The organism is Vibrio sp. OPT20 (assembly GCF_963889365.1).
Lineage (GTDB): Bacteria > Pseudomonadota > Gammaproteobacteria > Enterobacterales > Vibrionaceae > Vibrio > Vibrio splendidus.
Genome location: NZ_CAWPOA010000033.1, coordinates 93,160 through 150,830, shown reverse-complemented (window position 1 = coordinate 150,830; position 57,671 = coordinate 93,160). Strand labels below are relative to the sequence as shown.

Genomic DNA, 57,671 nt, shown 5'->3' with positions numbered 1-57,671 from the left:
TTGATTGCTTCTCGCCAATGGAGATTCTGAGCATATTAAAGCGTGTTCGCTCTCATATGTCAGAAGACGCGACTGTCTATATCCTTGAACTGTTTTGGGATGCACAGAAATACGATGCGGCTTCTTATAGCTTAAACGCGACGTCTCTCTACTTTACCTGCTTGGCAAATGGCAACAGCCGTTTTTACCGCAGTGAAGATTTCTTAGAGATTGTTGAAGAAGCGGGTTTCGAAGTGGTAACTCGTACCGACGATATTGGTCTTGGTCACACGCTTCTTGAATTGAAAGCTGGCGCGCAATAAAAAATAACAAACATGGCTTAAATTAATGAAAAAACTGTCAACTCAAGTAGTGATCATCGGAGCTGGGCCATCAGGGTCTATTGCCGCGTCTTTGCTTTACAAAAAAGGCATCGATGTACGAGTGATTGAAAAGAGCCTTTTCCCGCGCTTTTCTATTGGTGAAAGTCTATTACCTGCTTGTATGGAAGTGATTGAACAAGCTGGCATGAGCGAAGCGGTGGCTGACGCTAACTTCCAATTTAAAGATGGTGCCGCTTTTCGTAAAAATGGCGTGTATACCGCGTTCAATTTTGAAGATAAGTTCTCTGCTGGGCCGGGAACCACGTTTCAGGTTCAGCGAGGGGCCTTTGATAAGGTGTTAGCAGACACAGCCGAAGCACAAGGCGTTACTATTGATTATCAACATGAGTTGATGGGTATTAACTTCACTGAAGACAGCACCATTTTAGACGTACAAGTGCTTGATGGAGAACACTATCAGCTAGAAGCTCAATACGTGCTGGATGGCAGTGGATTTGGTCGCGTGCTACCTAAGATGCTTGATTTAGAGGAGCCATCATCGCTTCCTCCACGTAAAGCTATTTTCACGCATGTTAACGATCATATTTCAGAGGTTGATACCGGCCTTGAATATGATCGAAACAAAATTCTGATCTCGGTGCACCCGACCAACCCTGACGTTTGGTATTGGTTGATCCCGTTTAGTAACGGAGTGTCTTCGTTTGGTGTCGTCGGTGAGCCTAAGTTCTTTGAATCATACCCACAAGATAAGATTGCCGCGATTAAGCAACTGGCAACAGAAGAGCCGGGTTTGGCTGAGATACTGGCAAATGCAGAGTATCCGAACCCTGCGGGCGAAATCGGTGGTTATTCTGCCAACGTAAAGCACCTGGCAACAGACAAGTATGCGCTGCTGGGTAATGCCGGTGAGTTTCTTGACCCTGTGTTTTCATCAGGTGTGACAATTGCGATGAAGTCGGCTCAGTTTGCGGTTGAGTGCGTGGAAAAGCAGCTCAATGGTGAGAAGGTTGATTGGGAACGTGATTATGCAGATCCATTGATGGTTGGCGTAAACACCTTTAGAACTTATGTTGAGGGATGGTACTCAGGTACTTTGCAGGATGTGATTTTCTATCAAGATCCCAACCCGAAGATTAAGCAAATGGTGTGTTCTATTTTGGCTGGTTACGCATGGGATCAAAGTAACCCCTATGTGAAAGAATCAAAACGCCGACTGACGACACTGTCGGAGATATGCCGAAGCTAGGTGGTCGATTTAGGGTGTAGCAACATGCTAAAGCGGCATGATGTATAGCTATAAATAAAAACAGCCGCAATGCGGCTGTTTCTGTATCTGCTAAATATGGGAAGCTGATTCTTAGCTTACTCGCTTTACTGAGGTTGATACTACTTCAGGTCGATGCTGTTCAGTCGTCCCATAAAGATAAGCAGCTCAATCACATCTTTGTGAGCTTCAAGCAGCGCTCGTTTGGTTTGGCTGTAGGCCGCAAGTCGACCGTGTTTGCGTATAGAACATACTTTGGTTCTGTATTTGTATTCACCACTTTCAGAGAATACGCGCCATTTAGCGATGTAGCATTCATCTCGATGTTCGGGATCTGTCTGAGTCGGGTTTGGTTTGAATACTATTTTAGGTTCTAAACTGTGCGGTAAACGCGTCATCAGATAGGGCTCTCTAAGGACTTTTGGCCAAAACTTTCCCCAGAGCTTTCTGCCAAGCTCATCTCTTAACTTAATGGTTTTCTTTAGTGCTTTGTCTTCACCCATGCGAACAAAACCGACAGAACGATGTAACACCGTATCTTCGGGAGTATGGATGTGGATTTTAAAAGCGGTTTGGCCTTTCGATATAAATCGATAACCGGTCGCACCAATTAGATTATTCTGGCTCATAGTTTGCTAAATGATGATTATGTTATTAATAAGGTTACGACAAATACGTTAAAACCGAAACTAATCATCATGAAAAAAATAAAGCCTTAACACAAGTGCTAAGGCTTTATTAGAAACTATGAAGTGAGCTTGTCGCTAACTACATGATTTTCTGCATTACATCACCAATTTGAATGCTTCCAGCAAGGCTAGGTTGATCAATCGTGAGCTCGGCTTCATTTTCATACACGCGAGAAACCGTTAGCGTGATATCACTTTGAGATACCTTGTTACGTGGCAAGCCTCGTTGGTCGATAAACGAACCGGTGTGCCACAGTTGCAGTTTGTCACCTTGTTGAACGCCATGCATTCGACCTAAATCAATGGTCACAGTGTTACCAAATACTGCAGCCACCTCTGGAAGCGTGATTTTACATGATACTTCTGATTCCAAGTCCAACATAATATTGCGGCTGACGCGAAGCATCATACTGCCGTAGGTTGATGCCCAGAAACGAGCACTGCGCGTATCAACCTCGCTGGTCTTAGCAAAAGGCCATTTTGCCACTTCACGGTAGCTACGGTTATAAACCTGATGACCTGTCTTACCGTCAAAGACTTGCATCTCTAACGCAAACTGGCGGTTTATAATGTCGTCTTTTAGAAGCTTGGATTCAATGGTCGCAGTTAAATCGGTGATATCACCGCCGATAATGTACTGTGCTCCCGTGTCTTGTGCGATCATTTTGATCACTTCCGGTCGACGCTTGTCGATATCGTAATTGGTTGTACCAACAGAAACAAAGCTACGAGATTCTTGCGCCAGTTGTCGGTCAACGACATGGCTAAAATCATCACCAATATTATAGATTCTGCCCATTACAGCTTGTTGTGGGGAAGTCACATCAATGTTGCCGACCAAAAATGTTTTCTTATATTGGCTCTCATGGCAAGCATTTGCCGAAGGGTAGATGTCGATCCTTGCAGTGATCATTATATTGCCACTGCGTTTCTTCTCTTTTTCTACCAAGATGTAGCGCACTTCATGATTGGTAAATTGAAACTCTTTCTTCTTCGCGTCGAGGTAGGGCGTGAGGTTAGCAATGCTACCAATGTCAGCACCAGAGAACTGGATCGCTTTATATACCGCGTCTTCCAGCGCATGGACTCTTGCGGCTTCCTCTGACGATACGATGGTTGCTGTACCGGTAACTTCATACCAAGAGGCATGAGCACTGAAGCTTATGGTTATCAGTGAACTTATTGAAAATAAGTAAGAAATTATTTTTTTCATCTATTCGTTACCAGTTGGGTATAAATATTGCTTAACAAATAACTATAAGCTTGAAGCTGACTTAAGTGCGTTTTTCTTAATCTGAACCATTAATGAAAAGCAAAGACTGTTCCAACATTGTAATCCATTGAAAAGAATAATGGTGAGAACATATTGGAATAGGTAGCACTAAACATATCTGGAGATTAGAGAATGAAAAAATGGCTCGTAGTAATGAGTGTCATGTTACTGACATCATGCGCTTATTCGCCGATCTATAACGGCAAGTCTGAATATTCAGGCAGTCAGTTTATGTTGATGGACAGCCCTCGTCATACCATGGACTTTTTCGTGGAAAGTATGACTGAAGATTTGATCATTTCGAATACGAGTATTTCAGCAAGAACCCCAATTGCGATTACTTCGTTTGTTGACCTGCAACACATGGACACAACAAACTGGCTAGGTAATTCAGTTTCAGAAGGTTTTATTCATCAGTTTCAGCGTCGTGGCTTCAAGGTGGTTGATTTTAAAACAACCGGTTCTATTCAAGTGACTCACCAAGGTGATTTTGCATTAAGCCGTGATTGGAAAGACTTAGCTCAAGAGCAAGATGTCCAGTACGTGCTGACAGGCACTATGCTTCGTCAAGAGGGCGGTGTTCTAGTTAATGCTCGTGTGGTAGGCATGCAAACTCGTATTGTGGTTGCTTCCGCGCAAGGCTTTTTGCCAGCGGATCGTATTGGTCGAGATCTAGATACTCTGAACAGCATTCGAACTCAAGATGGTGTCATTATTCGTTCTGATCCAACGATGACTCAGCCTTACACCGTTATTCTTCGCCCCTAGGAGTTCGAGATGAAGAAGTTAATATTTGTTGTTGCCGCTTTGCTGCTTGTTGGCTGTCAGCCTCTGCAAAACATGAGGCCAGACGATTACTTAGTTGCCGTTGGTTACGCGAGTATCAGTGAGCAAAAGGGACGTAACGATGAGGAAAGGCGCATTCGTGCGATGAGAGCTTCCAAGATCGATGCTTATCGTGAACTTGCTGAACAAGTGTATGGTATGCGAGTAAGCGGCCGAGCAGAGCTTGAAGATCAACGCCTTGGCACTGAACGTACTTCTGGTGCAGTTGATGGCGTAATCCGTGGCGCAGAAGTAGTGCGCAGCTACCCAGTGGGTGATAGCTATGTAACAGAGCTCCAATTAGATATCCGTAAGATGGAACAGCTACGTAATTACGGTGAAGTTCAGGCAGTGCCTGAGAAGAGACAACAAACGTTGTTCTAGTTTTGGGGTCATCTAGTTATAGGCTTACCTAATTATATTGGCTGCCACTCGCTTTCCAGATGGCGTGTCGGCAACCAATAACGGTTATGACTAAAAAAGCGGCAAGTATGAAAATACTTGCCGCTTTTTTTGTGTTTATCGTTTATTAGGGGTATTTACAGGTTTAGAGAGACTTTGACGGTGTAGTGAGAAGGGTAGGCTGAGATACAGATACAGATACAGATACAGATACAGATACAGATACAGATACAGATACAGATACAGATACAGATACAAGCAAGAAGGGTGTTGTGCGAAGAAGATTAGCCCAATTAGGCTTTTACATTGGTTCCCAGCGTAGAAATCGTATGCGTTTGGCCACCGGCATTGTAAGTCATACCAATTTTACCATGGCTTTGCTGCATCATATTGCTGAGTTTTTTGAAACTGAGGTGTGCTCGATTCAAGGCTTCGCCATTGACTAGGTTCGCTTGGCGGCAGTCGTGCACTATGGACTTGATGGTTGCGACTAACTGAGCAAGTTCAGGATTCTCGGTCAATTCTGAGATATTGGTATGGGTAGCAATTCGTTGATCGGTTGATCTTAGCTGTTCAACAAGGACCACTTTTTCTTTGGCGATTCGCTCAATATCGTTTGATTGTCGGCTCGTAATAGCGGTTTTCTCTGAACTCAATAATTCAGATAAGGCTTTGGCATTTTGAAGTTGAAAATTAACTAAATCTGCTAGTGCCGCCATAACGTAACCTATCCATAACCTCGTGTACTTTAAGACAATAACTTCAATGAAAAGTTAGTGTTTTCTTAAAGGCCTTTTAATTCATCTTCGAACTTGATCATGTTGTCAGCCAGTTTCTCTGGATCGACAGTGTATGAACCATTCGCAATCGCTTCTTTTATTGCAGCAACTTTTACAGAGTCAAAGCTTGGTTGTGCTGCCATGTCTTGATGGAGCTGACCAATCGCTTTGCCTTGCTGGCTTAGTGAAACCGCGTCTTTGCTTGCTGGTGATTTAGTTGACACATCAGAACGTGATGCCTCAGAGCTAGAATCAGAGCGTACTGTTGGTCGGTTAGTGGTCGTTAGGGTTTGCCCTGAACGAATATTATCAATGCCTGCCATAGTTAAGCCTTTTTCTTCAAAAATGGGAACCTGTACAGTCAATATCGACCAAGGGTTCGAATACTTTAGCAATTTTTAGCTCAATAGTCGAAAAGGGACAAAACACCACAGTCGTTATATTTTGGCGTTAAAGTTGAGAGCAAAATAACTAACGATACCGTCAATTTAGAAGTAAAGAGTTAAAAGTAAACCGTGACTTCAGACATGCTGGTAACAATACCTTCAATTATACGCTGTGATTTATCATTTTTCACTCTTACTTGATCACCCATTGAGCCATCCGTAAGTGCAGTCCCTTTGGTGGTAATGGTCATGCCACCTTTTACTGCCTGTATGATAACCTTCTCGTTTCGGCATACGACACAGATATCGCCTCTTTCGACAACATCACCTGGCCTCAGGTTCTTTTTTACCTTAGCGCCGATCACTTGTTGGGGAGCGGTGAAACCTTGGCGACGAAACTTGTTAAGCGAAATCATAGCGGTGGTGACATCGTATTGACCTACGATTTCGCCTCTTGCTAATGAGCGTGTTGTTGTGACTAGTGGTACTGACATTGAAAGACGTACCGGCACGTAAACTCGCCATTCATCAGGAACACATTGCACTAAAACCGTAATGCTACTGCGGGTATTGCTGGTGGTTGAGGCGCTGGTATCTAGAGGAATAGGGCAATCTGTTGCTTTGATTCTAGAGTCCACATTTGCTGAGTTAACAAAGAGTTCGCCGCCTTGTGGCTGCTCAACTGTCTCTAGGATGTGTTGTTCCGCCGCAGACTGAATCATTTCAATTTGCTCTGGAGTCGCAGCTTGTACAAAAAAACTAAACAATATTGATAAAATGCCGATAAACTTAGCGACAGTTTTAAAAGTAGCTCTACACATTGCTATGGAAAAAAGCGGCAGATTTGTTTTATGATATATCATTCCGTTTCTCTAGTGGTTCGTAGCCTGCAGTAGACTAACACTTTTTATACAAAAAAGTTTGATATGGAGATGAGCTCATGACGGGTATTCTTGATTCGGTGAATCAGCGTACGCAACTCGTCGGTCAAAACCGATTAGAATTACTAACCTTTCGCCTAATGGGGCGTCAGCGTTACGGCATTAATGTTTTTAAAGTAAAAGAAGTACTTCAGTGCCCTAAACTGACAAAAATGCCAAACTTGAACCCACTGGTTAAAGGTGTAGCACACATTCGTGGCCAAACGATCTCTGTAATCGATTTGAGCTTAGCGATTGGTGGCCGTCCTACAACGGATGTTGAAAAGTGTTTTGTGGTTATTTCTGAGTTTAACCGAACTATTCAAGGTTTCTTGGTCAGTTCAGTAGAACGCATTATTAACATGCACTGGGAGTCGATTCTTCCGCCGCCAGATGGTGCAGGCAAAGCCCATTACCTGACTGCAGTCACCAACATTGATAATGAGCTGGTAGAAATTCTTGATGTAGAAAAAATTCTAGCGGAGATTTCACCTGTTGATGAAACAATGGACAGCAAAATTGCTGAAGAAATCGCAGAAGTAGAACAAGGTAAAGAATTGGTTCGTCGTATCTTGATTGCTGATGATTCAACCGTTGCTCGTAAGCAGGTTCAGCGTGCGATTGAGTCGATTGGTTTTGAAGTTATTTCGGTGAAAGATGGTAAAGAAGCCTATGAGAAGCTGGTGGAGATGTCATCAGAAGGCAGTATTTACGATCAGATTTCATTGGTGATTTCAGATATCGAAATGCCAGAAATGGATGGCTATACGCTGACTGCTGAGATTCGTCGTCACGCCGAACTTAAAGATCTATACGTAATTTTACACTCATCATTGAGTGGTGTATTTAACCAAGCCATGGTTGAGCGTGTAGGAGCTAACTCCTTTATCGCGAAGTTCAACCCCGATGAGCTTGGTGCAGCGGTAAAAGCTGCGTTAACTAACTAAAAGAGACATTAATGACTGCTATAACAATAAGTGATCAAGAGTATCGCGATTTCAGCCGTTTCTTAGAATCTCAATGTGGCATTGTATTAGGTGACAGCAAACAGTACTTAGTGCGCAGCCGTCTAAGCCCATTAGTAACGAAGTTTAAGTTAGCTTCGTTGTCTGATTTGTTGAGAGATGTAGTAACAGGTCGAAACCGTGAGCTGCGCGTGGCTGCAGTCGATGCCATGACGACGAACGAGACACTTTGGTTCCGTGATACTTACCCGTTTGCTGTGCTTGCGGATAAACTTCTACCGGAAATAGCGGCAAATAAACGTCCTATTAAGATTTGGTCTGCGGCAAGCTCTTCAGGCCAAGAAGCATACTCAATGGCAATGACGATTCTTGAAACTCAAGCTCGTAAGCCAGGTATGTTGCCAAATGTATCGATTACCGCAACTGACATCTCAGCAAGTATGTTGGATATGTGCCGCACTGGCGCGTACGACAACCTTGCATTGGGACGTGGACTTTCTCCTGAGCGTCGTCGTACTTTCTTTGAAGATGCGGGCGATGGCCGTATGAAAGTGAAAGATAACGTTAAGCGCATGGTGAACTTCCGCCCTCAGAACCTGATGGACAGCTATGCATTGTTAGGTAAGTTCGACATCATCTTTTGTCGTAACGTGCTGATTTACTTCTCGCCTGATATGAAATCAAAGGTACTTAACCAGATGGCAAACAGCCTGAATCCTGGTGGTTACCTATTATTGGGTGCGTCTGAATCGTTAACAGGCTTAACGGATCGTTTTGAAATGGTTCGCTGTAATCCAGGCATCATCTACAAATTAAAGTAATGAGTGGCACTCGTACTAGGTGCAACGTTACTATCTAACTTCAAAACCCAGCCAAGTGCTGGGTTTTCTTTTTCCGGCTTAACCTATATCTTTAAGTCAGAGTGACATTCCAATTTACTCTATTTTTTGGCTTGTATATTGCAAGTTTACCCACGAGTAACCTGTAAAAGTATTGATAGCCCGCTTTGTTTAAAAAGTTGGTATATATATTGCTTTGGTTATCTCATAACAGTCAGTTCTTGAGTTGAGGTTTACATGGCTATTTCTTTTGACAATGCTTTAGGCATTCACCAGCACACAGTTGGTGTACGTGAGCGTAACGCTGAGGTGCTTTCCACCAATATCGCGCAAGCAAACACGCCTGGGTATAAAGCAAAAGGATTAGACTTTAAGAAATCGCTGCAAGCGGCAAGTTCTGGGGCAAGCATTGGTCTTAGCCGTACAGATGGTCGGCACATTTCTGCCTCAACAACGGTGAACGGGGAAACGAAGTATCGAATTCCTACCCAACCTGATACAGGAGATGGCAACACGGTTGATTTGGATTTGGAAAGAAACCTTTTCATGCAAAACCAAATTAGGCATCAAGCCTCTCTCGACTTCCTAGGAAGTAAGTTCAAGAATTTAACTAAAGCGATTAAAGGGGAATAATTAGATGAGTTTATTCAATGTATTCAATGTGACTGGTTCTGCGATGAGTGCTGAATCTGTTCGTCTAAATACGACCTCGAGCAACCTTGCGAACGCGGACAGTGTAAGTAGTTCTGCTGAAGAAACTTACAAGGCTCGCCACGCAGTGTTCGGCGCTGAGTTAAATAAAGCACGCAACAGTGGTCACACTGTGCCTGTGAAAGTATTAGGTATTGTGGAAAGCGATAAGCCGTTGAGCGCGGAGTACAACCCAGATCACCCATTAGCGAATAACGAAGGCTATATCTACAAGCCTAACGTGAACGTTATGGAAGAAATGGCAAACATGATTTCGGCATCACGCGCGTACCAAACAAATGTGCAGGTTGCTGACTCGAGTAAACAAATGCTGCTGCGTACGCTGCAGATGGGTCAATAAGGATAAGGAGGTAGCACATGGCTGGAATCAACAACAATGTTGGTCAAAGCGGCTTGTCCTATGTTGACCAGCTGAAGAGTCTTCAAGATGGCGCGAAAAAGCCCGACGAAACAACAGGTAAGCAGGATCTTAAACAAGAAGACTTCTTATCTTTGTTGACTAAGCAATTAGCCCAACAAGACCCTTTTAAGCCGGTTAGCAATGACCAGATGATTGCGCAAATGGCTTCATTTGCGACCGTAGATGGCATTGGCAAAATGAATACACAGTTTGAAAGCTTGAATTCATCAATGACTTCTAACCAAGCATTACAGGCATCCTCTTTGGTTGGCCGCGATGTATTGGTTCCTGGTGCGGCAGGTGTGAAACCCGGTGATGGCGGTATGGCGTCAATGGTTAAGCTTCCTCAGGCAATGGACAATGTAATCGTCCGTGTTGAGAACGAAGTTGGACAATTGGTTCGCACTTTTGATATCGGCTCTAAACCATCAGGCGACACACGTGTTGAATGGGACGGAAAAGACGAAGACGGTAACCCATTGCCGGCTGGTAAATACAACGTGAAAGCGTCGGGTTTACTGGATGGCGAGAACACAGAGTTCCAAGTTTCCAGTTATGCGAACGTGAACAGTGTGCTTCTTGGTAAGGGCGATGGCAACGTACTACTCAATCTGGCTGGTTTCACATCGCCAGTACGACTTGCTGAAGTACTAGAAGTTGGTAAAGCGTAACGCTTTAAAAGAGTGATTATGCTAGCTAGAGAGATTAGGAGAATATTGGAATGTCATATGTAGCTTTAAGCGGTCTATCCGCTGCACAACTAGACCTGAATACAACCAGTAACAACATTGCGAACGCAAACACATTCGGCTTTAAAGAGTCACGTGCGGAGTTTGGCGATGTTTACTCAAGTTCGTTATTCACTAACGCAAAAACGACGGCAGGTGGCGGTGCGCAAGCTAGCCAAGTGGCGCAACAGTTCCATGAAGGTTCAAGTATTTATACTAACAACCCAATGGACTTACGTGTAAGTGGTACAGGTTTCTTTGCAGTATCGAAAGACCGTATGGTACCGGAGATCAATGAACTCACGCGTAATGGTGCATTTCACCTAAACAAAGACAACTACATGGTTACTGCTAACGATGAGTTTCTTTTAGGTTACGATGTTGATCCAAATTCGGGTGAAGTTCTTTCTTACGCGCCAAAGCCACTCGACATTCCTGCTGAGTTTGGTAAGCCAAAACAGACAGAAAACATTGAAGTAGGGGTTAACCTTCCTGCAAACGGTGATCTTAAAGACCCGGCTGCATTTAACTTCAAAGATGCTGACACTTATAATCGTGCAACGTCTTCGACGGTATACGATTCTATGGGTCAGTCTTACAAGTTAACGACTTACTACCTCAAAGATCAGACTCAACCAAACACTTGGCAGACGTACTACACCATGTCAGATGAGAACGGTGAAAAGCCGGTCAATATCACGGGTGGTGATGCGACCAATGCACAAGGTCATGTTGGTCACACAATGAAGTTCAACAATGACGGTACGTTGGCGAGCCTTAACAATGGCCAGCCAATTAACTCTGAAGCACTAGGTGCAGGAGCTAACCCAATTGATTTGAACGGTGCTGATCCAACGCAGGTGCTTAAGTTTGGTCTAGATTCGTCAACTCAGTTTGCCGCTCCATTTGAACTCACTAAGTTCGATGAAGATGGCGCGACAACAGGTTTCTTAACCAAAATCGATTTCGATGAGTACGGCAGTGTTTTAGGTACTTACTCAAATGGTGAAAACGTGATGCTTGGCCGTGTAGGCTTGGTTCGTGTACCCAATGAGCAAGGCCTAGATAAGAAAGGTGGCACTCAGTGGGATTCTACTAATGACTCAGGCTCTAAAATCTGGGGTGAATCGAACAAAGGTTCATTTGGTAGCATCAACAACGGCTCGCTAGAGCAGTCGAACATCGATATGACACAAGAACTGGTTGATTTGATTTCTGCTCAACGTAACTTCCAAGCGAACTCGCGTTCTCTAGAAGTACACAACCAACTGCAACAGAATATTCTTCAGATTCGTTAATCGTTTCGAGCGTTTGAATCATCTGCGAATACCCAATTCAATGTTATTGAATTGGGTATTGTTGCTGAATTTGATATGGCTGTTTGCTTTTCTATTTGCCGCCCCTATTGCCGCCCGGTAATGCCTCTGGCAACAATTATTCCTCAATGATCCTTTGACGATCACCCCTTTTCGTTCTTTTTCTATTTAAATTACTGATAAATAACAGTAAAAAATATTGGCACAGTGTTTGCTTTATTAGCCCCAGAAGATGATTTTTTGGAGCAAAATTATGGATCGCGCACTGTTTCTTGCCATGAGTGGCGCTAAGCAAAATATGCAAGCTTTGCAGCTACGTGCTAACAACCTTGCCAACGTAAGTACAACGGGTTTCCGTGCTGATTTAGCACAAGCACGTTCAATGCAAGCGTACGGTGAAGGCATGCCTACTCGTGTTTTCAGCATGACAGAACGTCCGGGTCATAATTTCGCACAAGGTAGTGTGGTCACCACTGGCCGAGATCTTGATGTCACTATTCAAGGTGATGGTTGGATTTCAGTGATGGATAACACAGGCCGTGAAGGTTTAACGCGTAATGGTAATCTAAAGGTTGACCAAAACGGTTTGTTAACCAACGCAAGCGGTCACTTGGTGTTAGGTGAGAATGACGCGCCAATCACGCTCCCAATCCCGGTCAGCAAAGTAGAAATTGGTACAGATGGTACGATTTCGGTGATTCCTCAAGGCGCTCCAGCTGAAGAATTAGCGATTGTTGACCGTATTAAACTTGTACGCCCAGACAACCAAAGTTTGTTTAAAGATACGAATGGTCTATTCCGTTCGAAAAACCCAGATCAGGCATACGAAGCAGATGCAGCGGTAACGTTGCTAAAAGGTGCCATCGAAGGCAGCAACGTAAATGCTGTTGGTGAAATGACCAGCCTAATTGACTTACAACGTCAATTCGAAATGCAGGTCAAGATGATGAGCACTGCAGAGGAAATGGACAAATCGTCTGATTCACTGCTTCGAATGAGCTAATAGAATTTAAAGGAATTTGCTATGCATCCAGCATTATGGGTAAGTAAAACAGGTTTAGACGCACAACAAACCAATATCTCAACGATTTCGAACAACCTTGCCAACGCCTCGACCATTGGTTTTAAAAAGAGTCGTGCGGTATTTGAAGATCTGTTCTATCAGAATATCAACCAGCCAGGAGGCCAATCGTCTCAAAATACTGAGCTGCCTAGTGGCTTGATGTTAGGTGCCGGTTCAAAAGTAGTCGCAACTCAAAAAGTGCACACTCACGGTAACGCGCAAACAACGTCGAACAGCTTAGATATGATGATTGAAGGCGACGGCTTCTTCCAAGTTGAAATGCCAGACGGTGAAACAGGTTACAGCCGAAATGGTCAGTTCACTCTGAACGGTGACGGCGCGATCGTTACATCAGGTCAAGGTTATGCTCTGCAACCAGAAATCGTGATTCCTGAAGATGCGATTTCGGTGACGGTTGGTAACGACGGTGAAGTGTCAGTACGTCTACGTGGTGAGCAAAACAACGTTGTGGTTGGCCAAATCACCATCACTGACTTCGTAAACCCAGGTGGTTTGGAGCCTGTAGGTCAAAACCTTTACTTACCAACCGGTGCTAGTGGCGACCCACAAGAGGGGGTTCCTGGCTTTGATGGCTTAGGTAATATTCGTCAGTCGATGCTTGAAACATCGAACGTAAACGTCACCGAAGAGCTGGTGAATATGATTGAAGCTCAACGTGTCTACGAAATGAATTCGAAAGTTATCTCGTCGGTAGACAAGATGATGAGCTTTGTTAACCAACAGCTGTAATTGGTTTATTAGCCGTTTAATTATTGATAATTAATGGATTTTTCCAATTAACTGACGTGTTTCTACCAATTGATCTATTTACCATTGCCTGCTGAGAGTATATCGCCATGAAACGTATTTTTTGTTTAGCTCTGTTTATGTCTATGACGGGGTGTTCTGTTTTGGATCCTATTGAGACTCCGGCAGAAGAAAACGCAACCACAGTGGTTGATGCCGTGGAAGGTGATAAGTCAGCGCAAGAGAGCTCAGGCATTATCGATACGCTTCGTGGTCGAACCGATCCAGTTGCTGGTGACCCAGCATGGGCGCCAATCAATCCAAAAGAAAAACCAGAACACTACGCAGCAGCAACGGGCTCACTGTTTAATGTTAATCACATTGGCAGCATGTATGACGACTCAAAACCTCGTGGTATTGGTGACATCATTACCGTGGCGTTGGACGAGAATACTCGAGCGACCAAGAAAGCCAACGCAGACATGTCTAAGTCGAACGATGCAACGATGGAGCCGCTGGCAGTCGGTGGTCAAGAGCTGACTATCGACAAGTACAACTTCTCTTATGATCTGAGCAACACCAACACCTTTGCGGGTGACGCGTCAGCCAACCAGAGTAACAGCATCAGCGGCTACATTACCGTTGAAGTTATCGAAGTATTAGCCAATGGTAATCTAGTGGTCCGTGGCGAAAAGTGGATGACACTGAATACGGGCGATGAGTACATCCGCCTAAGCGGCACCATCCGTCCTGATGATATAGACTTCGAAAATACCATCGCTTCAAACCGTGTTTCTAACGCACGAATTCAGTATTCAGGTACGGGCGTGCAGAAAGATATGCAAGAGCCTGGATTCTTGGCACGATTCTTTAATGTATCTCTGTAGAGCTTGATAGGGCGTCGGGATACTGACAGCCCTCATCAATCACAAATATTTCGCTAAGTTATTATAAACTGAAGCAATACAGACAGGTTACTCAATGAAAAAACTCACACTCGTACTATTCGGCATGCTATTTCTTGCCACCAGTGCCCATGCTGCGCGTATTAAAGACGTGGCAAAAGTGGCGGGTGTTCGTAGTAACCAACTTGTCGGTTATGGTTTGGTTACGGGTTTGCCGGGGACAGGTGAGACAACTCCCTTTACCGATCAAACGTTTAACGCAATGCTGCAAAACTTTGGCATCCAATTGCCGCCCGGCACCAAGCCAAAAACTAAAAACGTCGCCGCGGTAATTGTTACCGCTGAACTCCCGGCATTCTCTAAGCAAGGTCAGGAAGTTGACGTAACCGTTTCTTCTATCGGTTCAGCAAAAAGCCTTCGTGGTGGTACTTTGTTGCAGACCTTCCTGAAAGGTCTAGACGGTCAGGTGTATGCGGTCGCGCAAGGTAACTTGGTAGTAAGTGGCTTTAGTGCACAAGGTAACGACGGTTCTAAGATTGTCGGTAACAACCCTAACGTCGGTATCATCTCTAGCGGTGCGACGGTTGAACAAGAGATCCCGACCCCATTCGGTCGTGGTGACTACATAACCTTTAACCTAATTCAATCTGATTTCACAACGGCTCAGCGTTTGGCTGATGCGGTTAACAACTTCCTAGGTCCACAAATGGCGTCTGCGGTCGACGCGACGTCTGTAAAAGTTCGCGCTCCTCGAGAAATCAGCCAACGCGTGGCTTTCTTATCGGCAATCGAAAACATCGAATTTGATCCTGCAGAGGGTTCTGCAAAAATTATTGTTAACTCCCGCACCGGAACTATTGTGGTTGGTAAGCACGTTCGCCTAAGAGCGGCGGCGGTAACCCACGGTGGTATGACGGTTGCAATCAAAGAAAATCTCAACGTAAGCCAACCTAATGCATTCTCTGGTGGTCAAACGGTAGTGGTTCCTGATTCTGATATCGAAATCACGGAAGGCGATGGCAAGATGTTCAAATTTGAACCGGGCCTAACGCTGGACGATTTGGTACGCGCAGTCAATGAAGTAGGCGCTGCACCTTCTGATTTAATGGCAATCCTTCAAGCACTGAAACAAGCGGGTGCAATTGAAGGCCAATTGATCATTATCTAAGGAATAAAGCATGATTAAGAATAACAATGACATCGGCTTTATTCACGACATCGGTAGTTTAGACCGTCTTCGTCAACAAGCCGTAAACGGTGAAGAAGGCAGCGAGAAAGAAGCATTAACCGCGGCGGCAAAACAGTTTGAATCGATTTTCACCTCGATGTTGTTTAAGTCAATGCGCGATGCTAACTCGAGCTTTAAGTCGGATATGCTGAACAGCCAGAACGAGCAGTTTTATCGTCAGATGCAAGATGACCAAATGGCGAGTGAGTTGAGTGCTTCAGGTTCATTAGGCCTTGCGGACATGATTGTAGCTCAGTTAAGTGCGGGTCAAGCAAGCGACGCGACAGAAGATAAGGTTCGCAGTGAAGGTTTTGATACCTCGCTGGAAAGACCTCAATATTCTGGTCGTTCAGAAGAGAAAGTCTCTGAAGTTCAATCTGCTAAGTCAACAACAGACGTGTCAGCAGCAAAACAACCCGCTTCATTTGATTCGCCAGAATCGTTTGTTACGTCGATGAAGCCTTACGCTGAAAAAGCGGCGAGCGCACTCGGTGTTGATTCGTCACTGCTATTAGCACAAGCGGCACTTGAAACAGGTTGGGGCTCTAAGATGATTAAGAACTCTTTGGGCAACAGTAATAACCTATTCAACATCAAAGCAGATAGAAGCTGGAAGGGCGATAAGGTCGCGACTCAAACTCTTGAGTTCCATGGCAAAACCGCCGTTAAAGAGTCTGCTTCTTTCCGTTCTTACTCTAATTTCGAAGATAGCTTTAATGATTACGTGAAGTTCTTGAATGAAAATCCAAGATACGAAACGGCGCTACAGCATCAAGGCAATTCAGAGAATTTCATCAAAGGTATTCATCAGGCTGGTTACGCAACTGACCCTAACTATGCAGACAAGGTTTTGCGAGTGAAAGCCAAGATTGACGAGATGAACTAGCGTTATTGAATGTACTCGGGAGCTTGCCATTGGCAGGCTCTTTTCTTATCTATCACCTAAACGTTTGCTGCGAAGTCTGTCGTTATCTCCTTACACTTCAATAAATTATCGTATTTTACTCTCCATTGTTTGTGTTGGCACATATATTGCTTTTATATTAGTAATGTACGGTTGTAGTTAATCAGTTCATTCTGGTTTTGTTAAGTTTTTTGGGGGCATTATGGCGTCGGATCTTCTGAATGTAGGGGCACAAAGTGTTCTTACGGCTCAGAGACAGCTCAACACCACAGGTCATAACATTTCTAACGCCAACACAGAGGGCTATAGCCGCCAGTCTGTGATTCAAGGTGTGAATGACCCGCGCCAGTACGGTGGGCAATCCTACGGTATGGGTGTACATGTGGAAAATGTTCGCCGCTCTTGGGATCAGTTTGCCGTCAAAGAACTTAACTTATCGACAACCAATGCCGCCAACAAAGGCGATACCGAAGCCAACCTCGATATGCTGTCGAGCATGTTGTCGTCGGTCGCTTCAAAGAAGATTCCAGAAAACCTCAACGAATGGTTTGATTCCGTTAAGACTCTCGCCGATACCCCAAATGATGTGGGTGCGCGTAAGGTCGTGTTAGAGAAAGCAGGGCTTGTAACTAAAACCTTGAATGAATTTCATGAAACGGTACGTCAACAGTCTGATTCTACGAACAAAAAATTAGAAGTCGGCATTGAACGTGTTAACCAAATTGCGGTTGAGATTCGTGACGTTCAGCGTTTGATGATGCGAACACCAGGACCTCACAATGATTTACGAGATCAGCACGAAAAGCTGATCAATGAGCTATCTGGTTACACCAAAGTGACGGTAACGCCGCGATCTAATGCGGAAGGATTTAACGTCCATATTGGTAATGGTCATACCTTGGTTTCTGGTAGCGAAGCAAGTCAACTGAAGCTAGTTGACGGTTTACCTGATACGCATCAGCGTCGATTGGCGATTGTTGAAGGTAAGTCTTTGAAGCCGATCACCAGTAATGATATCGATGGAAAAATCGGTGCCATGCTCGATATGCGAGACGAACATATCCCTGACATCATGGATGAACTTGGACGTTTGGCGACGGCTTTCTCTGAGAAAGTGAACTCACTGCAATCACAAGGTTTAGATCTCAATGGCAACGTTGGCCAAGACATCTTCACCGATGTGAACTCTGAGCGCGTGGCGAAATCACGCGTGACGGCTGGCAGCCAATCAAAGGCTGATGTTGCCGTATATATTGATGACACCTCTGCCTTAAAAGGCGGCGAGTACGGTCTTAAATATGACGGTAGTGACTATGTCGTGACCAAACCTGACGGTGAAACGGTAAAAGTCAGCACTAATTCAGCGGGCAATGCTTTTTATCTAGATGGTATGCGAGTCGAAGTTCGAAACCCGCCTGAATTGGGTGAGAAGCTGTTACTGCGTCCAACTCGTAACTTTGCTGCTCAGATTCAGATGGAAACCAAAGACCCTAGAGATATTGCCGCACAAAGTTATGAGGCATCGACCACGTTCGCGAAAGGCTCGGCGGGGTTCAAGATTCTAGCGGCCGGTCAATTGCGTGAGTTTGAAGTGATTGTTTCACCAAAAGGTGAGCAGTTTGCCGTGACTGACCCGAAAGGCAATATTTTAATGCAGCCGCAGCCGTACCCACCTGAAGGGCCGGTTACGATTAATGGTACGACTTTCGAGTTAACTTCTGGCGCTGTGGCAAACGATAAATTTACGGCAAACCTTGTCCCATCAGAGGGTGACAACGGTAACTTGCGTAAGCTGCAAGATCTCCAAACCGGTAAGATCTTGAATGATGGTGAGTCTACGATTTTGGACCTTTACCACAACTTGAATACCAACACGGGCCTGAAAGCGTCGACGGCAAATCGCTTAAGCGACATTGCCACCTTAGAAAAGGAATCCGCTCAGGAACGTATTGCTTCAGTGTCGGGGGTTAACCTCGATGAAGAAGCGGCAAATATGATGAAATTTCAGCAAGCGTATATGGCTTCTTCACGCATCATGCAAGCAGCCAATGATACGTTCAATACTATTTTGGCTCTGAGGTAGGAAGTATAAATGTTGAATCGTATTTCTAGCTTCCACAATTACCAATCTGTTCAGAACGACTTGCGTCGTCAAGAGAACAAGATACATCACAACCAAGCACAACTTGCTTCCGGTAAGAAGTTGCAGTCGCCAAGTGATGATCCTCTTGCGACCCACTATTTACAAAATATTGGTCAGCAATCAGAGCAGCTTAAGCAATATAGTGACGCAATCGTCTTGGTTCGTAATCGATTGGAACATCACGAGGTATTGGTCTCCAACACCGAAGGCTTTGCTGATGAAGCAAAACGAACCGTGATGGAAATGATTAACGGTGCGCTTTCTCCAGAGGACCGTTTAGCGAAGAAACGCGAGATCCAAGAGCTATCAAATAACTTTCTGCATCTAGCTAACTCTCAAGATGAGTCGGGTAACTACACGTTTGCGGGTACTAAGCCGAAGAATCAACCCTTTTTTAGAGATAACCAAGGTAACGTCAGCTATCAGGGCGATGACTATCAGCGAAAGATGCGTGTAGCGAGTAGCTTCGAGATGGCGATGAATGATCCGGGCAGCAAGTTATTTATGGAAATAGATAACCCGTTTGGTGATTACGAACCTCAGTACGAGCTTGAGCCCGCTTCTGAATTACTTTTGGAACGTGCGACGAACTCAGCTGAAGATGGGTCAACGTATAAAGTGACGTTCGTTGATATGCAGACAGGAAATTATGCTTATCAACTTGAAAAAGATGGCGCAGTGGTGGCCGCGGAAGACTTTGATCCTTCGACTGGCATTGTCTATGAAGGTCTGAATATCCAAATCAAAGGCCAAATCACTAAAGGTGATTCGATCACCTTAGAACCACGAGAGACTTTCTCTATCTTTGATACGTTCAAAGAGGCGGCTGAGCAGGCTGAAAACCCGGTATCGGATGCATCAGCAACAGCGAAATTGCACCAAGTGACCGAAGAATTTCATGCTGCGTTTATTCATCTAACGAAGGCTAGAACCGATGTCGGTGCGCGTTTAAGTACGCTGGATATTCAAGAGCAGCAACATGAAGATTTTAAGTTGTCTTTAGCGAAAGCGAAAAGCAACTTTGAAGACTTGGATTACTCGAAAGCCATCATTGAGTTCAATGAAAACTCTCGAGCATTGCAAGCTTCTCAACAAGCGTTTGGTAAAACCAAAGACCTGACCTTGTTTAACTATATTTAATGATCAATCGGTATTTAGTGGTGAACTAACACTCACCATTGAAGTTAGATTCTTTGCCATATGTGCTATGCCGTATGCGCGAATCACTTCAACCTTTGCCGTTTTTTTATACAGGATATCATCTGTTTGAGAATAGCGGCAAAAAGCGGCAATGGGCGAATGAAGGTACTTTTTGTTCCCCAAGCCAGTTAAACCAAATCGAGTTAAGTTTTAATTTAAGTGATTGATTTTATGTATATTAAAAATTAATCAAAACAGTATTAAACTTGGCATATAACTTGTATCTGTGTTGGTCATAAAATGATTTATACAGATCTTAAACCCTGCATAGGGTTTAGCGAGTAATACACGGTCAGTGCTTATCCATATGAGAGTAAAGCTGGCCGCTTCGCAGAAAGTTTGCGAACTCATAAGGAGAGCAAAATGGCTATTAATGTAAGCACTAACGTTTCTGCTATGACAGCACAGCGTTACCTGAATAAAGCGTCTAATGATTTAGCGACCTCTATGGAGCGTTTGTCGTCAGGGCATAAAATCAACAGCGCGAAAGATGATGCAGCTGGTCTGCAAATCTCTAACCGTTTAACGGCGCAATCACGTGGTTTAGACGTGGCAATGCGTAATGCCAATGATGGTATTTCAATTGCACAAACCGCTGAAGGTGCGATGAACGAATCAACCAACGTGCTACAACGTATGCGTGATCTGGCGATTCAATCATCAAACGGTACGAACTCGGCAGCGGAACGTACAGCGCTTAATGAAGAGTCTTCGGCACTTCAAGATGAGCTAAACCGTATCGCGGAAACGACCTCGTTTGGTGGCCGTCGTCTGTTGAATGGTTCATTTGGTGAAGCATCTTTCCAGATTGGTTCTAGTTCTGGTGAAGCGATGATTATGGGACTCACTAGTGTTCGTGCTGATGACTTCCGTATGGGCGGTACTACGTTCGATTCTGAAAACGGTAAAGATAAAAGCTGGGAAGTGCCGCCAACCGCGAGCGACCTTAAGTTTGAATTCAGAACCAAAGCGGGTGAAGACATCGTTTTAGATATCAATACCAAAGCGGGTGATGATATTGAAGAGCTTGCTACTTACATTAATGGTCAATCTGATCTTGTGAACGCATCGGTTACCGATGATGGTCGCATTCAACTATTTGTTGCTGAACCTGACCTTGAAGGTGCAATGTCGATCTCTGGTGGCCTAGCATCTGAGCTAGGTATTAAGAGTGAAGGCCGTGCAACATCGGTTCAAGATATCAGCCTGACTAGCGTTGCAGGTTCACAAAACGCAATCAGCGTGATTGATTCTGCAATGAAGTACGTAGATTCACAGCGTGCTGATTTGGGTGCTAAACAGAACCGTCTAAGCCACAGTATTAATAATTTGGCAAACGTTCAAGAGAACGTAGACGCTTCTAACAGCCGAATCAAAGATACGGACTTTGCGAAAGAGACGACGCAAATGACCAAATCACAAATTCTGCAACAAGCAGGTACTTCGATACTTGCTCAAGCAAAACAGTTGCCTAACTCTGCAATGACACTATTGCAATAGTTATTGGTTGAACTTGCTGCTCGTGTTCAGACGTGAGCTATGCAGCAAGGGAAACTGGCAAGCATACTTACTATGAGTGTTTAGCTCTCTCATCTCTCACCTGCTATTCATTTTTACGGTAAGAATGCAACGGCGAGTCAGAAATGTGTTCATTTCTCGATGATCTCCACACAGGCTCTGACCTGCCAACTAGCCCCGGTTCTCTCAAAGGAAAAGGGGCTTTTTCCTTTCTGTTATTTATTTCTCTGTTTCCTATCTTTCTTATTTCTACCTTTTTTTTTCCTGTCTTTTGCGTTTCCCACTGGTTTCTAACTTTAGATTTCTGATCCTTAAGTTTCCTGATCTTTAAGTTTCCATTCACCCCATTTTCTTCGTTACAAATACTCTCCTTGGCTAGATAAATTGCACAATCTTTATTCCTATCAATGATCTTTGGTGATTGATCATTTCTGAGCGTTGGCCAACTTGAACGGCAGTTAGCATGTTTTTTGAACAAATTAAGATTTATACCCGATTAAACCCTATCGCCTTTTTAGAAAAGTGTGAAATTTAAATTATTGATAAATAATGATTTAATATTTTATTTGTGGTTTTTTTAAAGTTTTTCTAAAGCTTCGGGATTTTGAGCCGTTATTAAATGTAACTTTGAGAGAACTACTTGGTTTTCCGAGACGTCGGAAACCGCTATACCGGAAAATCAATTGGAGAAATCACCATGGCAGTGAATGTAAATACAAACGTTTCAGCGATGACAGCGCAACGTTACCTAAACAACGCAAACAGCGCACAACAAACATCAATGGAGCGTCTAGCTTCAGGCTCTAAAATCAACAGCGCGAAAGATGACGCTGCGGGCCTACAAATCTCTAACCGTTTGAACGTTCAGAGCCGCGGCCTTGATGTTGCTGTTCGTAACGCGAACGACGGTATCTCAATTGCACAAACTGCTGAAGGTGCAATGAACGAGACAACGAACATCCTGCAACGTATGCGTGATTTGTCTCTACAATCTTCAAACGGCTCAAACTCAAAATCAGAGCGTGTGGCGATTCAAGAAGAAGTAACAGCACTGAACGACGAACTAAACCGTATCGCGGAAACGACGTCTTTTGGTGGTAACAAGCTGCTTAACGGTACTCACGGTACTAAATCATTCCAAATCGGTGCGGATAACGGTGAAGCGGTAATGCTTCAACTGAAAGACATGCGCTCTGATAACGCTCAGATGGGTGGTAAGAGCTACCAAACTGAGAACGCGAAAGATAAAGACTGGAACGTTCAAGCTGGCGCAAACGACCTAAAAATGTCGTTCACTGATAACTTCGGCCAAGCACAAGAAATCGATGTGTCTGCGAAAGCGGGCGATGACATCGAAGAGCTAGCAACGTACATCAACGGTCAACAAGACTCTGTTAAAGCGTCTGTAACTGAAGACGGTAAGCTACAAATGTTTACTGGTAACAACAAAGTTGAAGGCGAAGTGGCATTCTCTGGCAGCCTTGCTGGCGAACTAGGCATGCAACCTGGCAAAGATGTAACGGTTGATACTATCGACGTAACATCAGTTGGCGGCGCGCAAGAATCTGTAGCAGTAATCGATGCGGCACTTAAGTATGTAGATAGCCACCGTGCTGAGCTAGGTGCTTTCCAAAACCGTTTCGACCACGCTATCAGCAACTTAGACAACATTAACGAGAACGTTAACGCATCTAAGAGCCGTATTAAAGATACCGATTTCGCGAAAGAAACGACTCAGATGACTAAGTCTCAGATCCTTTCTCAAGCATCAAGCTCAATTCTTGCTCAAGCGAAGCAAGCGCCTAACTCGGCACTTAGCCTACTAGGTTAATCGATTAAAAAGCCACGTTGCCACGTTGGTTATAAGCGTTGTTGATCATAAACGTTAACGTAAGGCTTCCACAAATTAGCTCGTGGTGAGAGATGAGCGCTAAACAGACCCAGCTTCGGCTGGGTTTTTTATTGCCTGCAATTTGGCGAAGGTGTATTTGAAAAAGTGTAATGTTGGTAAGCAGGAGCAAAAGCGAGATTCCCTATCACGTTCGTTCCTCACTGTAGGGAATGACGACTATAGAGAGGTAGCCATCCATTGTTTACTTGAATCGAAGTCGTTGGTCGTCATCCCAGAATCGAGTAGAACGAGATATCAGGGATCTGCTTTGGTTTTTATGTGCAAGGCGACACTTATAAATGAGCGAAGATACGAAACTTTAGCGAATGTCGCCCTATTAATTGAAGCCCGATCACACTTTTCCTTGTTGTTGAAAATAATACGAAAAAACTCGCAATTTTTATTAAAGCTTCTAATTAAGGGGCCGTTAAAGGGATTGAGAGAAATGATATGTACCAATGTAAGGTGAGAGAGACACTGGTGCATAAACAAAATTGACATGTATTTGTGTGAGGTGAGAGTCACATAAGTACATTAAAAAATGCCTAAAGGAGATCAACTATGGCGATTAATGTAAGCACAAATGTGTCTGCAATGACGGCTCAGCGCTACCTAAATAGCGCGGCTGAAGGTACTCAAAAATCAATGGAGCGTTTGTCTTCTGGCTATAAAATCAATAGCGCAAAAGATGATGCTGCAGGCCTACAAATCTCTAACCGCTTAACGTCGCAAAGCCGTGGCCTAGATATGGCTGTGAAAAACGCGAATGATGGTATCTCTATTGCACAGACAGCTGAAGGTGCAATGAATGAGTCAACCAACATTCTGCAACGTATGCGTGACCTTTCTCTTCAATCTTCAAATGGTTCAAACAGCAAATCTGAACGTGTTGCGATCCAAGAAGAAGTCTCTGCTCTAAACACAGAACTTAACCGTATTGCTGAAACGACCTCTTTTGGTGGTAATAAGCTTCTTAACGGTACTTACGGCAGCCAATCTTTCCAAATCGGTGCAGATTCTGGTGAAGCAGTAATGCTGACTATGAATAACATGCGTACTGACACTCAAGACATGGGTGGCAAGAGCTACGGCGTTACAGAAGGCAAAGATGCTTCTTGGCGTGTAGCTGCAGGTTCTGATCTGACTATCAAATACAACGATAAGTTTGGTGAAGCACAAGAGTTGTCTATTTCTGCGAAGGAAGGCAACGATATGGAAGAACTAGCAACTTACATCAATGGTCAGAGCCAAGACGTTAAAGCGTCAGTTGGTGAAGGCGGCAAACTGCAACTTTTCGCTTCAAGCCAAAAAGTTGAAGGTGATGTTGAGTTCGGCGGCAGCCTTGCTGGTGAACTTGGTATTGGTGCTGCTAAAGACGTGACTGTTAACGATATCGATGTAACTTCGGTTGCTGGCGCGAACGAAGCGGTATCTATCATTGATGGCGCACTAAAATCTGTAGATAGTAACCGTGCTTCTCTTGGTGCTTTCCAAAACCGTTTTGACCACGCAATCAGCAACTTAGATAACATCAACGAAAACGTTAATGCATCTAAGAGCCGTATCAAAGATACCGATTACGCGAAAGAAACGACAGCAATGACGAAGTCTCAAATCCTACAACAGGCGAGTACTTCTATCCTAGCTCAAGCAAAACAATCACCATCAGCAGCTCTAAGCTTATTGGGCTAAACTTACCTCGGTAAGTAGCGGTAAACTCTACTCTGGGTAGAGTTTTACTGTATGGCTCACAAAGGAGGGAGGGAGACTGTTATGGAAATACCATCCAACGCATCGAACATCCAGCCTTATGGCTCACCTAATGGCATTAAATTTGCAAGCGATGAAGGTAGTAGTGCGTCGAGCACTTCACGACTGAAAGAAGCAACATCTTATGGCAAGGTAGAAAAATCGAAAGAGCAAGCTACCGAAGCGGCGATTCAATTAGCTCAACATCGACAAGAGTTAAACGATGAAGAGCGAGTCAAGATGGTAGAGAAGGTAAACGAGTTTATCTCCTCTCTCAACAAGGGTGTTGCCTTTAAAGTCGATGAAGAGTCGGGGAGAGATGTGGTTACCATTTATGAGACCACAACCGGTGATATTATTCGCCAGATCCCTGACGAAGAAATGCTTGAAATTCTAAGACGCCTAGCAGCCCAAAATTCAAATAGTAGAATATTTGAGGTGAAGGTTTAAGTCGTATTATTGAGGTGGTTTAATGAGTTTTGGCCCAATGGGGATTTCGTCTGGCATGGATATCAATTCCATGGTCAGCAAAATTGTTGATTCGGAGCGTGTACCTAAACAGCAACGAATTGATAATGAACGAACGCGAATCGATACCAGCATTAGTGCCTATGGAAGACTCAGAGAATCCCTTGATTCGATGAAAAACCTGATGACAAACTTTCGTCAGGAAAAAGCTTTTGCTGTGCGAACAGTTGAAAGTACCGATGAAGGTCTTGTCTCTGCAACCGCGACTACCGAAGCGATCGCTGGCAAATATGCCATCGATGTGTTGCAGCTTGCCCAGAGTCATAAAGTGGCTTCTGATGTACTGTCAGAGGACATGAAATTTGGCCCAGGTAAGCTGCAGGTTTCGCTTGGTGATGACAGCTTTGATGTGCAAGTTGGCGACAGATCGAAACTTATCGATGTCGTTCGCAGTATAAACGGCGCAGATAGCAATCCAGGCGTTCGTGCATCTATTATCAATGATGTCGAAGGCCCACGACTTATTGTCGCCTCGAACCAGTCTGGTTCAGATCAGCAGATCAGCATTAATGTGGAGTCTGATGCTGCTAATCCTCTAAAAAAACTCGAATACAAAACTCTAGAAGAGCGTGTGAAGGCGCTTGAGAAAGCGCGCCTTGCTGCACAAGATGTTCTTGCTCTAACCCCTGCAGGAAAAGCCGTTGAACTCATCGATGAAGCGATCGCTAACGATGACCCAAATGCGAGTGAAAAACTCGATGAAGACGGAAATGTTATCCCAGCAACCCAAACCGATTCTGCCTCAGATGTTGACGGAGACTCTCAAAGTCTTAGTTACGGCGAGCAAGCCGCAGCCGATGGTCAAGCTGCCCTAGACGCAGCTCAGGCGTCAAAGTCTGTGATGCCCGAAGACAATATCCCAGGTTGGACTGAGACAGCCTCAGGAACTCTTCTAGATTCTTACTACACACCAGAACTTGAGCTTGATGAAAAAGCGATAGAGAAGGCGCCTGACGTGCCGGGGTGGTCAAATGCTGCCTCGGGTACTCTGACCGATTCCTACGTGACACCGAAAGAAGCTCAGCAAAAGCTTGAAGCTGAACAAGCGCGAATCGAAGATAAAATTTCACAAGAAAAAGCCGATTTGGCTGAGAGAGTTCAAAAAGGCGAATTGACCGCGGAACAAGCCAAAAAAATTGAGCGTGCGAAATTAGAACCCGAAGAGCGTGAGCTTTTAGAGAAAGTCGATAAAGTGCAAGCTGAGCTCGAACAGGCACAACAGTCTTTTGATACCTATAGCGGTATGGCTGAAGTTCAGGCGGGGCAAGATTCAATGGTCGTTCTAGACGGCGTCGCACAGCTTTCGAGTAATAACAATGTGATTGAAGATGCCGTAGAAGGTATCGATATCACGGTGAAAGGAAAAACGCCAAAAGATAAGCCACCGGCTGAAATCGGTGTTGAGTACGACCGTAATAGTGTGCGTCAAGACATTGAATCTTTCGTTAACTCTTACAATCAGTTTTATCAAGTGTCTAAGAACTTGGCGGGCGTTGATCCAACGACTGGCCAAAAAGGGCCGCTTTCTGGCGACAGTACTGTACGTAACGCCGACTCGCGATTGAAAGGGGTGTTCTCATCAAGTATTGAAGGCGCGCCTGATAATCTCAAGTCATTGACTGAATTTGGTATCACGACCACAAGGCAAGGCTCGCTAGAAATTAACTACGACATGCTTGATCGTCAACTTAATAATAACTTCGATAAGTTGGGTGAGTTCTTTGGCGGCAACAACGGTTTCGCCAAAAAAGTGGAAGATGCAATTCAAGGTATCACTGGTATCACAGGCTCGATTCGTACTAGAGAAAAGAGCTTAGTCGAGCAAAACTACCGCTTGGTTGATGACCAAAGCGCACTCGATCGCCGCATGGACAGCCTAGAAAACCGTACACATTCTAAGTTTACTGCCATGCAAGATGCGACTAGCAAGATGCAATCCCAGCTGGGCAGTATGATGAATGCGTTGGGCTAATAGATGAACAGTCAGCTGCAAGAGCTTTGTGAACTCGATCAATTAATTATCTCTAAGCTTGAATTTAGTGAAATTAATGCTGAAGAAATAACGCGGCTTGTCGATAACAGAGAACAGTTATTGCAAAACGTGCTTCAAATAATCGACTCACACCCCGACGTTAAGCAAAGTTCTGAATGGTTTGAAGCCATTACCAGAACCAGAAAATTAGTCGAATTGATGCAGTCTGAGACAAGTCGAGTAGGTAAGACCCTACACAAATACCGTCACGGCGCTAAATCAGTTCAACAATACAAAAAGTTTTTATAAAAGAGGTTTACTATGCGCGGTTCTTTACAGGCATATAAAAAGGTATCAGTGGATAGTCAGCTAACAGCTGCCTCACCGCATAAGATTGTACAAATGCTAATGGCAGGTGCTATCGAGCGCTTGATTCAAGGTAAAGCGGCAATGCAAGCGGGCAACATCCCAGTGAAAGGCGAGCGACTTGGTAAGGCACTGGATATCATTATTAGCCTACGTAGTTGCCTATCTATGGACGATGGTGGCGATATTGCGAAAAACCTAGATCAACTTTATGAGTTCATGATCACGCAAATTTCTGCGGCAAATCACAAAAATGACCCACAGCCTATTGATGATGTTATCGATATTATCCGCGAAATTAAGAGCGCTTGGGACCAAATTCCGAACGAATATCACAACTTGACGTCTGCTGACGTAGGTATTTAAAGAAAAACTGCAGTTTTAACCAATCTCATATCCCTTAATTGGTTGGTTGCCTTATTTTTTTAATCAAATAAAATAGAAGCCATTAGATAGCCTAATGGCTTTTTTCGTTGCTGATTTCCTAAATTTGTCCACGTAGACCATAATCATTGATACTTTTCTCTGTTTTATCGATTACGTCGCTCACCGTTTTTCTGCATCGCACCAAAATAAAGGCAATAATTCCTACTTATGCAAGGTTTGGCAAAACTGCTTGTCGTCGACGATAGCGCTCAAGATCGTCACAATTTAAGCACAATATTAGAGTTTGTAGGAGAGAGCTGCGAAGTAATCAGCTCTGAACAAGCACGTAAAGTTGACTGGTCACTACAGTGGGCCGGCTGCATTATTGGTACCATTAAAGGTAAAGGCTTCAACGCATTACTGAATGAAAAGCTTGTTCACGCCAATCACATCCCTTTACTGGTGATTGGTAAAAACAATCACCCGGTTGACGAGCTAACTAACTATGTTGGCGAGCTTGAACTTCCTCTTAACTACCCGCAATTAAGTGATGCATTAAGGCACTGTAAAGATTTCTTAGGCCGCAAGGGTGTTCAAGTGGTGTCTTCGGCACGTAAGAACACACTGTTTCGCAGCCTAGTAGGGCAAAGTGCTGGCATTCAAGAAGTACGTCACTTAATTGAACAAGTCTCTTCTACGGAAGCGAACGTGCTGATTCTTGGTGAATCTGGTACAGGCAAAGAAGTCGTAGCACGTAATATTCACTATCACTCTAAGCGCCGTTCTGGGCCTTTCGTGCCGGTGAATTGTGGTGCTATTCCACCAGACTTACTCGAAAGTGAGTTGTTTGGTCATGAGAAGGGCGCATTTACTGGTGCAATTACCGCACGAAAAGGTCGCTTTGAATTGGCTGAAGGTGGCACACTGTTTCTTGATGAAATTGGCGATATGCCAATGGCAATGCAAGTTAAGTTGTTGCGTGTACTGCAAGAGCGCTGTTTTGAACGCGTAGGTGGCAACAGCACCATTAAAGCTGACGTTCGTGTGATTGCAGCAACACACCGCAATCTTGAAGACATGATCGACGATGACTCGTTCCGTGAAGACCTTTATTACCGCTTGAATGTATTCCCGATTGAAATGCCGGCGCTTCAAGATCGTAAAGAAGATATTCCACTGTTGCTTCAAGAACTAATGACTCGAATGGAAGCGGAAGGCAGTATGCCTATCTGCTTCACGGCACGTGCTATCAATTCTTTGATGGAGCACTACTGGCCAGGTAACGTTCGTGAGCTAGCGAATCTCGTTGAGCGAATGGTTATCCTGTATCCGAATAGCTTGGTTGATGTGAATCATCTACCCACTAAATATAGATACAGTGATATCCCTGAGTTCCAGCCTGAATTTAATCGCTTTGTGTCGGAAGAAGAGCAAGAACGTGATGCACTTTCTGATTTGTTCTCAGAAGATTTCAGCTTTGATCAGCAAGATGATCTTGCCGATAACGCCAATGCGCCTCAAGAGTTACCACCAGAAGGTGTTAATTTGAAAGAGCTGTTGGCGGATATGGAAGTGAACATGATCAACCAAGCCTTGGAAGCGCAGGGTGGCATTGTTGCCCGTGCTGCAGACATGCTTGGAATGCGCAGAACCACTCTGGTTGAAAAAATGCGGAAGTACAATCTACAGCGATAGAGCTCAGATTCGTGTTCAGCGATATCAAATTAAGACGGGTGTTGAGTTAAAGCATCGTTTTGGTTGAGAGAATAGAGAGGGCATAGTCGAGTTGTTGCTTGCTTAACTATGTGATAAATATAGCAAATAGCCTGACGCGTGTTTTACGTGCCAGGCTGTTTTAGTATTTGAGGCAAATTTTTGACATGCACGGATCTAACGAATCAGAAAATCAGTCACACCTAGATTCAGTTGAACAGCAGGTTGAGCGCTATAAGCAAGTGCTTGATGTGATGCCAGCAGGTGTCATCTTGTTAGATACTCATGGTGAAGTAAGGGAAGCGAACCCAGAAGCGCATCGAATTTTAGGTGTGGAACTGGTGGGCGAGAAGTGGTTTTCGGTTATTCAAAGTGCCTTTGACCCAAAAGACGATGATGGACATGAGATCTCACTGAAGAATGGGCGTAAGGTTCGTTTGGCTATTTCAGCTTCTACCACGGGTCAACTTATCTTGATTACCGACCTGACAGAAACTCGTCTTCTACAGTCTCGCGTGAGTGATCTTCAGCGCTTGTCGTCGTTAGGCAGAATGGTGGCCTCGTTGGCACATCAGGTTCGTACGCCACTCTCTAGTGCGATGCTGTATGCATCCAACCTTGCCGCGCCGAACCTGCCGCCAGCAACAAAAACGCGCTTTCAATCTAAGCTTATGGATAGGCTCCATGACTTAGAGAAGCAAGTGAATGACATGCTGTTGTTTGCCAAGGGTGGAGACAACAAGGTTGTGAAGCCATTTACCGTCGCTGAACTGATCACTGAATTTCACCCAATGGTGGAAGCGGCATTAAAATCGAACCAGATTGATTATTGCCAGGAAGTTGAGGGTGAAGAGACTCAGATGTTTGGCAATGCTAATGCTATAGCTTCTGCTCTGAGCAACCTAGTTTTGAACGCAGTGCAAATTGCGGGTAAAGAATCGCAGATTGATGTTTTTTTTAGGCCCGTAAACGGCGAGCTTAAGATATCAGTGCAAGACAGTGGCCCCGGCGTACCGAAAGAGCTTCAAGGTAAAATTATGGAACCCTTCTTTACCACTCGTTCGCAAGGTACAGGTCTAGGTTTAGCCGTTGTACAAATGGTCTGTCGAGCACATGAAGGCCGACTGGAATTGATATCAGAAGAAGGGGACGGCGCATGCTTTACCATGTGTCTACCGCTGGAAAGAAGCGCTTCTTCTGAAGACTAATAAGTTTTAACTGAATTTACACTGGAGAATCCTATGGCTCAAAGCAAAGTGTTAATCGTCGAAGATGATGAAGGTCTACGCGAAGCCCTTGTCGACACTCTCGCGCTTGCTGGCTATGAATGGCTGGAAGCGGATTGTGCGGAAGATGCTCTGGTAAAATTGAAATCGAACTCCGTTGATATTGTTGTCTCTGATGTGCAGATGGCAGGTATGGGCGGCTTAGCACTGTTAAGAAATATCAAGCAGCATTGGCCAAATCTACCAGTATTGTTGATGACAGCGTATGCCAACATTGAAGACGCCGTTGCCGCAATGAAAGAGGGCGCTATAGACTATATGGCAAAGCCATTTGCGCCTGAAGTGCTGCTTAATATGGTGAGCCGTTACGCTCCCGTAAAATCGGATGATAATGGCGATGCCATCGTTGCCGATGAGAAAAGCATCAAACTAATGATGTTGGCTGATAAGGTGGCTAAAACCGATGCTAACGTCATGGTGTTGGGGCCAAGTGGTTCTGGTAAAGAGGTCATGTCTCGCTATATTCACAACGCTTCGAGCCGTAAAGACGGTCCGTTTGTTGCGATTAACTGCGCCGCGATTCCAGATAACATGTTGGAAGCAACACTGTTTGGCTACGATAAAGGTGCGTTTACTGGTGCTATTCAAGCTTGTCCTGGTAAATTTGAGCAAGCTCAAGGCGGTACTATTTTGTTGGATGAGATCAGTGAAATGGATCTTAGCCTACAAGCGAAACTACTGCGCGTGTTGCAAGAGCGCGAAGTTGAACGTCTTGGTAGCCGTAAGAGTATCAAACTGGATGTTCGTGTTCTGGCAACCAGTAACCGCGACCTAAAGCAGTATGTTTCTGAAGGGAATTTCCGTGAAGATTTATACTACCGCCTGAATGTATTTCCAATTACTTGGCCAGCACTGTGTGAACGTAAAGGCGATATTGAGCCGCTTGCGAAGCACTTGGTTGAGCGCCATTGCACCAAACTTGGTATGCCCGTTCCTGTTCTGTCCGAGCAAGCCATCAGTAAGCTCGTCAATTATCCGTGGCCGGGTAATGTGCGTGAACTGGATAATGTCGTGCAGCGCGCTCTAATTCTGAGTGAGCAAGAAAATATTTCAGGTGAGCACATCTTGCTTGAAGGTGTCGATTGGCAAGACGCAAGTGGCTTACAGCAAATTGTTGAAGGCAACAGTGTTGCAGCGCCAGACATCAAGCCGATTGCTGAAGCGAACCCTATTGGTAAAGTCGTGGCTGCCAGCGAAGGGCTTGGAAATGAGCTACGAGATCAAGAGTATGCAATTATTCTTGAGACGCTGATCGCTTGTAATGGCCGACGTAAAGAAATGGCAGAAAAGTTGGGCATTAGCCCTCGCACATTGCGTTATAAGTTGGCGAAAATGCGCGATGCTGGAATAGATATCCCAAACTGAGGATAGATTAGTAGTGTCAGCTTTCTGACTAGTGTAATACGATATCTAGTCAATTTAATGTGTGGCACGCTAATTGCTCTGTCAATAATACAGCTAAATAGATAGTCATAATTTTGACTCCTGAGGTAGTAGATGAGAATAGATGGTTTACAAGGCGAAATGCAGGCAATGATGGTTGAAGCTGCTAGCGCGCGTCCTGCTGCAACGGGGCAAGCGGTCGGTGCAGATTTTGGCAACATGCTGACGCAGGCCATTAATAACGTGAACTCATTACAAAAGACCTCAGGTGATCTTCAAGCTCGTTTTGATAGTGGCGACCAAAGCGTGTCTCTATCGGACGTGATGATTGCTCGTAATAAATCTAGTGTGGCTTTTGAGGCGACGATCCAAATTAGAAATAGATTGGTCGAATCGTACAAAGAGCTGATGAATATGCCGGTATAAGTTGGGTAATTAAATAGTGGCAGATAATAGTCAAACAACAGATTTAACCGTAAGCGATAGCAATGACCATGCACTCATTGCAGGTTCGGAGCTTGACGGAGAAGGGCAAAATCCCGATCTAGGTGAACGCAGTTCTTCTAAGTTCGATATGGCCGTCGGTGATCTCGATTTACTTCGTCAGGTCGTCTTAGTCCTATCTATTTCTATCTGTGTAGCGCTGATTGTGATGCTGTTTTTCTGGGTGAAAGAGCCAGAAATGCGTCCATTAGGGGCTTATGAAACAGAAGAGTTGATTCCCGTTCTTGATTACTTGGATCTACAAAAGATCGAATACACTCTTGAAGGTAACACTATCTCGGTACCCGCTAGTGAGTACAACTCATTAAAGCTTAATATGGTACGAGCGGGTTTGAATCAAGAGCGAAACGCTGGTGATGACATCCTCATGCAAGACATGGGTTTTGGTGTATCACAACGTTTAGAGCAAGAGCGCCTTAAGTTAAGTCGTGAAAGACAGCTTGCGAAAGCCATTGAGCAGATGAAACAGGTACGTAAAGCTCAGGTTTTATTAGCCTTGCCAAAGCAGAGTGTCTTTGTTCGTCACAATCAAGAAGCCTCAGCTTCCGTATTTCTGACTCTGAAAACTGGCAGTAATCTCAAGCAGCAAGAAGTTGATTCTGTTGTCGACATGGTGGCAAGTGCCGTTCCGGGAATGAAAACCTCACGTATCACGGTGACCGATCAGCATGGCCGACTGTTGAACTCAGGTTCTCAAGACCCGATGTCAGCTGCGCGTCGTAAAGAACATGAGTTAGAGCGCAATCAAGAGCAAGCGCTGCGTGAAAAAATTGACTCTATCCTAATTCCTATTCTTGGGTTTGGTAACTATACCGCTCAGGTTGATATTCAGCTTGATTTTAGTGCTGTGGAGCAAACGAGAAAACGTTTTGATCCGAATACGCCAGCGACTCGAAGTGAATACACGTTAGAAGATTACAACAACGGTAACACTGTGGCTGGTATTCCTGGTGCTTTGAGTAACCAGCCCCCAGCAGATGCTTCAATTCCTCAAGATGTCGCTCAGATGAAAGACGGTGCGATGACGGGGCAAGGCTCGGTTCACAAAGAAGCGACCCGAAACTTTGAGCTAGACACAACCATCAGCCATGAACGTAAACAGAGTGGCACGGTTAACCGCCAGACGGTATCGGTAGCGATCAAAGACCGTCAATCACTGAACCCTGATACGGGCGAAGTAGTTCATACGCCAATCCCTGCCAGCGAAATTAATGCGATTCGTCAGGTGCTGATTGGTACTGTCGGCTTTGACCAAAATCGTGGCGATTTACTCAATGTCTTAAGCATGCAGTTCGCACCACAAGTGACGGATGTTGTTGCTGATGTACCAATTTGGGAACATCCAAACTTCAATGATTGGGTACGTTGGTTTGCGAGCGCGTTGGTTATTATCGTCGTGGTATTGGTACTTGTTCGCCCTGCAATGAAGAAACTGCTTAACCCAGCAGCTGACGATGATGATCAAATGTACGGCCCTGATGGTATGCCAATTGGCGCCGACGGCGAAACCAGCTTAATTGGTGGTGATATTGAAGGTGGTGAGCTGTTTGAATTTGGTTCAAGCATCGACTTACCTAACCTTCATAAAGACGAAGACGTGCTGAAAGCAGTACGTGCTCTTGTAGCGAATGAACCAGAGCTAGCAGCTCAAGTAGTTAAGAATTGGATGGTAGATGGCTAACGAAATAGTTCCACAACAAACGGAAGGTGGTGAAGTACTTGATGTCTCTGGCGTGGATATCGGTTCAATCTCAGGCGATGAACGCGCTGCGATCTTGCTGCTAAGTCTAAATGAAGAAGACGCTGCTGGTATTATTCGTCACCTAGAGCCAAAGCAGGTTCAGCGTGTGGGTAGTGCAATGGCGCGAGCGACTGATCTATCCCAAGAAAAAGTGGGAGCGGTTCACCGTGCTTTCTTAGATGATATTCAGAAGTACACCAACATTGGTATGGGCAGTGAAGACTTCATGCGTAATGCGCTGGTCGCTGCCTTGGGTGAAGACAAGGCGAATAACCTTGTTGATCAAATTCTTCTTGGTACTGGCTCGAAAGGTTTGGACTCACTTAAGTGGATGGATCCTCGTCAGGTGGCGAGTATCATCATCAACGAGCACCCTCAGATTCAAACCATTGTGTTGTCGTACCTCGATTCTGATCAGTCGGCTGAGATTCTGTCTCAATTCCCAGAAAGAGTTCGTCTGGATCTGATGATGCGTATCGCTAACCTTGAAGAAGTTCAACCTTCGGCTCTTGCTGAATTGAACGAAATCATGGAGAAACAGTTTGCGGGTCAAGCGGGTGCTCAAGCTGCCAAAATTGGTGGCCTGAAAGCTGCGGCTGAGATCATGAACTACATGGACAATAATGTGGAAGGCGTCTTGATGGATCAAATCCGTGATCAAGACGAAGATATGGCAACGCAGATTCAAGATCTTATGTTTGTCTTTGAAAACCTTATTGAAGTTGATGACCAAGGTGTTCAACGACTGCTGCGTGATGTTCCACAAGACGTTCTACAGAAAGCGCTTAAAGGTGCTGATGACGGTCTACGTGAGAAGATCTTCAAGAACATGTCTAAACGTGCTGCCGATATGATGAGAGACGACATTGAGGCGATGCCGCCAGTAAAAGTCTCCGACGTGGAAGCGGCTCAAAAAGAGATATTAGGTATTGCGAGGAAGATGGCAGACAGTGGCGAGATTATGCTGTCTGGTGGCGCCGACGAGTTCCTTTAATACAGAAACCTCAAGAGCCCCACACTGTTGGGGCTTTTCTTTATCCAATCTCGAACCCAAGATTAACTCCGTTCAACGGCTTGAATTTACAATGCAGCTGGACGCATTCATAGATAGGTACTGATATGTCAGGTGATAGAAAACGCGGCTTCCTTCGCCCTGAAGAAGATAATACGGTTGCCCAACCTCAGAAATGGGGGTTGCCTGACTACACCTCTGATGTGAATAAACAAGCCAAAGAAACGGCCTTTAATTACGATCCTAGTTGGATGCCGACGGTTGAAGAAGCCATTGAAGACGAAGAGCTTGTTCTGACTGAAGAGCAAATCGAACTGATTAAGCAAGGTGCTTATCAAGAAGGGCTTCATCAAGGGCAAGAAGCTGGCTTTAAACAGGGTTACGATAAAGGTAAAGAAGAAGGGTTTGCTGCAGGCCACGAAGAAGGCAACCAAGCCGGCAAGCTTGAAGGCGTGACTGCTGGTCAAGAGTACATTCAGCAGCAAGTTGCCATCTTTATGGGGCTAGCCAACCAGTTTGCTCAACCTTTAGAGCTGATGAACGCTCAGGTAGAGAAGCAATTGGTGGACATGGTACTGACCATGGTCAAAGAAGTGGTTCATGTTGAAGTGCAAACCAACCCACAAATCATATTAGATACCGTTAAAGAGTCGGTCGAGTCGTTGCCGATCTCAGGTCATGCGATCACATTGAAGCTTAATCCCGAAGACGTCGCGATTATTCGTTCTGCGTATGGCGAAACTGAATTGGATTGCCGCAATTGGACGTTAGTTGCAGAGCCGGCACTCAATCGTGGTGACGTACAAATCGAAGCGGGTGAGTCGAGCGTTAACTACCGTATGGAAGACCGTGTGAAAAACGTCATTCAAAACTTCTGTGGCGCAAACCGTCATCAGGGTCATGAGTAATGCTTGAATTAGCAAATCGTCTCAGCCAATACAAAGTCGAAGGGCTAAAATCGCGACCAATTGCCTCTGGTAAGTTAGTACGCGTTGTTGGCTTAACGCTTGAAGCGACCGGCTGTAAAGCACCCATCGGCAGCCTGTGTTTAGTAGAAACCATGTCTGGTCAGATGGAAGCCGAAGTCGTCGGCTTCTCTGGCGATAACTTATTTTTGATGCCGAGTGAACAAATCACTGGGATATTACCTGGCGCTCGTGTGACCCCCGTGACCACTGAAAGCGGTATCCCTGTTGGAATGGAATTGCTTGGCCGAGTGATCGACGGGGTGGGTAATCCACTTGATGGGCTAGGTCCAATCTATACCGAACAACGCGCTTCATTTAACGCTGAGCCAATCAACCCTTTAGCTCGAAAACCTATCTCTGAACCGCTCGATGTTGGCTTGAAGGCCATAAACGGTTTGCTGACGGTGGGTAAAGGTCAGCGTATTGGTCTGTTTGCTGGTTCCGGTGTTGGTAAGTCGGTCACGCTCGGGATGATGACTCGAGGCACAACCGCACAAGTGGTGGTGGTAGGTCTAATCGGTGAGCGTGGACGAGAAGTTAAAGAATTTATTGAAGAGATTCTTGGCGAAGATGGACGTAAACGATCTGTGGTGGTCGCTGCTCCTGCGGATTCATCGCCACTGATGCGATTGAAAGGCTGCCAAACTGCACTGGCTGTAGCTGAGTACTTCCGCGACCAAGGTTTAGATGTTCTTTTATTAATGGATTCATTGACCCGTTTTGCTCAGGCTCAGCGTGAAATTGCTTTGTCTGTGGGTGAGCCGCCAGCAACCAAAGGTTATCCGCCATCAGTCTTCGCCAAGCTTCCTGCGCTGGTGGAACGTGCGGGTAACGGCAACGATGAACAAGGTTCTATCACGGCTTTCTTTACCGTTTTAACTGAAGGTGATGACTTACAAGACCCGATTGCCGATGCGTCAAGAGCGATTCTTGATGGTCACATTGTTTTATCGCGTGAGATGGCCGATGCCGGACATTATCCTGCGATTGATGTTGAGAAATCCGTCAGTCGTGTTATGCCGCAAATCACCACCGAAGAACATGTATTGATGTCGAAAGCGGTGCGCCAAGTACTGTCTATCTGTCGTAAAAACCAAGATTTGGTATCGATTGGCGCTTACAAACCGGGAACTGATCCTGCTATTGATAGTGCCTTCACCTTGAAACCGAGGTTGGATGAGTACCTACAGCAAAAAATGAAAGAAACGGTTCCCTATGACATGTGTGTCAACATGTTGAAACATGTATTGGGTGGCTAACGAATGAATAAGGTTAGTCATGGATAACGCATTAGAATTTTTGCTCGACCAAGCCAAGGATCAAGAGAACCAAGCCGTACTCGCGCTCAACAAAGCGAATTCAGAGCTTCAAGGTTACTATGAGCAGGTCGCTCAGATTGAAAAGTACCGACTTGATTACTGTCAGCAACTTATTGACCGCGGAAAAGCAGGACTCACAGCGAGTCAGTACGGTCACTTGAACCGTTTTTTAACTCAACTAGATGAAACATTATCTAAACAGAGAGAAGCGGAGCATCATTTTAAAAACCAAGTCGACAACTGCCAAAACTACTGGATGGAGCTACGTAAAAAGCGTAAATCCTACGAGTGGTTGATGGAGAAAAAACAGAAAGAGAAGGCAAAGCTGCAAGATCAACGAGAACAAAAGCAAATGGATGAGTTCTCGACGCTGATGTATGGCCGAAAGAAGATGTGATCCTAAGCCCTGAATGACGAAGGTGTTGCCGTTCAGATTGTGAGAACAGAACTAATAGGCATGTTTCTTGCTCCGTTTTATATAAAATTGCGCGTTATGCCCAGCAAAGGCATGAAAAGCACCCGACTTTCTTTTTGTTGTCCGATTTATGGCAGCAAAGCTAGTAGATAGAGCTTGTATATATGAATGTTAGCCTTTCCTCAAATTCAGCGACCAACAAAACGTCATCGTTGTTGGACACCGGTTCTGCCTCTTCAAAGGTAGAAGAGACCGGCGACTCTAAAGGTTTCTTAGAGTCTTTTAAAGAAGCGCTAGGCTTTGAAGAAAGTGACAGCAAAGCGGCAGTAAAAGACACTGATGACGCCTCAAAATCAGACGAAAAACAGACCTCTGCGGAAGACGAAGTATCGGCTGAAAAGACTAAAGGTGATTCAACTGAGTCTAGGATCGCTGATGAGGCTAGCGAAGCTCAAACCAAGCAAGCTAAAGCAGCGACGGATGTTGAAAATACGGCTACTAGCAACGCAGCTACTGAACATACGTCTGAACTAAATTCACCGTCGAGCGATAAAGCCTCGTCGAAACCGTCTGATGACGATACCTTGGCTGCGGCTCAGCCCAAAGGTGATTCTGATACACAATCCGCAGAGCTGAATGCTCAGGGGGCATCTCAAGCTAGTGCTGCGATGAGTGAAGGCAATAAATTGCTTGGTCAGTTGGACGAGGCAAACAAAACACTGAATCAACCTGACAACGGCAAAGGCTTGCCTCAGCAAGTGAAGGCTGATGAAGCTCAAGGCAAGATTGTAGGTGCGACTGCTGTGGGCGTTCTTGCGACCGACACCGTGGGTAAATCAGCACAACAAACCAATGCAACAAATCAAGAAAACGGTCTTGAGGTCGATTCTGAAATTGCCGTGCTTACCGGAGGTAAGGGTGTTTCACAGTTGACTGATGATGAAATTCGACAGTTGATGGATAAAGGCGTCACCCCAGAACAAATTGAAGCGAGTATGAGCCGAGAGTTGCGCCAAAAGAACGCGGCCAGTGCGGTTGCTGCCGATCAGAGTCAAGCACTCTCAGCAGCGGATATGGAACTTGCAAAACAGGTTGATGCCCATACCAAAGCGTTAAACCAATTGAATGGACAAATCGAATCAGAACAGTCTGTTGTCGATGGTCTGGTTCAAAAGCAACAAAGTGGCGCTAAGTTGACGGTCGATGAGCAAGCTGCGCTGGCTCAAGCAACCTCTAACTTAGAAGTATTGAATCAACAGCTAACCAATGTTCAACAGCAAGCAACGGCTTTACTAAGCCAAGATCCGAACGTGAACAGCACACCCGGTGAACCCGCCGCTATTGATTGGGACAACACTGATTCAAATGAAGCCAAAGCCTTAGCCGCGGTGGCATCAACAACGGCAGTAGCGACGGCTGCACAACAAGTATCAGCGCAGGCCGCTTCTCAATCAGCAAACAATGCTCTTACGGATAAGGCGGCAATGCTGCACGCCAATAATGCGCATGCGGCTCAACAGGCAGCGGCTCAGCAATTACAACAAGGGAATGCAGCTCCAATGCAGCAGCAAGCGGCTTTAGACCCAAGCTTAACGGCACAAAGCCTAGCGATGACTGCAACGCCAGCGGCCACAAAAGCAGGTTCGACTGACGCGCTTCTTAAAGCAGGCGCTGGTGCCGCTGCATTGTCTGGTTTGGGTAAAGCGGGTGCTAAAGAAGATTCTAAAGACTCGACCTTGGCCCAGCAGATCGCTTCTGCGGCTGGCGCACAAGGTACTGCAACGGTTGGTTCAGCACCTACGCGAGCTGAAATTCAAGCTGCTCAACAAGCGCCTTTACAGCTCACCAAAGAGCTAGCCAATGAGCAGGTCGCGGAAAAAGTCCAAATGATGATGTCTAAGAACCTCAAGAACTTGGACATTCGTCTCGATCCACCAGAATTGGGTCAGATGAAAATCCGCATGACCATGAATAATGATGTGGCGAACGTGCACTTTACGGTTAGTAATCAACAGGCAAGAGAGGTGATTGAACAAACCTTACCTCGCTTGAGGGAGATGCTTGCTCAACAAGGCCTACAACTAGCTGATTCGTCAGTTCAGCAACAGAGCTCTGGTCAGGGACAGGATAGATACAACAATGGTGAGCAACAATCCGGCACTAACCGCACAAATGATGGCCAAGGTGATGAAAACCTTGATAGTGGCAGCAATCTTGAATTGAATGTCGCATCAAAGCGTGATGGAATTAGTTATTATGCCTAATATCAGGCTAAGAACGCTTGGTTGATAGATAGAACCATCAGTTAATAGAAAGTACTGTTAGTTAATAGAAAGAACCGTCAGTTAATCGAAAGAACAGGAAGTTAGAATAAAGTATGGCAGAAGAACAAGATGCACCTAAAGGGAAGAGCAAGCTCCTTATCATCATTATAGCGGTAGTCGTTTTGCTGCTTGGCATAGGTGGTGCGCTGTTCTTTTTCTTAGGCTCCGATGATAGTGCCTCTGAATCTCAGTCTCAGCCAGCCACCGCAGTGGTCGCAGCAGAGCCTGTCATGTATGTTAATATTCCTCAGCCTTTCTTGTTTAATGTGACGGGAGATAAAAAAGATCGCCTAGTTCAGATAAAAGCACAGCTGATGGTACGTGGCAGTAAGAATGAAGACCTCGCACGTTACCACTCTCCACTCGTAGAAAGTACGCTACTGGCCACGTTCGCTTCGGCAACGGTCGATCAATTACGCTCACCCACTGGGCGAATTGAACTGCGTGACAAGGCAACTGAAGATATTAAAGCAAGTCTGGCTCAAGCTGTTGGCCAGCCTGTGATTGAAAAAGTGTTATTCACTGACTTCGTAATTCAATAGGTAATTTGTGACCGATTTATTAAGCCAAGACGAAATTGATGCGCTATTACATGGCGTTGATGATGTTGAAGAAGTTGAAGATGTCTTAGAAACCGAGAATGACAGTGCGGTCAATTTCGACTTCTCATCTCAAGATCGAATCGTCCGTGGTCGAATGCCGACCCTTGAACTTATTAACGAGCGCTTCGCACGTCATATGCGGATCAGTTTGTTCAATATGTTACGTAAAACGGCTGAAGTGTCGATCAATGGCGTACAAATGATGAAGTTTGGTGAGTACCAAAACACATTGTATGTACCCACCAGTTTAAACATGGTTCGTTTCCGCCCGTTGAAAGGCACGGCGCTGATCACTATGGAAGCACGCCTTGTATTTATTCTTGTAGAAAACTTTTTCGGTGGTGACGGCCGTTTCCACGCCAAGATTGAAGGCCGTGAATTCACGCCAACAGAAAGACGAATTATTCAGTTACTGCTGAAAATTGTTTTTGAAGATTACAAAGAAGCTTGGTCTCCAGTGATGGGGGTTGAGTTTGAATACTTGGATTCTGAAGTGAACCCAAGCATGGCGAACATTGTGAGCCCAACCGAAGTGATTGTTGTGAGTTCATTCCACATTGAAGTGGATGGCGGTGGCGGTGATTTCCACGTCGTGATGCCTTATTCCATGGTTGAGCCGATTCGTGAATTGCTTGATGCCGGTGTTCAATCAGACAAAATGGAAACCGACGTTCGTTGGAGCACCGCGCTGCGTGATGAAATCATGGATGTGCCAGTCAATTTTCGCGTGAACTTGTTAGAGCAAGATATTTCCCTGCGTGATTTGATGGAGCTGCGCCCAGGAGATGTCATTCCCATGAACATGCCTGAACACGCGACGATGTTTGTCGAAGAACTGCCGACTTATCGTGTGAAAATGGGGCGTTCTGGTGAGAAGCTCGCGGTACAGATTTCGGAAAAAATTCAAAGACCGCATGTGGTCAAAACTGATCTCGCTTTTCTAGGCAAAGACCTAATGTCTGAGCTCGAAAACAGCGATGATGACGAATAGCAAAATAGATAAAAGTATAGGAATTGGTAATGGAACCTAGTGAAGATCAAAAGCTAGCAGACGAATGGGCTGCAGCACTTGGTGAAGACCCTTTAGCACCGTCAATTGATGTTGATGATGTGCTTGCGGCACCACTTGATGAACTAACCGATTCATCGTCTCCGATTTCTGAAGATGAGCGTCGTAAACTGGATACCATCATGGATATCCCAGTGACTATCTCGATGGAAGTTGGCCGTTCTCAGATCAGTATCCGTAACTTACTTCAATTGAACCAAGGTTCGGTAGTAGAGCTCGATAGAATTGCTGGTGAGTCACTAGATGTGATGGTTAACGGTACTCTGATTGCTCACGGAGAGGTGGTTGTGGTGAACGACAAATTTGGTATTCGTCTGACTGACGTAATTAGCCAAACAGAACGAATTAAGAAGCTACGTTAATGCGCTTTTCGCCAAAAAGATTGGTGGGTTCGTCTCGCGGAACATTGGGAATAGGGCTGTTGTCTACGCCTTCTATTGCTTTTGCCGCGCCTCCTTCTCTTGATTTAGCGACCACTTTTGGGTCGCTAATTTTCGTTATCGCCTTCATCTTATTTATTGCTTGGTTACTCAAGCGAATGCAAGTGCCTGCGATGTCGAATCAACAAGGTTTGGCTATTGTTAGGCAAATTCCTGTTGGTACTAAAGAACGCATTGCGATTGTGCAAGCAGGTGATGAACAGTTCTTAGTCGGCATTACCACACAGTCGATTCAGCTGATCTCTAAGCTCGATAAACCTCTTACTCAGGAGATGCTGGAAAAAAGTACATTTTCAAGTCAGCTTTCCCAGCTAATTAAAAAAGATGCAAACAAGTAACGGACTTTTTACCTCATCTTACTTTTGCCAAATCGGATCTTTTCGAGTGGTAAAAGCGTTGTTGGTTCAGCTCATTCTCCTCTGTTCTTTCGTGTTCAGTGTGTCGGTATTTGCACAGGCTGAAGATGGCACCGTCATTCCAGCGAATACAGCAGGCTCAGAGTCGGTTACCATCAGCACGATGGAACAAGACCAAGCTAAATCGCAAACCATGACCACTGGTAGTTTAACGGGTAATGGTGGCGGCATTCCTGCCTTTACCATGACCACCAACGCCAATGGCGGTGAAGACTACTCGATCAATTTACAGATATTGGCCTTAATGACCATGCTTGGCTTCTTGCCGGCAATGGTAATTTTGATGACGTCGTTCACCCGTATTGTGGTGGTGATGTCTATTTTGCGTCAGGCAATGGGTCTCCAGCAAACGCCTTCAAACCAAGTGATTATTGGTATCGCGATATTTTTGACCTTTTTCATCATGTCACCAGTGATCAATCAAGTGAATGAGCAAGCGGTTCAGCCTTATCTCAATGAACAAATATCGGCACGACAGGCGTTCGACGTTGCCCAAGGCCCGATCAAGTCTTTCATGCTCAAACAAACTCGAATCAAAGATCTAGAAACCTTTGTTGAGATCTCGGGTGCGGAAGTGACTAACCCTGAAGATGTTTCCATGGCGGTTCTGATTCCAGCGTTTATCACATCGGAGTTGAAAACGGCTTTCCAAATTGGCTTCATGCTGTTCTTACCTTTCTTAATCATCGACTTGGTGGTCGCCTCGGTATTGATGGCTATGGGTATGATGATGTTGTCACCGATGATTGTATCGTTACCATTTAAGTTGATGCTGTTCGTTCTTGTTGATGGTTGGAACTTGATACTCTCCACTCTCGCCGGCAGTTTTGCCTTGTAGCTGGGGGAATAATGAATCCTGAAATATTCGTAGAGTTGTTCCGAGATGCACTTTGGATGGTACTGATAATGGTATGTGCCATTATTATTCCTAGCCTATTGATTGGTTTAGTCGTAGCGGTTTTCCAAGCTGCGACGTCTATCAACGAACAAACATTGAGTTTCCTACCGCGTTTGATCGTGACGTTATTGGCGTTGATGATGTTTGCTCACTGGATGACTCAGATGATGATGGAGTTTTTTTTCGAACTCATCGAACGCTTGCCGCAAGTTCTGTATTAAACCAATATGGAATACCCAACGAGCCTTGTACTAGAGTGGTTAGCCAATTATTTTTGGCCATACACTCGCATCTCAGCCATGCTGATGGTGATGACGGTAACAGGGGCACGCTTTGTGTCGCCGCGTATCCGTCTGTATTTAGGTTTGGCGATCACCTTTGCTGTGATGCCCGCAATCCCAGCTGTTCCTAAAGAGATTGAGCTGCTGTCCTTCCAAGGATTCTTGACGGTATTTGAACAAATCGTGATTGGTGTCGCCATGGGGTTTGTTACTCAGTTTTTGATTCAAACTTTTGTTATGCTCGGTCAGATTTTAGGTATGCAATCGAGTTTGGGTTTTGCCTCTATGGTCGATCCTGCAAACGGTCAAAATACGCCAGTACTTGGCCAACTGTTCATGCTGTTGGCGACCATGTTTTTCTTGGCGACCGATGGTCACTTGAAAATGTTGCAACTGGTGGTGTTTAGTTTTAAAACCTTGCCGATCGGCAGTGGGTCTTTAACCGCCGTCGATTTCAGAGAGCTGGCATTGTGGCTTGGCATCATGTTCAAAACAGCATTAGCGATGTCGTTATCGGGTATTATTGCGCTGCTGACGATTAACCTTTCATTTGGTGTAATGACACGTGCGGCACCTCAGCTAAACATATTTTCCTTGGGTTTTGCATTTGCGCTACTCGTGGGTCTGTTACTTTGTTGGTACATCCTTGGCGGCCTGTTTAGCCACTATGAGCTATTTTGGATACAAGGCGAGCAACAGATATGTCGTCTAATCCGGTTAGATTGCTAGGAGACTGAAATGGCAGAGTCAGACGGTCAAGAACGCACAGAAGACGCCACGCCCAAACGCTTGCAACAGGCCAAAGAGAAAGGGCAGGTTGCAAGGTCAAAAGAGCTGGCGTCAGCATCGGTATTGATAGTCGGTGCGATTTCTTTAATGTGGTTTGGCGAATCGATGGCGAAGGCTTTGTTCGAGGCCATGCAACGCCTGTTTTCACTCAGTCGTGACGAGATTTTTGATACTAATAAGCTACTGGAAATAGCGGGTGGCGCATTAGTAAACCTATTGTTCCCACTGTTTTTGATTCTCATCACTTTGTTCGTTGCTGCTGTGATTGGCGCTGCGGGTGTTGGTGGGGTCAATTTCTCAATGCAAGCCGCTATGCCAAAGGCATCTAAACTCAATCCTTTGAGTGGTATCAAGCGTATGTTTGGCTTACAAAGCTGGGTTGAACTGCTGAAATCTATCTTGAAAGTGGCTTTGGTATCGGGCATGGCCATTTATCTGATTCAAGCTTCTCAACATGACTTGATGCAGTTGAGTATGGATGTGTACCCACAGAATATATTCCATGCCTTAGATATTTTGCTCAACTTTATCCTATTGATCAGTTGTTCTCTACTCATCGTGGTCGCCATTGATATCCCATTCCAGATTTGGCAACACGCTGATCAGCTGAAGATGACCAAGCAAGAAGTCAAAGATGAATTCAAAGACACTGAGGGTAAGCCCGAAGTGAAAGGTCGTATTCGTATGCTGCAACGAGAAGCCGCTCAACGTCGAATGATGGCTGACGTACCTCAAGCGGATGTGATTGTGACCAACCCTGAGCACTTTTCAGTGGCGCTTCGCTATAAGCAGAATCAAGATAAGGCACCAATTGTGGTTGCTAAAGGTGTCGATCACATGGCGATGAAGATCCGTGAAATCGCACGAGAAAATGACATCTATATTATTCCAGCACCGCCATTGGCTAGGGCGCTTTATCACACCACAGAACTAGAACAACAAATTCCTGACGGTCTGTTTGCAGCAGTTGCACAAGTGCTTGCATATGTTTTCCAGCTTAAGCAATACCGAAAAAAAGGTGGAGAGAGGCCAAAATTGCAAGATTCTAATATGCCGATCCCACCTGATTTACGACATTAGATCAATTGCTTGAGCTCAGCTTGATGAACCCTGATAATAGCAACTTAGCTACCCCTCTTGTTTCCGAGGTGATGGCGATAATTTGACGTGAGATGTTGGTACAGTGTTTGCTATATCAATTCCGAACATATTAGCCCATAGCAACATAGCTTAGACCTAGGCCTCAATCTGCTTAGTGAGATAGCTACAACATAGCGAAACTGCCTAGATTTATGAAATTCACCCTGCCTTTTGCGGACAAGCTACCTAAAATTCCTAACCGTGCCATGCCTGCGATTGGCGCGCCTGTTATGGTGCTTGCAACGCTTGCTATGGTGGTGTTGCCCATTCCAGCTTTCTTGTTGGATATGTTCTTCACCTTCAACATTGCACTGTCTATGGTTGTACTATTGGTTTCGGTTTATACCCGTCGGCCTTTAGACTTCGCTGCATTCCCAACCGTACTCCTGATTGCGACTCTGCTCCGCTTGGCCTTGAACGTTGCTTCGACACGTGTGGTATTGCTCCATGGCCATGAGGGGGGTGATGCTGCCGGTAACGTTATTGAAGCCTTTGGTAACGTGGTTATCGGTGGTAACTATGCGGTTGGCTTGGTGGTGTTCTTGATCCTGATGATCATCAACTTCATGGTTGTCACCAAAGGTGCGGGTCGTATCTCGGAAGTAAGTGCACGTTTTACCCTTGATGCTTTACCGGGTAAGCAGATGGCAATCGATGCCGACTTAAATGCAGGTTTGATCGACCAAGATCAGGCTCGTACTCGACGTTTTGAAGTGACCAAAGAAGCCGATTTCTACGGTTCAATGGACGGTGCATCTAAGTTTGTTAAAGGTGATGCGATCGCTGGTATCTTGATCTTGTTCATCAACATTATTGGTGGCTTGAGTATTGGTATGGTTCAGTTTGACCTTGGTTTTGGTGAAGCAATCGAAATCTATACACTACTGACTATCGGTGATGGTCTGGTTGCTCAAATTCCATCGCTATTACTTTCTATTGCTGCAGCGATGATGGTGACGCGTCAAAACACCGATGAAGACATGGGCGAGCAGCTTGTCTTCCAAATGTTCGATAATCCTAAAGCCCTTATGATCACTGCTGCAATCCTTGGCATTATGGGTATTGTGCCGGGTATGCCTCATTTCTCGTTCTTGAGCCTTGCTGTCGTTGCAGGTGCCGGTGCCTATTACATTGATAAAAAGAACAAGAAAAAAGCTGAACAACCCAACCTTCCAGCTACGGTTGAAGCGAGTGGGGAGACGGGTTCTCAGAAAGAACTTTCGTGGGATGATGTTCAGCCTGTTGATATTATTGGCTTAGAAGTTGGCTACCGCTTGATTCCTCTAGTTGACAGAGATCAAGGTGGTGAACTGCTTGAACGCGTTAAAGGGGTGCGTAAGAAGCTGTCTCAAGATTTTGGTTTCTTGATCCCAGCAGTACACATCCGCGATAACCTAGAATTGACCCCAAACAGTTACCGACTCACCTTAATGGGGGTTGCGGTTGGTGAGGCTGAGATTAAGCCGGATATGGAATTAGCCATTAACCCAGGCCAAGTGTATGGAATGATCGATGGTGAGCCGACGATTGACCCTGCCTTTGGTCTAGAAGCCGTGTGGATTCGTGAAGAGCAGCGTGAACATGCGCAAGCCTTAGGTTACACGGTTGTTGATTCATCAACCGTGTTGGCCACTCACCTCAGTCAGCAGCTAACGAATAACGCATCACAACTGATTGGTCACGAAGAAGTTCAGAACTTACTTGAGATGCTTAGCCGTTCAACGCCTAAGCTGGTGGAAGGCTTTGTACCGGACCAATTACAGCTTGGCGTCGTTGTGAAAGTGCTGCAGAACCTGTTGAATGAAGCCATTCCAATTCGTGATATTCGAACAATAGTCCAAACTTTGTCGGAGTACTCAAGTAAGAGTCAAGAACCTGACATACTTACAGCGGCTGTTCGTATCTCTTTGAAACGACTAATTGTTCAAGAAATCAATGGTATAGAGCCAGAGTTGCCCGTGATAACCTTGATTCCAGAGCTGGAACAAATCTTGCATCAAACCATGCAGGCATCCGGCGGAGAATCTGCTGGTATTGAACCTGGTTTAGCCGAACGTTTACAGACCTCACTCAGCCATGCCACACAAGAGCAAGAGCTGAAAGGTGAGCCAGCAGTGCTACTGACCTCTGGTGTATTGCGTTCGACTCTGGCTAAGTTCGTGAAGAACACGATCCCAAGCTTGAGAGTGTTATCTTACCAAGAGATACCGGACGAAAAGCAGATACGTATAGTACAAGCTGTTGGTAATTAAGCCGCCTAATTAGAACGGACGATCGAATTGAAAATTAAACGATTTTTTGCAAAAGATATGCGAACCGCACTGCTTCAAGTTAAAGAAGAACTTGGCTCAGAAGCGGTGATCATGTCTAACAAAAAGGTCGCAGGTGGCGTGGAAATTGTTGCCGCTATTGATGGCGAATCTAGCCCATCGACAGCGAGCCAGAGATTAAATAAACCTCAGCAGCCTGCGCAAAGCCAATATACGCAAATGGCCGCGCCCGCAGCACCGGCAGGGCGTCGTCAATTAGACGATGACAAGGTTAGCCTACAGACAAGTGCTGAAGGTGGACGCTCAATGACCAAACGCTTTGCGAATATGCTAAAGCAATACAGTCATGGCGCCGATGATGAGCCACAACACCGCGCTGAAAACGAAGACTCGTTGTCAGCATTGCTAAATCGCCAATCCAGCACGGGTCATAAGCCGCATAGCAATCATCAGCCACATAGTAATCGTCAGTCTCTCGGCAACCAGCCGTCTCTTGGCAATCAACAGTCTTCTGGTAACCAACTGTCTTCCGGTAACCAGCAATCTCACGGGAGCCTCGATTCAGCATTTGCTCGTGAAACAGGCTTATCTAAATTGATTGCCGAAGACCGCAGAGTAGAGCGTCCAGCACCTCGTTTGGATCCTACCCGTTATGATCGTGGTCGTGAGAACACTCAGTCGAAAGGTTCAGATACAGAAATGGAGACGATGCGTGAAGAGATGACCTCAATTCGTCGTCTATTAGAGCATCAAGTATCAGGGCTAATGTGGCAAGAAGTTGAGCGTCGAGAACCGCTCAGAGCAATGCTTATCAAACGCCTTGAGCGTATGGGTGTATCTGCCGAGCTTGCCGATCAAATGGCCTGTTACATTCCTGAAGATACCAAGCCTGCACGTGCATGGAAGGCCTTGTTAGCTCTGGTTGCTGACCAGATCTCTGTCACGCAAAAAGATATTTTAAAACGCGGTGGTATTGTGGCCTTATTGGGCCCGACTGGCGTAGGTAAAACAACGACGGTTGCTAAGCTAGCTGCACGCGCAGCCATGGAATATGGCGCCGACAACGTCGCACTAGTGACAACGGACACATATCGTATAGGTGCACATGAGCAGTTATCGATTTATGGTCGAATTATGGGTTGTCCTGTAAGAGTTGCTAAAGATTCTAGTGAATTGGCCGATGTAATATATCAGTTACGTAATCGTCGCCTGATTCTGGTCGATACTGCAGGCATGGGACAACGAGATGTTCGCCTATCCGAGCAGTTAGACACATTGATGCAAGAGAGTGGTTCCGTTATCAATAGTTACCTTGTGTTGCCTGCAACCGCACAGCGCAAAGTGCTGCAAGAAACCATTGAACACTTTAGAAGAATCCCGTTGTCGGGATGTATCCTGACTAAGCTGGATGAATCCCTTAGCTTGGGTGAGTTCATCAGTGTGGTAATACAAAATGCATTACCAGTTGCTTACATAGCAAATGGTCAACGAGTTCCTGAAGATATCGTCATAGCTCAGCCAAAGTATATGATTGCTAAGGCTAATGAGTTATTAGAAAAATCTACAGAGAATGAACCTCATTACTGGAATAGCGATTCTGAAGGGCTCTAGGCGGCGGATAAATATGAATGAGAATATGATACACGATCAAGCTAGCGGCCTCCGTCGCTTAACCAAGCCTTCACTCACAAAAGTTATCGCTGTAACCGGTGGTAAGGGAGGCGTCGGTAAATCGAATGTGACGTTAGGTATGGCTATTTGTATGGCTCGCCAAGGCAAGAAAGTCATGGTACTGGATGCCGACTTAGGGCTGGCTAACGTAGACATCATGCTGGGCATTCGTTCTAAACGAAACCTGGGTCATGTGTTGGCTGGCGAATGTGAACTTAAGGATGCGATTGTCGAAGGGCCGCACGGAATTAGAATTATTCCAGCGACATCTGGCACGCAAAGCATGACTGAACTTTCACACGCTCAACACGCTGGGTTGATTCGAGCATTTGGTTCGCTTGAAGATGAGATGGATATCTTGTTGGTTGATACCGCTGCGGGTATTTCAGACATGGTAATTAGCTTCTCAAGAGCGGCGCAAGACGTGGTTGTTGTGGTCTGTGATGAGCCTACCTCAATCACTGATGCATATGCACTGATTAAACTTTTGAGCCGAGAGCACCAAGTTCAGCGATTCAAAATTGTTGCAAATATGGTCAGAAGCTACCGCGAAGGCCGAGAATTATTTGCAAAGTTGACTTTGGTCACAGAGCGCTTCTTGAATGTGAGCCTCGAACTCGTAGCATGTATTCCTTTAGATGATAAAGTACGTCAATCAGTCAAGAGACAGAAAATCGTAGTAGATGCGTACCCTCGCTCTCCAGCTGCATTGGCAATCAGCTCTTTGGCTAATAAAGCATTGACCTGGTCAATACCAAAAACGCCAAGTGGACACTTGGAGTTCTTTGTTGAAAGGCTGCTGAATCGTACTGAATTTATAGAGGAACCATTTGGTGAATAAAGCGCTTACTTACGATCAACATGCTAATCACAATAGCCAACAGGCTTTTTTTGAGAAGTATTCTGTGTTGGTTAAACGTATCGCTCATCACTTGTTGGGGCGATTACCGCCTAATGTCTTGGTTGATGACTTAATTCAAGCTGGCATGATTGGCTTGATTGAAGCGCAACAAAACTATGATGGTACCAAAGGCGCAAGCTTTGAGACGTATGCAGGTATTCGGATTCGCGGAGCTATGTTGGATGACATTCGCCGTGGTGACTGGGTGCCGAGATCGGTTCATAAAAACAATCGAGAAATCAGCAGTGCAATCGCGGAATTAGAGGGTACCCTCAATCGCGACCCAAGTGATGCCGAAGTGGCAAAGCACATGGGGCTGAGTTTAGACCAGTACCACAACGCTTTAACTGATATTAATTGCTCAAGACTTGTCGGAATCGAAGATTTAGGCGTCTCAGATGATGTAATATCTCCGAATGAAGACTCTCAAGATAACACGCCTTTTCAAGGGGTTGCTGATGAGTCATTTCGTCAAGCTTTGATCGATTCGATAAAACAACTTCCGGAAAGGGAAGGCCTCGTGCTTTCGCTTTATTACGACGAAGAACTCAATTTAAAAGAGATTGGGGAAGTACTAGGTGTCAGCGAATCTCGTGTCAGCCAAATACTGAGCCAATCTATGCAGCGTTTACGCACTAAGTTAAGTGCTTGGACACAGAACGACTAACAACACTGATTCTATTCAGTGGAGGCTAATTTGAACAAAAACATGAAAATTCTCATTGTTGATGATTTTTCAACGATGCGCCGAATTGTTAAAAACCTACTTCGCGATTTAGGTTTCAACAACACTCAAGAAGCAGACGATGGCTTAACCGCGTTACCTATGCTGAAAAAAGGCGAATTTGATTTCGTGGTAACTGACTGGAACATGCCAGGCATGCAAGGTATTGACCTGCTTAAACACATTCGCGCAGATGCAGAACTTAAGCATCTTCCAGTGCTTATGATCACTGCGGAAGCGAAGCGTGAGCAGATCATCGAAGCAGCGCAAGCGGGTGTTAATGGTTACATTGTGAAGCCTTTCACTGCTGCAACGCTGAAAGAGAAACTTGATAAGATTTTTGATCGCTTATAAGCATCAATAAGTTTTAGGCACTTCTAGGCAAACACTGACCGATAAGATCTCTGTTTATCTCGATAGCCTAAGCGCACAAAGTATGCGGAGTAAGGCCGAACTCAGGATGATTTCATTAGAACAAGCAAAAAAATTAGTAGAGCTGCTTGAGAACGATAAGCAGCAAGATGCTGATTCTCTTGTTAGAAGCATTTATGAAGACAATTTTAGTCTTCAAGACAATCCAATGCTTCAAGAAATAGGAAGTTTGACTCGCGACCTCCATGACTCTTTGACTCAATTCAATTTCGATGAGCGCATCAGCGTTATCGCAAATGATGAAATCCCTGACGCAAGGGATCGCCTTCAGTATGTCATTGATAAAACGGAAGTTGCGGCAAATAAGACGATGGACGCTGTCGATCGTTGTATGCCAATTGCAGACAACCTACACGAGTGTTTACTTCAAGTAAGGCCTCAATGGAATGAACTGATGCATGGCCGCATTGAGCTGGCACAATTTAAAGCTTTATGTCACCGCATTGATGGATTGCTTGTCCAAGTAGAAGGCGATAGTACTGAACTACGTGGACAATTGACTGAAATCTTGATGGCTCAGGATTTCCAAGATTTAACTGGGCAGATAATTAGCAAAGTTATTACCTTGGTGAATGAGGTTGAAGGACGTTTGGTCGAGATTCTCACCGTATTCGGTGCGAATCAAACAGAGCCAACTCCAGAGTCAGAGAAGAAAGCATCTATTGCGCCTGAAGGTCCAATTCTGAACCCAGAAGAGCGTGAAGATGCTGTTGCATCTCAAGATGAAGTCGACGATTTGTTATCCAGTCTTGGATTTTAAAGGTAACGTATGAGCTACGATTTAGACGAAGATATTCTTCAGGACTTTTTAGTCGAAGCAGGAGAGATCCTTGAACTCCTATCAGAACAACTGGTAGAGCTTGAGAATAACCCTGACGACAAAGACCTATTAAATGCTATTTTCCGTGGTTTCCATACAGTAAAAGGTGGTGCTGGTTTCCTAGCATTGACTGAGCTGGTGGATACTTGTCATGGTGCTGAGAATGTGTTCGACATTCTACGAAACGGCCAGCGCAGCGTAACATCAGGTTTGATGGATACGATGCTGCAGGCTCTAGATACAGTTAATGTACAGTTTCAAGCCGTGCAAGATCAGGAACCTTTAGTGCCTGCTGATCAAGCTTTATTGGATGAACTTCACCGCCTCTGTAAACCACAGTCTGCCGATGAAGCTGCTCCAGTAGAAGCCCCTGCACCAGTAATCGCTGAACCCGTTTTTGAAGCGCCTGCTGAACCGATCGTCGAAAGCGCAAGCATTAGTGCATCTTCAGTGGATGATATCTCTGAAGATGAGTTTGAGCGTCTGCTTGATGAGCTTCATGGTAAAGGTGGTTCACCAACAGCATCTTCTGTACCAACACCGCCGCCAGCTCCTGTTGCTCCTCAGCCGGTTGCTGAGAGCGGTGATATTACGGATGACGAATTCGAAAAGTTATTAGATGAACTGCATGGCGCGGGCAAGAGCCCGACGGCAGTAGGTTCACCGCCTCCTCCTCCGCCAGCACCTTCTTCCGCACCCGTTTCGGCGATGTCTGAAGGTGATGACCTGATGAGCGACGAAGAGTTTGAGAAGCTACTTGACCAGTTACATGGTTCAGGTAATGGACCAACTATTGAAGAGCTAGATGCAGCAACTAAACCTGCTGCAGCGAAGCCTATTGCCCCAGTGCCTGCTCCACAAGCAGCACCTAAGCCTCAGCCATCTGCACCTGTCGCTGTTAAAGAAGCACCAGCGAAAGCTGAAGTTAAAGCGCCAGCGAAGAAACAACAAGCCGACGCTACAGTTCGTGTCGACACGTCAACACTGGATACCATCATGAATATGGTGGGTGAGCTGGTACTGGTTCGTAATCGACTTGTGAGCCTTGGCTTAAACAGTAACGATGAAGAGATGGCAAAAGCTGTCTCGAATTTAGATGTTGTTACCGCAGACCTCCAAGGTGCGGTAATGAAGACTCGTATGCAGCCGATCAAGAAAGTTTTTGGTCGTTTCCCACGAGTTGTCCGCGACCTTGCTCGTAGTTTGAAGAAAGACATTGTTCTTGAAATGCGCGGGGAAGAAACGGATCTTGATAAGAATTTAGTTGAAGCACTTGCCGATCCACTGATTCACTTAGTGAGAAACTCTGTGGATCACGGTATTGAAATGCCTGAAGCCCGTATTGCGGCTGGCAAATCACAAACGGGTAAAGTGATTCTATCTGCCTCGCAAGAAGGTGACCATATTGAACTGGCTATCGTTGATGACGGTGGTGGTATGGACCCTGATAAGCTTCGTGCTATTGCGGTTAAACGCGGTCTGATGGATGAAGATGCAGCGTCTCGCTTATCAAACAAAGAGTGTTTCAATCTTATTTTTGCCCCTGGCTTTTCAAGCAAGGAGCAGATCTCGGATATCTCTGGTCGTGGTGTAGGTATGGACGTTGTGAAAACAGCGATCAACACACTGAATGGCTCGATTGATATTGATTCAGAGATGGGACAAGGCACCAAGATCACGATCAAGGTTCCATTGACGCTGGCGATTCTACCAACCTTGATGGTCGGTGTTGCCGGACATCCATTTGCATTGCCCCTGGCTTCTGTAAACGAGATCTTCCACCTAGATTTAAGCCGCACAAACGTGGTTGATGGCCAGCTGACGATTATCGTTCGCGATAAGTCTATTCCGTTGTTCTACTTGCAAAACTGGCTGGCACCTAAAGCGGGTATTGTGGAATTGCGTAAAGGACACGGCCATGTTGTTATCGTACAACTTGGTAGCCAACGTGTTGGTTTTGTTGTTGATACGCTTATTGGCCAAGAAGAAGTTGTTATCAAACCACTTGATAAACTACTACAGGGCACGCCAGGAATGGCAGGCGCGACAATTACAAGTGATGGACACATTGCATTGATTCTAGATGTGCCGGACTTGTTGAAGCAGTACGCAGCTGCGTCAAGAATTTAATTTAAGGATAAATATGGCGATTAAAGTATTAGTCGTTGATGATTCGAGTTTTTTTCGTCGTCGCGTTAGCGAGATCATCAACTCAGAGGCTCGCCTAGAAGTCATTGATGTAGCAGTAAACGGTAAAGAAGCAGTTGAGAAAGCGAAACAGCTGAGACCTGACGTAATCACGATGGACATCGAAATGCCTGTCATGGACGGCATCACCGCCGTTCGTGAAATCATGGCTGCGTCGCCAACGCCTATTTTAATGTTTTCATCGCTAACGCATGATGGTGCGAGAGCAACGTTAGATGCGTTAGACGCTGGTGCTCTAGACTTCCTACCTAAGAAGTTTGAAGACATCGCACGTAACCGTGATGATGCTGTCGCATTGCTTCAACAACGTGTGATTCAGATTGCAGCAAAGCGTGCGTTTATGCGCCGTGCTCCTATTGCGCCACGAGCTACAGCTACACCGGCAACAACTTCAACACCATTGCGCCAACCGATTTCAGCAGTGAAACCAGCGGTTGCATCAACGGCGAAATTCAGAGCTTCGGGTAAAAAGTATCAATTAACTGCAATTGGTACCTCTACGGGTGGCCCTGTTGCACTACAGAAAATTTTGACGCGCATCCCTGCACACTACCCACATCCGATTGTGTTAGTTCAGCATATGCCAGCAACGTTCACCGCCGCTTTTGCTAGCCGACTGAATACCTTATGCAAGATTGAGGTTCGCGAAGCACAAGACGGAGATGTGTTGAAACCTGGAGTGGCTTATCTTGCTCCTGGTGGTAAACAGATGATGGTTGACGGCCGTGCAGGATCTGCTCGCTTAAGAATTATCGATGGCGGCGACCGAATGAATTACAAGCCTTGTGTGGATGTAACCTTCGGCTCTGCAGCGAAGATCTACGGCGACAAAGTCTTGTCTATGATACTGACCGGTATGGGCGCTGATGGTCGAGAAGGTTCGCGTATGTTAAAAACTGCGGGCTCGACAATCTGGGCGCAAGACGAAGATAGCTGTGTTGTATATGGTATGCCTCAAGCTGTAGCAAAAGCTGGCATTTCTACTGAAGACCTCCCTCTAGACCGCATTGCGGAAAGGATTTTGGTTGAAGTTGGGTTAGCTTAGGTAAATCGAAATGATTGTTTGGAGTGTTGCAAACCAAAAAGGTGGTGTTGGTAAAACGACCTCGACCGTGACCCTAGCAGGTTTACTTGCGTTGAAGGGGCACCGTGTTCTGTTGGTTGATACTGACCCGCATGCATCACTAACCACCTATCTGGGTTACGACTCAGATACGGTGGAATCGAGTCTGTTTGATCTATTTCAGTTGCGTGAGTTTAACGCGCCGACAGTAAGACCTTTGATTTTACAAACGGAAGTCGAAGGTATCGATATTATTCCCGCGCACATGTCTTTGGCAACATTAGACCGTGTGATGGGAAATCGAAGCGGTATGGGGTTGATCTTGAAGCGTGCTTTGGCCGCTTTGAAAGACGACTATGACTATGTGCTTATCGATTGTCCGCCGATTTTGGGCGTGATGATGGTCAACGCATTGGCTGCCAGTGACCGTATTTTGATTCCGGTACAGACTGAGTTTTTGGCAATGAAGGGCTTAGAGCGCATGATTCGCACTTTGGCTATCATGCAGAAGTCTCGCAAAACACCGTTTAAGGTGACGATTGTCCCGACGATGTACGACAAGCGAACTAAAGCATCACTGCAAACATTAACTCAGCTAAAAGAAGATTATCCAAATCAAGTTTGGACATCCGCTGTGCCGATAGACACTAAGTTTCGAGATGCTAGCCTAAAGCGCTTACCAGCATCTCATTTTGCATCGGGTAGTCGTGGTGTATTTGCTTACAAACAGCTGCTTATTTATCTCGAAAGGCTGGCGATAAATGAGCGCGAATAAAGAATCAACAATGGCGCGATCAAGTTTATCAAGTGAACAAGCACTTGATGATTACTTTACTGCGCTGTTAGGTGATGAAATGCTGGATTCTGACGAATTTTTTGTTG

The 57,671-nt window shown here is 45.3% G+C and carries 55 protein-coding genes and 3 pseudogenes (1 of these 58 running past the window's edge); 53 read left to right on the top strand and 5 right to left on the bottom strand.

The window, feature by feature from the left end; translation table 11 throughout:
• On the top strand, positions 1–302 hold the final stretch of the coding sequence (locus AACR09_RS07040; RefSeq protein ID WP_193836255.1) for a methyltransferase. The gene continues 772 nt to the left of window position 1, outside the view; the window shows 302 of its 1,074 coding nt (coding positions 773–1,074); the start codon falls outside the window, past its left edge; its stop codon occupies positions 300–302.
• 25 nt (positions 303–327) lie between these two features.
• Positions 328–1,569, top strand: coding sequence for an NAD(P)/FAD-dependent oxidoreductase (locus AACR09_RS07035; RefSeq protein WP_193836254.1), 1,242 nt, complete (start codon positions 328–330; stop codon positions 1,567–1,569).
• 140 nt (positions 1,570–1,709) lie between these two features.
• On the opposite strand, the gene AACR09_RS07030 is transcribed toward AACR09_RS07035, so the two are convergent.
• Positions 1,710–2,216, bottom strand: coding sequence for a hypothetical protein (locus tag AACR09_RS07030; protein ID WP_017084506.1), 507 nt, complete (start codon positions 2,214–2,216; stop codon positions 1,710–1,712).
• A 139-nt stretch (positions 2,217–2,355) separates the two neighbouring features.
• Entirely contained in the window at positions 2,356–3,489 is a 1,134-nt protein-coding gene (locus tag AACR09_RS07025; RefSeq protein ID WP_017076832.1) for a flagellar assembly protein FlgT, read from the bottom strand.
• 192 nt (positions 3,490–3,681) lie between these two features.
• Here AACR09_RS07025 and AACR09_RS07020 point away from each other — a divergent pair, with 192 nt between their 5' ends.
• Positions 3,682–4,317, top strand: a complete 636-nt coding sequence (locus AACR09_RS07020) for a FlgO family outer membrane protein (RefSeq protein ID WP_004736167.1) — start codon at positions 3,682–3,684, stop codon at positions 4,315–4,317.
• A gap of 9 nt (positions 4,318–4,326) precedes the next feature.
• Positions 4,327–4,758, top strand: a complete 432-nt coding sequence (flgP, locus tag AACR09_RS07015; protein ID WP_004736169.1) for a flagellar assembly lipoprotein FlgP — start codon at positions 4,327–4,329, stop codon at positions 4,756–4,758.
• 311 nt (positions 4,759–5,069) lie between these two features.
• On the opposite strand, the gene AACR09_RS07010 is transcribed toward flgP, so the two are convergent.
• From AACR09_RS07010 to flgA, 3 genes are all read right to left on the bottom strand, one after another.
• On the bottom strand, positions 5,070–5,495 hold the full coding sequence (locus AACR09_RS07010; RefSeq protein ID WP_193836253.1) for a flagella synthesis protein FlgN: 426 nt from the start codon (positions 5,493–5,495) through the stop codon (positions 5,070–5,072).
• 65 nt (positions 5,496–5,560) lie between these two features.
• The gene (gene flgM, locus AACR09_RS07005; RefSeq protein ID WP_004736171.1) at positions 5,561–5,878 is read right to left on the bottom strand and encodes a flagellar biosynthesis anti-sigma factor FlgM; all 318 of its coding nucleotides are present in this window, start codon (positions 5,876–5,878) and stop codon (positions 5,561–5,563) included.
• 179 nt (positions 5,879–6,057) lie between these two features.
• Positions 6,058–6,804 carry a flagellar basal body P-ring formation chaperone FlgA gene (gene flgA / locus AACR09_RS07000; protein WP_017085300.1) on the bottom strand — a complete coding sequence of 249 codons (747 nt, stop codon included), beginning with the start codon at positions 6,802–6,804 and terminating at the stop codon, positions 6,058–6,060.
• A 77-nt stretch (positions 6,805–6,881) separates the two neighbouring features.
• Here flgA and AACR09_RS06995 point away from each other — a divergent pair, with 77 nt between their 5' ends.
• The 49 genes and pseudogenes from AACR09_RS06995 to AACR09_RS06760 all read left to right on the top strand — a co-directional run.
• Entirely contained in the window at positions 6,882–7,808 is a 927-nt protein-coding gene (locus AACR09_RS06995; protein ID WP_004736173.1) for a chemotaxis protein CheV, read from the top strand.
• 11 nt (positions 7,809–7,819) lie between these two features.
• The gene (locus AACR09_RS06990) at positions 7,820–8,647 is read left to right on the top strand and encodes a protein-glutamate O-methyltransferase (protein ID WP_004736174.1); all 828 of its coding nucleotides are present in this window, start codon (positions 7,820–7,822) and stop codon (positions 8,645–8,647) included.
• A 255-nt stretch (positions 8,648–8,902) separates the two neighbouring features.
• On the top strand, positions 8,903–9,298 hold the full coding sequence (gene flgB / locus AACR09_RS06985; RefSeq protein ID WP_004736175.1) for a flagellar basal body rod protein FlgB: 396 nt from the start codon (positions 8,903–8,905) through the stop codon (positions 9,296–9,298).
• Positions 9,299–9,302: 4 nt separating this feature from the next.
• The gene (gene flgC / locus AACR09_RS06980; RefSeq protein ID WP_004736176.1) at positions 9,303–9,716 is read left to right on the top strand and encodes a flagellar basal body rod protein FlgC; all 414 of its coding nucleotides are present in this window, start codon (positions 9,303–9,305) and stop codon (positions 9,714–9,716) included.
• 17 nt (positions 9,717–9,733) lie between these two features.
• Positions 9,734–10,447, top strand: coding sequence for a flagellar hook assembly protein FlgD (gene flgD / locus AACR09_RS06975; RefSeq protein WP_004736177.1), 714 nt, complete (start codon positions 9,734–9,736; stop codon positions 10,445–10,447).
• A 50-nt stretch (positions 10,448–10,497) separates the two neighbouring features.
• The gene (gene flgE, locus AACR09_RS06970) at positions 10,498–11,802 is read left to right on the top strand and encodes a flagellar hook protein FlgE (RefSeq protein WP_017076830.1); all 1,305 of its coding nucleotides are present in this window, start codon (positions 10,498–10,500) and stop codon (positions 11,800–11,802) included.
• 271 nt (positions 11,803–12,073) lie between these two features.
• A complete protein-coding gene (flgF, locus tag AACR09_RS06965) occupies positions 12,074–12,823 on the top strand; it encodes a flagellar basal-body rod protein FlgF (RefSeq protein ID WP_017095944.1) in 750 nt (249 codons plus the stop codon).
• 21 nt (positions 12,824–12,844) lie between these two features.
• On the top strand, positions 12,845–13,633 hold the full coding sequence (gene flgG, locus AACR09_RS06960; protein ID WP_004736180.1) for a flagellar basal-body rod protein FlgG: 789 nt from the start codon (positions 12,845–12,847) through the stop codon (positions 13,631–13,633).
• A gap of 107 nt (positions 13,634–13,740) precedes the next feature.
• The gene (flgH, locus tag AACR09_RS06955; RefSeq protein WP_017076829.1) at positions 13,741–14,517 is read left to right on the top strand and encodes a flagellar basal body L-ring protein FlgH; all 777 of its coding nucleotides are present in this window, start codon (positions 13,741–13,743) and stop codon (positions 14,515–14,517) included.
• Positions 14,518–14,611: 94 nt separating this feature from the next.
• On the top strand, positions 14,612–15,703 hold the full coding sequence (locus tag AACR09_RS06950) for a flagellar basal body P-ring protein FlgI (RefSeq protein WP_017076828.1): 1,092 nt from the start codon (positions 14,612–14,614) through the stop codon (positions 15,701–15,703).
• Positions 15,704–15,713: 10 nt separating this feature from the next.
• Positions 15,714–16,649 (top strand): flagellar assembly peptidoglycan hydrolase FlgJ, encoded by a 936-nt coding sequence (gene flgJ / locus AACR09_RS06945; RefSeq protein ID WP_004736183.1) that lies wholly within the window; start codon positions 15,714–15,716, stop codon positions 16,647–16,649.
• A 220-nt stretch (positions 16,650–16,869) separates the two neighbouring features.
• On the top strand, positions 16,870–18,750 hold the full coding sequence (gene flgK / locus AACR09_RS06940) for a flagellar hook-associated protein FlgK (protein WP_004736185.1): 1,881 nt from the start codon (positions 16,870–16,872) through the stop codon (positions 18,748–18,750).
• A 9-nt stretch (positions 18,751–18,759) separates the two neighbouring features.
• A complete protein-coding gene (flgL, locus tag AACR09_RS06935) occupies positions 18,760–19,950 on the top strand; it encodes a flagellar hook-associated protein FlgL (RefSeq protein WP_004736186.1) in 1,191 nt (396 codons plus the stop codon).
• A gap of 423 nt (positions 19,951–20,373) precedes the next feature.
• Positions 20,374–21,510 (top strand): flagellin, encoded by a 1,137-nt coding sequence (locus AACR09_RS06930; protein ID WP_017076826.1) that lies wholly within the window; start codon positions 20,374–20,376, stop codon positions 21,508–21,510.
• A gap of 715 nt (positions 21,511–22,225) precedes the next feature.
• Positions 22,226–23,359 (top strand): flagellin, encoded by a 1,134-nt coding sequence (locus AACR09_RS06925; protein WP_004736189.1) that lies wholly within the window; start codon positions 22,226–22,228, stop codon positions 23,357–23,359.
• A gap of 621 nt (positions 23,360–23,980) precedes the next feature.
• Positions 23,981–25,111 (top strand): flagellin, encoded by a 1,131-nt coding sequence (locus tag AACR09_RS06920; RefSeq protein WP_004736190.1) that lies wholly within the window; start codon positions 23,981–23,983, stop codon positions 25,109–25,111.
• Between the two features lie 81 nt (positions 25,112–25,192).
• Complete coding sequence (gene flaG, locus AACR09_RS06915; protein WP_004736191.1) at positions 25,193–25,618, top strand: flagellar protein FlaG; 426 nt, start codon at positions 25,193–25,195, stop codon at positions 25,616–25,618.
• Between the two features lie 22 nt (positions 25,619–25,640).
• Positions 25,641–27,668 carry a flagellar filament capping protein FliD gene (gene fliD / locus AACR09_RS06910; protein ID WP_061024941.1) on the top strand — a complete coding sequence of 676 codons (2,028 nt, stop codon included), beginning with the start codon at positions 25,641–25,643 and terminating at the stop codon, positions 27,666–27,668.
• A 3-nt stretch (positions 27,669–27,671) separates the two neighbouring features.
• Positions 27,672–27,977 (top strand): flagellar protein FliT, encoded by a 306-nt coding sequence (locus AACR09_RS06905; protein WP_004736193.1) that lies wholly within the window; start codon positions 27,672–27,674, stop codon positions 27,975–27,977.
• A 12-nt stretch (positions 27,978–27,989) separates the two neighbouring features.
• Complete coding sequence (gene fliS, locus AACR09_RS06900) at positions 27,990–28,400, top strand: flagellar export chaperone FliS (protein ID WP_004736194.1); 411 nt, start codon at positions 27,990–27,992, stop codon at positions 28,398–28,400.
• Between the two features lie 228 nt (positions 28,401–28,628).
• Positions 28,629–30,095 carry a sigma-54 dependent transcriptional regulator gene (locus tag AACR09_RS06895; protein WP_004736195.1) on the top strand — a complete coding sequence of 489 codons (1,467 nt, stop codon included), beginning with the start codon at positions 28,629–28,631 and terminating at the stop codon, positions 30,093–30,095.
• 185 nt (positions 30,096–30,280) lie between these two features.
• Complete coding sequence (locus AACR09_RS06890; protein ID WP_017076823.1) at positions 30,281–31,321, top strand: sensor histidine kinase; 1,041 nt, start codon at positions 30,281–30,283, stop codon at positions 31,319–31,321.
• A 33-nt stretch (positions 31,322–31,354) separates the two neighbouring features.
• Complete coding sequence (locus AACR09_RS06885) at positions 31,355–32,764, top strand: sigma-54-dependent transcriptional regulator (RefSeq protein WP_065206827.1); 1,410 nt, start codon at positions 31,355–31,357, stop codon at positions 32,762–32,764.
• A 132-nt stretch (positions 32,765–32,896) separates the two neighbouring features.
• Complete coding sequence (gene fliE, locus AACR09_RS06880) at positions 32,897–33,208, top strand: flagellar hook-basal body complex protein FliE (RefSeq protein ID WP_004736198.1); 312 nt, start codon at positions 32,897–32,899, stop codon at positions 33,206–33,208.
• 16 nt (positions 33,209–33,224) lie between these two features.
• Positions 33,225–34,967 carry a flagellar basal-body MS-ring/collar protein FliF gene (fliF, locus tag AACR09_RS06875; protein ID WP_193836252.1) on the top strand — a complete coding sequence of 581 codons (1,743 nt, stop codon included), beginning with the start codon at positions 33,225–33,227 and terminating at the stop codon, positions 34,965–34,967.
• Positions 34,960–36,021 carry a flagellar motor switch protein FliG gene (fliG, locus tag AACR09_RS06870; RefSeq protein WP_017076820.1) on the top strand — a complete coding sequence of 354 codons (1,062 nt, stop codon included), beginning with the start codon at positions 34,960–34,962 and terminating at the stop codon, positions 36,019–36,021. Before fliF ends, fliG begins: the two co-directional genes overlap by 8 nt.
• A gap of 125 nt (positions 36,022–36,146) precedes the next feature.
• A complete protein-coding gene (fliH, locus tag AACR09_RS06865) occupies positions 36,147–36,947 on the top strand; it encodes a flagellar assembly protein FliH (RefSeq protein ID WP_017090977.1) in 801 nt (266 codons plus the stop codon).
• On the top strand, positions 36,947–38,266 hold the full coding sequence (fliI, locus tag AACR09_RS06860) for a flagellar protein export ATPase FliI (RefSeq protein ID WP_010439337.1): 1,320 nt from the start codon (positions 36,947–36,949) through the stop codon (positions 38,264–38,266). Before fliH ends, fliI begins: the two co-directional genes overlap by 1 nt.
• A gap of 19 nt (positions 38,267–38,285) precedes the next feature.
• Entirely contained in the window at positions 38,286–38,723 is a 438-nt protein-coding gene (gene fliJ / locus AACR09_RS06855; protein ID WP_017076818.1) for a flagellar export protein FliJ, read from the top strand.
• Positions 38,724–38,905: 182 nt separating this feature from the next.
• Positions 38,906–39,319, top strand: a pseudogene (locus AACR09_RS24615) (flagellar hook-length control protein FliK); the annotation flags it as partial.
• Positions 39,320–39,364: 45 nt separating this feature from the next.
• Positions 39,365–41,005: pseudogene (locus tag AACR09_RS06850) on the top strand (flagellar hook-length control protein FliK); the annotation flags it as partial.
• Positions 41,006–41,118: 113 nt separating this feature from the next.
• On the top strand, positions 41,119–41,607 hold the full coding sequence (fliL, locus tag AACR09_RS06845; protein ID WP_004736206.1) for a flagellar basal body-associated protein FliL: 489 nt from the start codon (positions 41,119–41,121) through the stop codon (positions 41,605–41,607).
• A 7-nt stretch (positions 41,608–41,614) separates the two neighbouring features.
• Positions 41,615–42,658, top strand: a complete 1,044-nt coding sequence (gene fliM / locus AACR09_RS06840) for a flagellar motor switch protein FliM (RefSeq protein ID WP_004736207.1) — start codon at positions 41,615–41,617, stop codon at positions 42,656–42,658.
• A gap of 29 nt (positions 42,659–42,687) precedes the next feature.
• Positions 42,688–43,098 carry a flagellar motor switch protein FliN gene (gene fliN / locus AACR09_RS06835; RefSeq protein WP_004736208.1) on the top strand — a complete coding sequence of 137 codons (411 nt, stop codon included), beginning with the start codon at positions 42,688–42,690 and terminating at the stop codon, positions 43,096–43,098.
• Entirely contained in the window at positions 43,098–43,514 is a 417-nt protein-coding gene (fliO, locus tag AACR09_RS06830; protein ID WP_017091071.1) for a flagellar biosynthetic protein FliO, read from the top strand. Before fliN ends, fliO begins: the two co-directional genes overlap by 1 nt.
• On the top strand, positions 43,501–44,430 hold the full coding sequence (gene fliP / locus AACR09_RS06825) for a flagellar type III secretion system pore protein FliP (protein ID WP_181257028.1): 930 nt from the start codon (positions 43,501–43,503) through the stop codon (positions 44,428–44,430). Before fliO ends, fliP begins: the two co-directional genes overlap by 14 nt.
• Before the next feature lie 11 nt (positions 44,431–44,441).
• On the top strand, positions 44,442–44,711 hold the full coding sequence (gene fliQ / locus AACR09_RS06820) for a flagellar biosynthesis protein FliQ (RefSeq protein ID WP_004736211.1): 270 nt from the start codon (positions 44,442–44,444) through the stop codon (positions 44,709–44,711).
• A 6-nt stretch (positions 44,712–44,717) separates the two neighbouring features.
• Entirely contained in the window at positions 44,718–45,500 is a 783-nt protein-coding gene (gene fliR, locus AACR09_RS06815; protein ID WP_004736212.1) for a flagellar biosynthetic protein FliR, read from the top strand.
• A 9-nt stretch (positions 45,501–45,509) separates the two neighbouring features.
• Positions 45,510–46,640: a flagellar biosynthesis protein FlhB gene (gene flhB, locus AACR09_RS06810; RefSeq protein WP_004736213.1), complete on the top strand. Its 1,131-nt coding sequence runs from the start codon at positions 45,510–45,512 to the stop codon at positions 46,638–46,640.
• A 212-nt stretch (positions 46,641–46,852) separates the two neighbouring features.
• Positions 46,853–48,952, top strand: coding sequence for a flagellar biosynthesis protein FlhA (gene flhA / locus AACR09_RS06805; RefSeq protein ID WP_102540310.1), 2,100 nt, complete (start codon positions 46,853–46,855; stop codon positions 48,950–48,952).
• Positions 48,953–48,979: 27 nt separating this feature from the next.
• Positions 48,980–50,581 carry a flagellar biosynthesis protein FlhF gene (gene flhF, locus AACR09_RS06800; protein ID WP_193836250.1) on the top strand — a complete coding sequence of 534 codons (1,602 nt, stop codon included), beginning with the start codon at positions 48,980–48,982 and terminating at the stop codon, positions 50,579–50,581.
• Between the two features lie 13 nt (positions 50,582–50,594).
• Positions 50,595–51,482, top strand: coding sequence for a MinD/ParA family protein (locus AACR09_RS06795; RefSeq protein ID WP_193836249.1), 888 nt, complete (start codon positions 50,595–50,597; stop codon positions 51,480–51,482).
• Complete coding sequence (locus AACR09_RS06790) at positions 51,475–52,209, top strand: RNA polymerase sigma factor FliA (protein ID WP_017076812.1); 735 nt, start codon at positions 51,475–51,477, stop codon at positions 52,207–52,209. Before AACR09_RS06795 ends, AACR09_RS06790 begins: the two co-directional genes overlap by 8 nt.
• Positions 52,210–52,251: 42 nt before the next feature.
• Positions 52,252–52,620, top strand: a complete 369-nt coding sequence (gene cheY, locus AACR09_RS06785) for a chemotaxis response regulator CheY (RefSeq protein ID WP_016767062.1) — start codon at positions 52,252–52,254, stop codon at positions 52,618–52,620.
• Between the two features lie 106 nt (positions 52,621–52,726).
• Positions 52,727–53,458: a protein phosphatase CheZ gene (locus AACR09_RS06780; protein WP_004736219.1), complete on the top strand. Its 732-nt coding sequence runs from the start codon at positions 52,727–52,729 to the stop codon at positions 53,456–53,458.
• A 9-nt stretch (positions 53,459–53,467) separates the two neighbouring features.
• The gene (locus AACR09_RS06775) at positions 53,468–55,648 is read left to right on the top strand and encodes a chemotaxis protein CheA (protein WP_004736220.1); all 2,181 of its coding nucleotides are present in this window, start codon (positions 53,468–53,470) and stop codon (positions 55,646–55,648) included.
• 13 nt (positions 55,649–55,661) lie between these two features.
• Positions 55,662–56,771, top strand: coding sequence for a protein-glutamate methylesterase/protein-glutamine glutaminase (locus AACR09_RS06770; protein ID WP_193836248.1), 1,110 nt, complete (start codon positions 55,662–55,664; stop codon positions 56,769–56,771).
• 10 nt (positions 56,772–56,781) lie between these two features.
• Positions 56,782–57,564, top strand: a complete 783-nt coding sequence (locus AACR09_RS06765) for a ParA family protein (RefSeq protein WP_017076808.1) — start codon at positions 56,782–56,784, stop codon at positions 57,562–57,564.
• Positions 57,551–57,671, top strand: a pseudogene (locus tag AACR09_RS06760) (chemotaxis protein CheW); the annotation flags it as partial. The gene AACR09_RS06765 and the pseudogene AACR09_RS06760, both read left to right, overlap by 14 nt.

Bases quoted from the DNA above. Each gene is read 5' to 3' on its own strand.
- AACR09_RS07035 (WP_193836254.1), top strand. From the start codon at position 328: ATGAAAAAACTGTCAACTCAAGTAGTGATCATCGGAGCTGGGCCATCA.
- AACR09_RS07030 (WP_017084506.1), bottom strand. From the start codon at position 2,216: ATGAGCCAGAATAATCTAATTGGTGCGACCGGTTATCGATTTATATCG.
- AACR09_RS07025 (WP_017076832.1), bottom strand. From the start codon at position 3,489: ATGAAAAAAATAATTTCTTACTTATTTTCAATAAGTTCACTGATAACC.
- AACR09_RS07020 (WP_004736167.1), top strand. From the start codon at position 3,682: ATGAAAAAATGGCTCGTAGTAATGAGTGTCATGTTACTGACATCATGC.
- flgP (WP_004736169.1), top strand. From the start codon at position 4,327: ATGAAGAAGTTAATATTTGTTGTTGCCGCTTTGCTGCTTGTTGGCTGT.
- AACR09_RS07010 (WP_193836253.1), bottom strand. From the start codon at position 5,495: ATGGCGGCACTAGCAGATTTAGTTAATTTTCAACTTCAAAATGCCAAA.
- flgM (WP_004736171.1), bottom strand. From the start codon at position 5,878: ATGGCAGGCATTGATAATATTCGTTCAGGGCAAACCCTAACGACCACT.
- flgA (WP_017085300.1), bottom strand. From the start codon at position 6,804: ATGATATATCATAAAACAAATCTGCCGCTTTTTTCCATAGCAATGTGT.
- AACR09_RS06995 (WP_004736173.1), top strand. From the start codon at position 6,882: ATGACGGGTATTCTTGATTCGGTGAATCAGCGTACGCAACTCGTCGGT.
- AACR09_RS06990 (WP_004736174.1), top strand. From the start codon at position 7,820: ATGACTGCTATAACAATAAGTGATCAAGAGTATCGCGATTTCAGCCGT.
- flgB (WP_004736175.1), top strand. From the start codon at position 8,903: ATGGCTATTTCTTTTGACAATGCTTTAGGCATTCACCAGCACACAGTT.
- flgC (WP_004736176.1), top strand. From the start codon at position 9,303: ATGAGTTTATTCAATGTATTCAATGTGACTGGTTCTGCGATGAGTGCT.
- flgD (WP_004736177.1), top strand. From the start codon at position 9,734: ATGGCTGGAATCAACAACAATGTTGGTCAAAGCGGCTTGTCCTATGTT.
- flgE (WP_017076830.1), top strand. From the start codon at position 10,498: ATGTCATATGTAGCTTTAAGCGGTCTATCCGCTGCACAACTAGACCTG.
- flgF (WP_017095944.1), top strand. From the start codon at position 12,074: ATGGATCGCGCACTGTTTCTTGCCATGAGTGGCGCTAAGCAAAATATG.
- flgG (WP_004736180.1), top strand. From the start codon at position 12,845: ATGCATCCAGCATTATGGGTAAGTAAAACAGGTTTAGACGCACAACAA.
- flgH (WP_017076829.1), top strand. From the start codon at position 13,741: ATGAAACGTATTTTTTGTTTAGCTCTGTTTATGTCTATGACGGGGTGT.
- AACR09_RS06950 (WP_017076828.1), top strand. From the start codon at position 14,612: ATGAAAAAACTCACACTCGTACTATTCGGCATGCTATTTCTTGCCACC.
- flgJ (WP_004736183.1), top strand. From the start codon at position 15,714: ATGATTAAGAATAACAATGACATCGGCTTTATTCACGACATCGGTAGT.
- flgK (WP_004736185.1), top strand. From the start codon at position 16,870: ATGGCGTCGGATCTTCTGAATGTAGGGGCACAAAGTGTTCTTACGGCT.
- flgL (WP_004736186.1), top strand. From the start codon at position 18,760: ATGTTGAATCGTATTTCTAGCTTCCACAATTACCAATCTGTTCAGAAC.
- AACR09_RS06930 (WP_017076826.1), top strand. From the start codon at position 20,374: ATGGCTATTAATGTAAGCACTAACGTTTCTGCTATGACAGCACAGCGT.
- AACR09_RS06925 (WP_004736189.1), top strand. From the start codon at position 22,226: ATGGCAGTGAATGTAAATACAAACGTTTCAGCGATGACAGCGCAACGT.
- AACR09_RS06920 (WP_004736190.1), top strand. From the start codon at position 23,981: ATGGCGATTAATGTAAGCACAAATGTGTCTGCAATGACGGCTCAGCGC.
- flaG (WP_004736191.1), top strand. From the start codon at position 25,193: ATGGAAATACCATCCAACGCATCGAACATCCAGCCTTATGGCTCACCT.
- fliD (WP_061024941.1), top strand. From the start codon at position 25,641: ATGAGTTTTGGCCCAATGGGGATTTCGTCTGGCATGGATATCAATTCC.
- AACR09_RS06905 (WP_004736193.1), top strand. From the start codon at position 27,672: ATGAACAGTCAGCTGCAAGAGCTTTGTGAACTCGATCAATTAATTATC.
- fliS (WP_004736194.1), top strand. From the start codon at position 27,990: ATGCGCGGTTCTTTACAGGCATATAAAAAGGTATCAGTGGATAGTCAG.
- AACR09_RS06895 (WP_004736195.1), top strand. From the start codon at position 28,629: ATGCAAGGTTTGGCAAAACTGCTTGTCGTCGACGATAGCGCTCAAGAT.
- AACR09_RS06890 (WP_017076823.1), top strand. From the start codon at position 30,281: ATGCACGGATCTAACGAATCAGAAAATCAGTCACACCTAGATTCAGTT.
- AACR09_RS06885 (WP_065206827.1), top strand. From the start codon at position 31,355: ATGGCTCAAAGCAAAGTGTTAATCGTCGAAGATGATGAAGGTCTACGC.
- fliE (WP_004736198.1), top strand. From the start codon at position 32,897: ATGAGAATAGATGGTTTACAAGGCGAAATGCAGGCAATGATGGTTGAA.
- fliG (WP_017076820.1), top strand. From the start codon at position 34,960: ATGGCTAACGAAATAGTTCCACAACAAACGGAAGGTGGTGAAGTACTT.
- fliH (WP_017090977.1), top strand. From the start codon at position 36,147: ATGTCAGGTGATAGAAAACGCGGCTTCCTTCGCCCTGAAGAAGATAAT.
- fliI (WP_010439337.1), top strand. From the start codon at position 36,947: ATGCTTGAATTAGCAAATCGTCTCAGCCAATACAAAGTCGAAGGGCTA.
- fliJ (WP_017076818.1), top strand. From the start codon at position 38,286: ATGGATAACGCATTAGAATTTTTGCTCGACCAAGCCAAGGATCAAGAG.
- fliL (WP_004736206.1), top strand. From the start codon at position 41,119: ATGGCAGAAGAACAAGATGCACCTAAAGGGAAGAGCAAGCTCCTTATC.
- fliN (WP_004736208.1), top strand. From the start codon at position 42,688: ATGGAACCTAGTGAAGATCAAAAGCTAGCAGACGAATGGGCTGCAGCA.
- fliO (WP_017091071.1), top strand. From the start codon at position 43,098: ATGCGCTTTTCGCCAAAAAGATTGGTGGGTTCGTCTCGCGGAACATTG.
- fliP (WP_181257028.1), top strand. From the start codon at position 43,501: ATGCAAACAAGTAACGGACTTTTTACCTCATCTTACTTTTGCCAAATC.
- fliQ (WP_004736211.1), top strand. From the start codon at position 44,442: ATGAATCCTGAAATATTCGTAGAGTTGTTCCGAGATGCACTTTGGATG.
- fliR (WP_004736212.1), top strand. From the start codon at position 44,718: ATGGAATACCCAACGAGCCTTGTACTAGAGTGGTTAGCCAATTATTTT.
- flhB (WP_004736213.1), top strand. From the start codon at position 45,510: ATGGCAGAGTCAGACGGTCAAGAACGCACAGAAGACGCCACGCCCAAA.
- flhA (WP_102540310.1), top strand. From the start codon at position 46,853: ATGAAATTCACCCTGCCTTTTGCGGACAAGCTACCTAAAATTCCTAAC.
- AACR09_RS06795 (WP_193836249.1), top strand. From the start codon at position 50,595: ATGAATGAGAATATGATACACGATCAAGCTAGCGGCCTCCGTCGCTTA.
- cheY (WP_016767062.1), top strand. From the start codon at position 52,252: ATGAAAATTCTCATTGTTGATGATTTTTCAACGATGCGCCGAATTGTT.
- AACR09_RS06780 (WP_004736219.1), top strand. From the start codon at position 52,727: ATGATTTCATTAGAACAAGCAAAAAAATTAGTAGAGCTGCTTGAGAAC.
- AACR09_RS06775 (WP_004736220.1), top strand. From the start codon at position 53,468: ATGAGCTACGATTTAGACGAAGATATTCTTCAGGACTTTTTAGTCGAA.
- AACR09_RS06770 (WP_193836248.1), top strand. From the start codon at position 55,662: ATGGCGATTAAAGTATTAGTCGTTGATGATTCGAGTTTTTTTCGTCGT.
- AACR09_RS06765 (WP_017076808.1), top strand. From the start codon at position 56,782: ATGATTGTTTGGAGTGTTGCAAACCAAAAAGGTGGTGTTGGTAAAACG.